51 protein-coding genes and 1 pseudogene (1 of these 52 cut by a window edge) are annotated in these 55,124 nt (G+C 67.5%); 32 read left to right on the top strand and 20 right to left on the bottom strand.

What is annotated here, in order from left to right; translation table 11 throughout:
• Nucleotides 1–12 precede the first annotated feature (12 nt).
• The 5 genes from ACTIF2_RS02860 to polA all read right to left on the bottom strand — a co-directional run bounded on the left by ACTIF2_RS02860 (nt 13) and on the right by polA (nt 6,718).
• Nucleotides 13–1,383 (bottom strand): sensor histidine kinase, encoded by a 1,371-nt coding sequence (locus ACTIF2_RS02860; RefSeq protein ID WP_439495504.1) that lies wholly within the window; start codon nt 1,381–1,383, stop codon nt 13–15.
• A 110-nt stretch (nt 1,384–1,493) separates the two neighbouring features.
• Nucleotides 1,494–1,919: a hypothetical protein gene (locus ACTIF2_RS02855; protein ID WP_439495503.1), complete on the bottom strand. Its 426-nt coding sequence runs from the start codon at nt 1,917–1,919 to the stop codon at nt 1,494–1,496.
• Nucleotides 1,920–1,923: 4 nt separating this feature from the next.
• On the bottom strand, nt 1,924–2,286 hold the full coding sequence (locus ACTIF2_RS02850; protein WP_439495502.1) for a glycine zipper domain-containing protein: 363 nt from the start codon (nt 2,284–2,286) through the stop codon (nt 1,924–1,926).
• Between the two features lie 100 nt (nt 2,287–2,386).
• On the bottom strand, nt 2,387–3,529 hold the full coding sequence (locus tag ACTIF2_RS02845; RefSeq protein WP_439495501.1) for an AI-2E family transporter: 1,143 nt from the start codon (nt 3,527–3,529) through the stop codon (nt 2,387–2,389).
• Between the two features lie 135 nt (nt 3,530–3,664).
• A complete protein-coding gene (polA, locus tag ACTIF2_RS02840; protein WP_439495500.1) occupies nt 3,665–6,718 on the bottom strand; it encodes a DNA polymerase I in 3,054 nt (1,017 codons plus the stop codon).
• Between the two features lie 95 nt (nt 6,719–6,813).
• On the opposite strand from polA, the gene ACTIF2_RS02835 reads away from it, so the two are divergent.
• Nucleotides 6,814–7,479 (top strand): nitroreductase family protein, encoded by a 666-nt coding sequence (locus ACTIF2_RS02835; protein WP_439495499.1) that lies wholly within the window; start codon nt 6,814–6,816, stop codon nt 7,477–7,479.
• Between the two features lie 6 nt (nt 7,480–7,485).
• Here the strand turns inward: ACTIF2_RS02835 and ACTIF2_RS02830 are convergent, their stop codons facing one another.
• From ACTIF2_RS02830 to ACTIF2_RS02820, 3 genes are all read right to left on the bottom strand, one after another.
• Nucleotides 7,486–8,424, bottom strand: a complete 939-nt coding sequence (locus ACTIF2_RS02830) for an aldo/keto reductase (protein ID WP_439495498.1) — start codon at nt 8,422–8,424, stop codon at nt 7,486–7,488.
• Nucleotides 8,425–8,653: 229 nt separating this feature from the next.
• Nucleotides 8,654–10,477 carry a translational GTPase TypA gene (typA, locus tag ACTIF2_RS02825; RefSeq protein WP_439495497.1) on the bottom strand — a complete coding sequence of 608 codons (1,824 nt, stop codon included), beginning with the start codon at nt 10,475–10,477 and terminating at the stop codon, nt 8,654–8,656.
• A gap of 129 nt (nt 10,478–10,606) precedes the next feature.
• Nucleotides 10,607–11,893 carry a TAXI family TRAP transporter solute-binding subunit gene (locus ACTIF2_RS02820; RefSeq protein WP_439495496.1) on the bottom strand — a complete coding sequence of 429 codons (1,287 nt, stop codon included), beginning with the start codon at nt 11,891–11,893 and terminating at the stop codon, nt 10,607–10,609.
• 259 nt (nt 11,894–12,152) lie between these two features.
• On the opposite strand from ACTIF2_RS02820, the gene ACTIF2_RS02815 reads away from it, so the two are divergent.
• The 3 genes from ACTIF2_RS02815 to ACTIF2_RS02805 are packed head-to-tail and all read left to right on the top strand — an operon-like array spanning nt 12,153 to nt 14,809.
• Nucleotides 12,153–12,839 carry a phosphoribosylanthranilate isomerase gene (locus ACTIF2_RS02815; protein WP_439495495.1) on the top strand — a complete coding sequence of 229 codons (687 nt, stop codon included), beginning with the start codon at nt 12,153–12,155 and terminating at the stop codon, nt 12,837–12,839.
• The gene (gene trpB, locus ACTIF2_RS02810; RefSeq protein WP_439495494.1) at nt 12,836–14,053 is read left to right on the top strand and encodes a tryptophan synthase subunit beta; all 1,218 of its coding nucleotides are present in this window, start codon (nt 12,836–12,838) and stop codon (nt 14,051–14,053) included. The genes ACTIF2_RS02815 and trpB overlap by 4 nt, the downstream gene beginning before the upstream one ends.
• Nucleotides 14,054–14,083: 30 nt before the next feature.
• Nucleotides 14,084–14,809, top strand: a complete 726-nt coding sequence (locus ACTIF2_RS02805; protein WP_439495493.1) for an SIMPL domain-containing protein — start codon at nt 14,084–14,086, stop codon at nt 14,807–14,809.
• Nucleotides 14,810–14,991: 182 nt separating this feature from the next.
• Here the strand turns inward: ACTIF2_RS02805 and ACTIF2_RS02800 are convergent, their stop codons facing one another.
• A complete protein-coding gene (locus tag ACTIF2_RS02800) occupies nt 14,992–15,120 on the bottom strand; it encodes a type II toxin-antitoxin system Phd/YefM family antitoxin (RefSeq protein WP_439495492.1) in 129 nt (42 codons plus the stop codon).
• Nucleotides 15,121–15,216: 96 nt separating this feature from the next.
• Here ACTIF2_RS02800 and trpA point away from each other — a divergent pair, with 96 nt between their 5' ends.
• The 6 genes from trpA to ACTIF2_RS02770 all read left to right on the top strand — a co-directional run bounded on the left by trpA (nt 15,217) and on the right by ACTIF2_RS02770 (nt 20,486).
• The gene (gene trpA / locus ACTIF2_RS02795) at nt 15,217–16,062 is read left to right on the top strand and encodes a tryptophan synthase subunit alpha (protein ID WP_439495491.1); all 846 of its coding nucleotides are present in this window, start codon (nt 15,217–15,219) and stop codon (nt 16,060–16,062) included.
• Between the two features lie 38 nt (nt 16,063–16,100).
• Nucleotides 16,101–17,000: an acetyl-CoA carboxylase, carboxyltransferase subunit beta gene (accD, locus tag ACTIF2_RS02790; protein WP_439495490.1), complete on the top strand. Its 900-nt coding sequence runs from the start codon at nt 16,101–16,103 to the stop codon at nt 16,998–17,000.
• A 35-nt stretch (nt 17,001–17,035) separates the two neighbouring features.
• The gene (locus tag ACTIF2_RS02785; RefSeq protein WP_439495489.1) at nt 17,036–18,358 is read left to right on the top strand and encodes a bifunctional folylpolyglutamate synthase/dihydrofolate synthase; all 1,323 of its coding nucleotides are present in this window, start codon (nt 17,036–17,038) and stop codon (nt 18,356–18,358) included.
• A 35-nt stretch (nt 18,359–18,393) separates the two neighbouring features.
• A complete protein-coding gene (locus ACTIF2_RS02780) occupies nt 18,394–18,816 on the top strand; it encodes a hypothetical protein (protein WP_439495488.1) in 423 nt (140 codons plus the stop codon).
• 19 nt (nt 18,817–18,835) lie between these two features.
• Nucleotides 18,836–19,678 carry an aldo/keto reductase gene (locus tag ACTIF2_RS02775; protein ID WP_439495487.1) on the top strand — a complete coding sequence of 281 codons (843 nt, stop codon included), beginning with the start codon at nt 18,836–18,838 and terminating at the stop codon, nt 19,676–19,678.
• Between the two features lie 139 nt (nt 19,679–19,817).
• Entirely contained in the window at nt 19,818–20,486 is a 669-nt protein-coding gene (locus ACTIF2_RS02770) for a L,D-transpeptidase (protein WP_439495486.1), read from the top strand.
• Here ACTIF2_RS02770 and ACTIF2_RS02765 read toward each other — a convergent pair.
• A complete protein-coding gene (locus tag ACTIF2_RS02765) occupies nt 20,483–21,373 on the bottom strand; it encodes an aldose epimerase family protein (protein ID WP_439495485.1) in 891 nt (296 codons plus the stop codon). The two genes, ACTIF2_RS02770 and ACTIF2_RS02765, sit on opposite strands and share 4 nt — an antisense overlap.
• Before the next feature lie 10 nt (nt 21,374–21,383).
• On the bottom strand, nt 21,384–22,121 hold the full coding sequence (locus ACTIF2_RS02760; RefSeq protein WP_439495484.1) for an IclR family transcriptional regulator domain-containing protein: 738 nt from the start codon (nt 22,119–22,121) through the stop codon (nt 21,384–21,386).
• Between the two features lie 226 nt (nt 22,122–22,347).
• Here ACTIF2_RS02760 and ACTIF2_RS02755 point away from each other — a divergent pair, with 226 nt between their 5' ends.
• The 8 genes from ACTIF2_RS02755 (at nt 22,348) to ACTIF2_RS02720 (ending at nt 29,642) form a co-directional block, all read left to right on the top strand.
• Nucleotides 22,348–23,208 carry a CoA transferase subunit A gene (locus tag ACTIF2_RS02755; RefSeq protein WP_439495483.1) on the top strand — a complete coding sequence of 287 codons (861 nt, stop codon included), beginning with the start codon at nt 22,348–22,350 and terminating at the stop codon, nt 23,206–23,208.
• Between the two features lie 5 nt (nt 23,209–23,213).
• Nucleotides 23,214–23,984, top strand: coding sequence for a CoA-transferase subunit beta (locus tag ACTIF2_RS02750; protein WP_439495482.1), 771 nt, complete (start codon nt 23,214–23,216; stop codon nt 23,982–23,984).
• Nucleotides 23,981–24,691 (top strand): protocatechuate 3,4-dioxygenase subunit beta, encoded by a 711-nt coding sequence (gene pcaH / locus ACTIF2_RS02745; RefSeq protein WP_439495481.1) that lies wholly within the window; start codon nt 23,981–23,983, stop codon nt 24,689–24,691. Before ACTIF2_RS02750 ends, pcaH begins: the two co-directional genes overlap by 4 nt.
• Nucleotides 24,684–25,262: a protocatechuate 3,4-dioxygenase subunit alpha gene (gene pcaG, locus ACTIF2_RS02740; RefSeq protein WP_439495603.1), complete on the top strand. Its 579-nt coding sequence runs from the start codon at nt 24,684–24,686 to the stop codon at nt 25,260–25,262. The genes pcaH and pcaG overlap by 8 nt, the downstream gene beginning before the upstream one ends.
• A gap of 234 nt (nt 25,263–25,496) precedes the next feature.
• On the top strand, nt 25,497–26,393 hold the full coding sequence (locus tag ACTIF2_RS02735; protein ID WP_439495480.1) for a 2-dehydro-3-deoxygalactonokinase: 897 nt from the start codon (nt 25,497–25,499) through the stop codon (nt 26,391–26,393).
• Nucleotides 26,390–27,298: a ribokinase gene (locus tag ACTIF2_RS02730; RefSeq protein WP_439495479.1), complete on the top strand. Its 909-nt coding sequence runs from the start codon at nt 26,390–26,392 to the stop codon at nt 27,296–27,298. The genes ACTIF2_RS02735 and ACTIF2_RS02730 overlap by 4 nt, the downstream gene beginning before the upstream one ends.
• 162 nt (nt 27,299–27,460) lie before the next feature.
• A complete protein-coding gene (locus ACTIF2_RS02725; protein ID WP_439495478.1) occupies nt 27,461–28,012 on the top strand; it encodes a retropepsin-like aspartic protease family protein in 552 nt (183 codons plus the stop codon).
• Nucleotides 28,013–28,142: 130 nt separating this feature from the next.
• The gene (locus ACTIF2_RS02720; protein ID WP_439495477.1) at nt 28,143–29,642 is read left to right on the top strand and encodes a phosphomannomutase/phosphoglucomutase; all 1,500 of its coding nucleotides are present in this window, start codon (nt 28,143–28,145) and stop codon (nt 29,640–29,642) included.
• Between the two features lie 38 nt (nt 29,643–29,680).
• On the opposite strand, the gene ACTIF2_RS02715 is transcribed toward ACTIF2_RS02720, so the two are convergent.
• The 3 genes from ACTIF2_RS02715 to ACTIF2_RS02705 all read right to left on the bottom strand — a co-directional run bounded on the left by ACTIF2_RS02715 (nt 29,681) and on the right by ACTIF2_RS02705 (nt 31,621).
• A complete protein-coding gene (locus ACTIF2_RS02715) occupies nt 29,681–30,298 on the bottom strand; it encodes a TadE/TadG family type IV pilus assembly protein (RefSeq protein ID WP_439495476.1) in 618 nt (205 codons plus the stop codon).
• A gap of 8 nt (nt 30,299–30,306) precedes the next feature.
• On the bottom strand, nt 30,307–30,921 hold the full coding sequence (locus ACTIF2_RS02710) for a TadE/TadG family type IV pilus assembly protein (protein ID WP_439495475.1): 615 nt from the start codon (nt 30,919–30,921) through the stop codon (nt 30,307–30,309).
• A gap of 190 nt (nt 30,922–31,111) precedes the next feature.
• Nucleotides 31,112–31,621 (bottom strand): pilus assembly protein N-terminal domain-containing protein, encoded by a 510-nt coding sequence (locus ACTIF2_RS02705; RefSeq protein WP_439495474.1) that lies wholly within the window; start codon nt 31,619–31,621, stop codon nt 31,112–31,114.
• A gap of 414 nt (nt 31,622–32,035) precedes the next feature.
• Here ACTIF2_RS02705 and ACTIF2_RS02700 point away from each other — a divergent pair, with 414 nt between their 5' ends.
• The 9 genes and pseudogenes from ACTIF2_RS02700 to ACTIF2_RS02660 all read left to right on the top strand — a co-directional run bounded on the left by ACTIF2_RS02700 (nt 32,036) and on the right by ACTIF2_RS02660 (nt 40,892).
• Entirely contained in the window at nt 32,036–32,203 is a 168-nt protein-coding gene (locus tag ACTIF2_RS02700; protein WP_439495473.1) for a Flp family type IVb pilin, read from the top strand.
• A 156-nt stretch (nt 32,204–32,359) separates the two neighbouring features.
• Entirely contained in the window at nt 32,360–32,872 is a 513-nt protein-coding gene (locus tag ACTIF2_RS02695) for an A24 family peptidase (protein WP_439495472.1), read from the top strand.
• Between the two features lie 117 nt (nt 32,873–32,989).
• Nucleotides 32,990–33,763: a Flp pilus assembly protein CpaB gene (gene cpaB / locus ACTIF2_RS02690; protein ID WP_439495471.1), complete on the top strand. Its 774-nt coding sequence runs from the start codon at nt 32,990–32,992 to the stop codon at nt 33,761–33,763.
• On the top strand, nt 33,760–35,205 hold the full coding sequence (locus ACTIF2_RS02685) for a type II and III secretion system protein family protein (RefSeq protein WP_439495470.1): 1,446 nt from the start codon (nt 33,760–33,762) through the stop codon (nt 35,203–35,205). Before cpaB ends, ACTIF2_RS02685 begins: the two co-directional genes overlap by 4 nt.
• A gap of 32 nt (nt 35,206–35,237) precedes the next feature.
• Nucleotides 35,238–35,972, top strand: coding sequence for a CpaD family pilus assembly protein (locus ACTIF2_RS02680; RefSeq protein ID WP_439495469.1), 735 nt, complete (start codon nt 35,238–35,240; stop codon nt 35,970–35,972).
• Nucleotides 35,972–37,238, top strand: a pseudogene (locus tag ACTIF2_RS02675) (AAA family ATPase). The gene ACTIF2_RS02680 and the pseudogene ACTIF2_RS02675 overlap by 1 nt, the downstream one beginning before the upstream one ends.
• Before the next feature lie 205 nt (nt 37,239–37,443).
• Nucleotides 37,444–38,901 (top strand): CpaF family protein, encoded by a 1,458-nt coding sequence (locus tag ACTIF2_RS02670; protein ID WP_439495468.1) that lies wholly within the window; start codon nt 37,444–37,446, stop codon nt 38,899–38,901.
• A gap of 26 nt (nt 38,902–38,927) precedes the next feature.
• Nucleotides 38,928–39,905 (top strand): type II secretion system F family protein, encoded by a 978-nt coding sequence (locus tag ACTIF2_RS02665; protein ID WP_439495467.1) that lies wholly within the window; start codon nt 38,928–38,930, stop codon nt 39,903–39,905.
• Between the two features lie 9 nt (nt 39,906–39,914).
• Nucleotides 39,915–40,892: a type II secretion system F family protein gene (locus ACTIF2_RS02660; protein ID WP_439495466.1), complete on the top strand. Its 978-nt coding sequence runs from the start codon at nt 39,915–39,917 to the stop codon at nt 40,890–40,892.
• A gap of 79 nt (nt 40,893–40,971) precedes the next feature.
• Here the strand turns inward: ACTIF2_RS02660 and ACTIF2_RS02655 are convergent, their stop codons facing one another.
• From ACTIF2_RS02655 to ACTIF2_RS02640, 4 genes are all read right to left on the bottom strand, one after another.
• On the bottom strand, nt 40,972–42,666 hold the full coding sequence (locus ACTIF2_RS02655; RefSeq protein ID WP_439495465.1) for a dihydroxyacetone kinase family protein: 1,695 nt from the start codon (nt 42,664–42,666) through the stop codon (nt 40,972–40,974).
• A 70-nt stretch (nt 42,667–42,736) separates the two neighbouring features.
• Nucleotides 42,737–43,471, bottom strand: a complete 735-nt coding sequence (locus tag ACTIF2_RS02650) for a DUF1028 domain-containing protein (RefSeq protein ID WP_439495464.1) — start codon at nt 43,469–43,471, stop codon at nt 42,737–42,739.
• 22 nt (nt 43,472–43,493) lie between these two features.
• A complete protein-coding gene (locus ACTIF2_RS02645) occupies nt 43,494–44,195 on the bottom strand; it encodes a DUF1028 domain-containing protein (protein ID WP_439495463.1) in 702 nt (233 codons plus the stop codon).
• Nucleotides 44,192–44,671: a hypothetical protein gene (locus ACTIF2_RS02640; protein ID WP_439495462.1), complete on the bottom strand. Its 480-nt coding sequence runs from the start codon at nt 44,669–44,671 to the stop codon at nt 44,192–44,194. The genes ACTIF2_RS02645 and ACTIF2_RS02640 overlap by 4 nt, the downstream gene beginning before the upstream one ends.
• 317 nt (nt 44,672–44,988) lie before the next feature.
• Here ACTIF2_RS02640 and ACTIF2_RS02635 point away from each other — a divergent pair, with 317 nt between their 5' ends.
• Genes ACTIF2_RS02635 through ACTIF2_RS02615 form a run of 5 tightly spaced genes read left to right on the top strand, consistent with a single transcriptional unit; the run spans nt 44,989 to nt 53,582 of the window.
• Nucleotides 44,989–46,119: an ABC transporter substrate-binding protein gene (locus ACTIF2_RS02635; protein WP_439495461.1), complete on the top strand. Its 1,131-nt coding sequence runs from the start codon at nt 44,989–44,991 to the stop codon at nt 46,117–46,119.
• 42 nt (nt 46,120–46,161) lie between these two features.
• Nucleotides 46,162–48,036: an ABC transporter permease gene (locus ACTIF2_RS02630; protein ID WP_439495460.1), complete on the top strand. Its 1,875-nt coding sequence runs from the start codon at nt 46,162–46,164 to the stop codon at nt 48,034–48,036.
• Entirely contained in the window at nt 48,036–49,718 is a 1,683-nt protein-coding gene (locus tag ACTIF2_RS02625) for an ATP-binding cassette domain-containing protein (RefSeq protein WP_439495459.1), read from the top strand. Before ACTIF2_RS02630 ends, ACTIF2_RS02625 begins: the two co-directional genes overlap by 1 nt.
• A gap of 39 nt (nt 49,719–49,757) precedes the next feature.
• Nucleotides 49,758–51,839, top strand: a complete 2,082-nt coding sequence (locus tag ACTIF2_RS02620) for a hydantoinase/oxoprolinase family protein (protein ID WP_439495458.1) — start codon at nt 49,758–49,760, stop codon at nt 51,837–51,839.
• A gap of 9 nt (nt 51,840–51,848) precedes the next feature.
• Nucleotides 51,849–53,582: a hydantoinase B/oxoprolinase family protein gene (locus ACTIF2_RS02615; RefSeq protein ID WP_439495457.1), complete on the top strand. Its 1,734-nt coding sequence runs from the start codon at nt 51,849–51,851 to the stop codon at nt 53,580–53,582.
• 158 nt (nt 53,583–53,740) lie between these two features.
• Here ACTIF2_RS02615 and ACTIF2_RS02610 read toward each other — a convergent pair whose 3' ends face one another.
• Together ACTIF2_RS02610 and ACTIF2_RS02605 are read right to left on the bottom strand one after the other, a co-directional pair.
• Nucleotides 53,741–54,640 (bottom strand): ABC transporter permease, encoded by a 900-nt coding sequence (locus ACTIF2_RS02610; RefSeq protein ID WP_439495456.1) that lies wholly within the window; start codon nt 54,638–54,640, stop codon nt 53,741–53,743.
• Between the two features lies 1 nt (nt 54,641).
• Nucleotides 54,642–55,124 carry the end of an ABC transporter permease gene (locus ACTIF2_RS02605; protein ID WP_439495455.1) on the bottom strand. The gene runs 486 nt beyond the window's last position, so only the last 483 of its 969 coding nucleotides appear in the window; the start codon falls outside the window, past its right edge — the gene reads right to left on this strand; it ends in the stop codon at nt 54,642–54,644.

The following is a 55,124-nucleotide window of genomic DNA, read 5'->3' as shown; positions in this document are numbered from 1 at the left end:
GATCCCTCCGGATCAGACCCTTTTGGGAAAGGCCAGGGTCACGCGCGTTCCGGGTCGTTCGGCCCCGGGGGAAAGCGCCGTGACCTCCATGGTCGCGCGCATGCTGCGCAGCAGGCTCGCGATGACGGTTTGGCCCAGCCCCTTCGCTTCGCCTTCGTTCGCCATGCCGATCCCGTCATCCTCGACGCGAAGGATGAGCGCCGATTCTTCGCTATCCTCCGCGGTGCTGAAGCGAATGACGATCTTGCCGGCCATCTCGCCCGGGAAAGCGTGCTTGATCGCGTTGGTGACGAGCTCGTTGACGATCACCACGAAGGAGACCGCGTCGCGTCCTGGCAGGCGGATCGCATCCATGTCGAGGTCGATGGTGATCGGGCGGCCTTCGGCCGCCTTGCCGATCTCGGCCAGCAGATCCTCCATATAGGGGCGGGCGTCGATCTCGTCGGTCTCGATGTCGAGGCGCAGGCGCCGCTGGCCGGCGGCGATCGCCTGGATGCGCGATTGCGCCTGGGAGAGAGCGGCCTTGACCGCCGGCTCGCGTGTCTGCCGGCTCTGGACGTTGAGCAGCGCCGACACCATCGCCAGGTTGTTGCCGACGCGGTGGTTGACGTCGCGCAGCAATGCCTCGATGCGCAGCCGCTCGCCTTCGAGCTGCTGCGTGCGCTCGCCCACGATCTGCTCCAGTTCGGCATTGCTCATCGCGAGCGCGGCCGAGCGACGCTGGCGTGTCCGCACCTGCAGCCAGGCCACGAAAGCCAGGCCTGCCAGCGCCACGACGATCCCGATGCTGGCCCAGAGGCGCCGGCGTTCCTCGCGGCGGTTGAGCTCGATCAGCCGGATGTTTTCCGCCAGCTGGATTTGCTGGACCGTGCTGCGCAACTCGTCCATGGCGGCGATGCCGAACCCGTCGCGAATCTGGGCGAGGGCATCAGCCTGCTTGCCGGCGCGGGCAAGCGCCACGCTGGTGTCGAGCTCCTCGAATTTCCGGACCAGCTGGGCCCGCGCCGCTGCGACGCGCTGAGCCTGGAGCTTGTCGTCCCCGACGAGCTCCGTCAGTGCCGCCAGTTCCGGCTCGGCGGCGGCGCGCCCGCTGGTGAAGGGCGCCAGATAGGCCTCGGTGCCGGTGAGGAGGTAGCCGCGCTGACCCGTCTCGGCATCGCGGATATGGCCGAGCAGCCGCTCCGCCCGTTCGCGAACCTCGATCGAATGCGCCATCTGCTTGGAGGTGTCGATCGCCTGCGCGTTGATCCAGGCGGCCAGGACCACCGCGACGCCGACGACGCTGATCGCCACGATGGTCGTGGTCGCGGAGCGCAGCCGAGCGGCGAGGGCCGGCAATTGAGGCAGATAGGACAGGTTGCGTGGCCTTGCTTGGGCTGACATGGGCTCGGTGATAACCGACCGAATCCCTAAGGCCTATGTAAAAAGACACAGCGCGTCTACGGCCGCGCCACGCGTCGCGGCTCTTCTCTCCATGCGGAAACGAGGCCCGCTCAGGCCTCGTCCTCGCCATCGTCCCCGCCCTTGAAGAGCTGCCGCCCCAGCACGGCGCCGAGCACCACGATGCCGCCGACCAGCGCCGTCCGCCAGCTCATCCGCGAGCCCATCAGTTTGGCCGCGATCGGCGCCGCGGCCAGCGCGGTCGTCGCCAGGGGGCGCGGCGGCCGGCGGCGGCTCTTGATGAGGGCGGCGAGCGCGAAGACCAGCAGGGCGGCGATGATGAGCCCGCCCGCGACCATCAGGCTGGCTTCGACCCCGCCGAAGCGCAGCACCAGCATCGTGTGCAGCGCGTTGAGCGCATAGCCCGCCGCGCAGACGATCAGCAGAGCCGACAGGCCATACAGGCCGTAGACGATGAGATTGCGTTTGACGACGCCGTTGATTTCCGACGCGAGAAACGCTCCCAGCCCCCCGAGCATGGCGTCAGCGTGCCGACAGGAAGCCGACGAACAGGCCGACAGCCGCCGCCAGCCCGAGCGCGCGCAGCGGCCGTTCCTGGATTTCCTCGATGATCAGCCGTTGCAGGTCTGTGGCCTGTTCCTTGGCGACGCCGACCATCTTGTCGGTATCGACCCCGACGGCCTTGAGCTTGCCGCTGACCCGCGTGGCGAATTCCTCGGCGCTGCGCGAGAGGCTGTCCTCGACCGCTTCCGCGTCGCGCTTGACGCGGCGGCCGGTGCTCGCGGCGCGCTTGGCGACATCCTCGGCGCCAGCCGTGACGTCGTCCTTGGCGCGTTTGACGGCGGAAGCGGCCTGACGCTTCGCGGAAGTGGCGGTCCTTGCCATGTCTGTCGTTCCCTATGCGTGGAAAACCGTGCCCCGTCGAGAATTCGACGCGTTGACTTGGCAACGCGCCATTGTCGCGCAGGTTCCGCGAGGCTCCGGATCAGGCGGCTTGCGGGGCCGGCTCGGCGGGCGCCTGCTCGGCCTCCTCGAGCTGCGCCTTGCGATACCGCGCGAACTCCTCCTGCGCCACCATGGCGACCAGCACGATCGGTGTCGAGAGCACCGCGCCGACCGGGCCCCAGAGCCAAAGCCAGAAGATGAAGGCGATGAAGACCAGGAAGGGCGAGATCGTCAGCCGGCGGCCGACGAAGACCGGCGTGATCGCGTTGCCCTCCACGAGATGGAGCATGTAATAGGCCGCGGCCGGCCAGAGCGCGACGATGAGCGAGGGTGCGTCCAGCAGCGCGCCGGCGAACAGCATCACCGCGACGATGATCGGCCCGATGAAGGCCAGGTAGTTCAGCAGGAAGGCGAGCGCCCCCCAGAACACCGGGAAGGGCAGGCCCGCCAGCCAGGCGATCGCCGTCGTGAGCAGGCCCATCCCGAGATTGATCAGCGTGACGAGGCCGAAATAGCGTGCGACGCGGGTCTCGATCTCCTCGAAGAACGTACCGGCCGAGCGGCGCGCGCCGTGGCCGAGGCAGAGCCTCAGCACCCGCGCCTTGAAATGCCGGCGCGTCGCCAGCCAGAAATAGACCGTGGCGACGAAGATCAGCAGGCCGCCCGCCGCCGTCGAGGACGACATCGCGATGTCGACGAGCGGGTTGCCCTGCGAGACGTTGAGCTCGACGCCCTCCTTCCCGGAAAGGCCGGCTGCCGCCTTCTTGAACTCGTCCATGAAGGCGAAGACGCCGACGAGCTTGCTCTTGAGCGCGGCCAGCATGGCGGGCAGCTGGTCGCTCCAGGCGGCGATCGGCACGGCGAGCACCGTGACCGCGCCGATCAGCACGAAGACGCCGAGGAAGACCACGAGCGCGGCCCCAAGGGCCTGCGGCACGCCGTGCCGCGCCAGCCAGTCCACGACCGGGCCGAGCACGAGGCCGAGGATGATTCCCGCCGTGATCGGCAGGGCGATGACCTTGGTCAGCGAGAGCGCGGTGGTCGCCAGGATGACGAAGATGCCGATGATGGCGTAGCGGAGGATGAGGTCATGCTCATAGGCCGTGACCTCGCTGTCGTCTTCCACGACATCCGGCTCCGCCATATAGCGCGGAAAGGGCGTCCAGGCCGATGTCTTGAGCATATCTTAGGGTCCACGCACGTCATGCGCCCCCGGCGCGACGGACCGATAACGTCAGTGCGACGGCTAAGTTCCCGCTGGATCACGCGCCGATCAGATTGATCCAACCTGATCGGATCCGGCTCTAGCCGCAGGCGCCTAATGCGCCTCGTCCCAGTTGCCGGCGGCGCGCGCGTCGACCTGGAGCGGCACGCGCAGCTGCACGGCCGGATGCGGCGCCTCGACCATCACCTTGCTGATCACCGGCAGCGTCGCCTCGACCTGCGCGTCCGGCACCTCGAAGACCAGCTCGTCATGGACCTGCAGCAGCATGCGCGCGTCGAGCTTCGCGTCGGCCAGTGCGCCCTCCATCCGGATCATGGCGCGGCGGATGATGTCGGCGGCCGAGCCCTGGATCGGCGCGTTGATCGCCTGGCGCTCGACGAAGGCGCGCTCGGACGGGTTCTTCGAGGCGACCGCCGGGAAATGGCAGACCCTACCGAAGATCGTGGTGACCTTACCGTTGGCCCTGACCGCCGTCTTGGTCTGGTCCATATAGTCGCGGATGCCGGGGAAACGCTCGAAATACTTGCGGATATAGGCGCCGGCCTCCTCGCGCCCGATGCCGAGCTGGTTGGCGAGGCCGAAGGCCGAAATGCCGTAGATGATGCCGAAATTGATCGCCTTGGCGCGCCTGCGCACTTCGCTCGGCATGCCCGCGACCGGGACGCCGAACATCTCGGAGGCCGTCATCGCATGGATGTCGATGCCGTCGGCGAAAGCCTGCCGGAGCTGCGGGATGTCGGCGATATGGGCGAGGATGCGCAGCTCGATCTGGCTGTAGTCGGCGGAGACCAGCTTGTGGCCGCTCGAAGCGATGAAGGCGGTGCGGATCTTGCGGCCGGCCTCGGTGCGGATCGGGATGTTCTGCAGGTTCGGCTCGGAGGAGGAGAGCCGCCCCGTCGTCGTCGCAGCCAGTGCATAGGAGGTGTGGACCCGGTTGGTCTGCGGGTTCACATAGGCCGGCAGCGAGTCGGTATAGGTCGATTTCAGCTTGGCGAGCTGGCGCCATTCCAGGATTTTCGAGGGCAGCTCGTGGCCCTGCTCGGCCAGATCTTCCAGCACGCCGGCGCCCGTCGCCCATTGGCCGGTCGCCGTCTTCTTGGCCCCGGCAAGCCCCATCTTGCCGAACAGGATGTCGCCGAGCTGCTTTGGCGAGCCGATCGTGAACTTCTCGCCGGCGAGCGTGTAGATCTCGTCCTCCAGCCGCGCCAGCGACTGGGCGAACTCGCCCGAGAGCCGCGACAGGATCTGCCGGTCGATCGCGATGCCGCGGCTTTCCATCCGCGCGAGAACCGCGACCAGCGGCCGCTCCAGCACCTCGTAGACGGCGGTCTTGCCTTCGGCCGTCAGCCGCGGCCGCAGCGTCCGCCACAGCCTGAGCGTCACGTCGGCGTCCTCGGCTGCATAGGCGGTCGCCTTCTCGAGGTCGACCTTGTCGAAGGTGACCTGCGCCTTGCCGGTGCCGGCGACCTGCGAATAGGGGATCGTCTCGTGCCCGAGATGCAGCTCGGCGAGCCGGTCCATGCCGTGGTTGTTGTTGCCGGCGTCGAGCGCGTAGGAGATCAGCATCGTGTCCTCGATCGGGGACACGGGCAGGCCGTGGCGCTGCAGCACCAACAGGTCGTATTTCAGGTTCTGGCCGATCTTGAGCACGCCCGGATCGGCGAGCAACGGCTTCAGCGCCGTCACCACGTCGGTGAGCGGGATCTGGCCTTCGAGCATGCCGCCGCCGAACAGGTCGGTGCCGCCGCGATGCTGCAGCGGGATGTAGCAGGCCTTGCCGGGCGCGACCGCGAGCGAGATGCCGACGAGATCGGCCTGCATCGCGTCCAGCGAATTGGTCTCGGTGTCGAGCGCCACATGCCCGGCCTCATAGGCCCAGCCGATCCAGCGGGTGAGATCGGCGAGCGTGCGCACGCATTCATAGGTCGAGCGATCGATCGGCGTCTTCGCCACCTCGTCGCGGCGCTGCGCGACGAGGTCGGCCGGCATCAGCCAGCCCTCCCGCGCCGGCGCCGCACTCGTGGTCGTGCCGGGCGTAGCCACCGCGACCGCCACAGTGGTCTCGCCATCCGTCGCGACCGCCACGGCGACGTCGATGGCCGGCAGGTCCGCCCCGGCATAGAGCGCCTTGAGCTCGGCCGCGCGCGAGCCGCCCGGCGCCAGGGCCGGATCGGCATCGACCGCCGCGACATCGACCTCATAGGCCTCGGCGACGCGCTTGGTGATGGTGGTGAATTCCATCGCCTTCAGGAAGGCGACGAGCCTGGCTGGGTCGGGCTGGGACAGCGTCAGATGGGAGAGCGGCGTCTCGACCGCGACGTCGTCGACCAGCGTGACGAGCTTGTGCGAGATCCGCACCTTCTCGACCACCTCGGGATTGGTCAGGGTCTCGCGGCGCTTCGGCTGCTTGATCTCGCCGGCGCGCGCCAGCAGCGTCTCGAGATCGCCGAACTCGCCGATCAGCTGGGCCGCGGTCTTGATGCCGATGCCGGGCGCGCCCGGCACGTTGTCGGTCGCGTCGCCGGCGAGCGCCTGCACGTCGACCACCTTGTCGGGCGTCACGCCAAAGTACTCGACCACCTCGGGCTCGCCGATGCGGCGCTCGGCCCGGAAGCCGGCGCCCTTCTTGGCGTCGCCCGAGGCCGGGTCGTACATCGCGACGCCCGGCCGCACGAGCTGCATCAGGTCCTTGTCGGCGGAGACGATCAGCACGTCGGCGCCGGCCTCGCGCGCCTGTTTCGCATAGGTCGCGATCAGGTCGTCGGCCTCGTAGACATCCTGCTCGACCGGGATCAGACCGAAGGCGCGCACCGCCTCGCGCATCAGCGGGAATTGCGGGATCAGGTCCGGCGGCGGCTCGGAGCGGTTGCCCTTATAGGCCGGGTAGAGCGCCTTGCGGAACGAGTTCTCGGTCTTGTCGAAGACGATGGCGAGATGGGTCGGCCTGACGCCGAGCACGCCTTCGCGCACGAACTGGAAGAGTTTCGTCGCGAACAGCCGAACCGCGCCTGATGGCAACCCGTCCGAGCGCGACAGGTATTTCCGGTCCTGGTTGATCGACTGGAAATAGGCGCGGAAGATGAAGTTCGAGCCATCGACCAGGAAGAGATGGTCGCCGGGCTTGAGGTCTGGTGCGGTCGTGCTCATGGCGCGGACCTTAAGCGGGCGGCGCGGCGTGGTCCATTGCGTCGGCGGCGCGATTCGCAGCAAGCTGCGACAAAAGCCGTCAGGAGCGAAACGTCATGAATCGCCATGTCACCATACCTCTGGCTTTCGTGGGAGTTCCGGAAGAGGAGCGGCAGGCGCGCGCCGAGGCCTTTCTCGCGACGATGCGCCGGCGCCGCACGGTACGCGACTATTCCGACCGGCCGGTGCCGCGCGAATTGATCGAAACCGCGGTCAGGGTGGCGGGCACCGCGCCGTCGGGCGCCAACCAGCAGCCCTGGACCTTCGTCTGCATCTCGGATCCCGAGCGCAAGAAGCTGATCCGCGAGGGCGCGGAAGAGGAGGAGCGCGCCTTCTATGCCGGGCGCGCCGGCGGGGAATGGCTCGACGCATTGGCCCATCTCGGCACCGACGAGAACAAGCCCTTCCTCGAGACCGCGCCCTGGCTGATCGCGATCTTCGCGCAGCGCTGGGGCCATGACGCGCAAGGGCGGAAGGTGAAGCACTACTACGTGCCGGAATCGGTCGGCATCGCCACCGGCTTCCTGATCGCGGCCCTGCATGAGGCCGGTCTTGCGACCCTGACCCACACGCCGGCGCCGATGAATTTCCTCAATGCGATTTGCGGGCGGCCCGACAACGAGAAGGCGCTGATCCTGCTCGTCGTCGGCTATCCGGCCGAGGATTGCGCGGTCCCGGCCATAGGCAAGAAGCCGCTGGAGGAGATCGCGACCTTCCTGTGAGCCGCCCTACTTCGTGATCGTGTCGATCTCGGCGAGCTCCTCGGTGCTGAGCTGCCAGCTCGCGGCTTTCACATTGGCCTCGATCTGCTCGGGCCTGGTCGCGCCGGCGATGACGCTGGAGACCACCGGCTGCGCCGCCAGCCAGGAGAAGGCGAGCTCGACCAGGCTCTTGCCGCGCGCCTCGCAGAAGGCCGCGAGCTTCTCGGTCTTCTCCCAGTTGGCGTCGGTCAGGACCTCGTTGGCGCGCTGGGCCTCGCGCGTCATGCGCGCGCCTTCGGGCATCGGCCCATTGCGCTTGTATTTGCCGGTGAGCAGGCCGTTGGCCAGCGGGAAATAGGGCAGCAGGCCCATGCCGTAATGCTGCGCCGCCGGGATCAGGTAACGCTCCGCGCCGCGCACCAGCAGGCTGTATTCGTCCTGGCAGGACGCAAAACCTTCGATCTGGTGGTGGCGCGCCGTCCAGGCCGCGTCGGCCACCTGCCAGGGCGCGAAATTCGAGCAGCCGACATAGCGCACCTTGCCCTGGCGGATCAGGTCCTCCAGCGTGCGCAGCGTCTCCTCGATCGGCGTCAGCGGGTCGTAGCGGTGGATCTGGTAGAGGTCGATCCAGTCGGTCTTCAGCCGCTTCAGCGAGGCCTCGACCGCCGCCATGATGTAGCGCCGCGAGCCGCCCTTCTTCACGCCCGCCTCGTCCATGTCCATGCCGAACTTGGTCGCGAGCACGATGTCCTTGCGCCGGGCTCCGAGGAGCTCGCCGAGCGCCGTTTCCGAGCCGCCGCGATTGCCATAGACATCGGCCGTGTCGAACAGGGTGATGCCGCTGTCGATCGCCTTGTCGACGACCTTGCGCGTCGCCTCCATGTCGATCCGGCCGCCGAAATTGTTGCAGCCGAGGCCGACGAGCGAGACGCGCAGGCCGGAGCGGCCGAGATTGCGGGTGAGCATGGTGAGATCCTCCCAGAGAGGGCGGCAGAGGATCAGAGCGGGGGCGGCGTGGCAATCGCCGGCATCGTCATCCGCGAGCTGCGCGAGGCGCAGATGCGAGTCAGTCGACGCTGGCTCCGCGCGTCATTCTCGGGCGCAGCGTAGCGGAGGCCCGAGAATCTCAGGACGAGAGCCGGCAGGAGATGCCCGGGTCAAGCCCGGGCATGACGTCGACCGCGTGGCCGATGGCTTACGCCACCTCCGCCTTCTGCTTCTGCGAGCGCTTGCGCTCGTTGGGGTCGAGGATCGACTTGCGCAGGCGGATCGACTTCGGCGTCACCTCGACGAGCTCGTCATCGTCGATCCAGGCGAGCGAGCGCTCCAGCGTCATCCGGATCGGCGGCGTCAGGCGCACCGCCTCGTCCTTCGAGGTGGTGCGGATATTAGTGAGCTTCTTGCCCTTGAGCACGTTCACCTCGAGATCGTTCTCGCGGGTGTGCTCGCCGACGATCATGCCCTGATAGACCTTCCAGCCGGGCTCGATCATCATCGGGCCGCGATCCTCGAGGTTCCACAGCGCATAGGCCACGGCCTCGCCGGTCTCCATCGCGATCAGCACGCCGTTGCGGCGCCCGCCGATCTCGCCCTTGTAGGGCATGTAGGCGTGGAAGAGCCGGTTCATGATGGCGGTGCCGCGGGTATCGGTCAAAAGCTCGCCCTGATAGCCGATCAGCCCGCGCGTCGGGGCGTGGAAGACCAGCCGCAGCCGGTTGCCGCCGGACGGACGCATCTCCAGCATGTCGGCCTTGCGCTCGCTCATCTTCTGCACGACGACGCCGGAATGCTCCTCGTCGACGTCGATCACGACCTCCTCGATCGGCTCCAGCAGCTGCCCGCCCTCGTCGCGCCGCAGCACGACGCGGGGGCGCGAGACGCCGAGCTCGAAGCCCTCGCGGCGCATGGTCTCGATCAGGATCGCGAGCTGCAACTCGCCGCGGCCCGAGACGATGTAGGAATCCTTGTCGGTGGATTCGTCGATCTTCAGCGCGACATTGCCCTCGGCCTCCTTGAGCAGGCGGTCGCGGATGACGCGGGTCGTGACCTTGTCGCCCTCGGTGCCGGCCAGCGGCGAGTCGTTGACCATGAAGGTCATCGAGACGGTCGGCGGGTCGATCGGCTGCGCCTTGATCGGGGTCTCGACTGATGGATCGCAGAAGGTGTCGGCGACCGAGCCTTTCACCAGCCCTGCGATGGAGACGATGTCGCCGGGGATGGCTTCCTCGATCGGCGTGCGCTCGAGGCCGCGGAAGGCGAGGATCTTCGAGATGCGCCCGGTCTCGACCGTCGCGCCGTCGCCCGACAGTACCTTGATCGTCTGGTTCGGCTTGGCCGAGCCCGAGACGACGCGGCCGGTGATGATGCGGCCGAGATAGGGGTTGGCCTCGAGCAGTGTGCCGATCATCCGGAACGGGCCTTCCTCGACGCGCGGCTCCGGCACGTGGCTGAGGATCAGGTCGTACATCGGCGCCAGGCCCTGGTCCTGCGGGCCTTCCGGCGAATACGCCATCCAGCCCTGCTTGGCCGAACCGTAGAGGATCGGGAAATCGAGCTGCTCGTCATTGGCGTCGAGCGCGGCGAAGAGGTCGAAGACCTCGTTGATCACCTCGGAGGGGCGCCCGTCGGGCTTGTCGACCTTGTTGACGCAGACGATCGGCTTGAGGCCGAGCTTCAGCGCCTTGGAGACGACGAACTTGGTCTGCGGCATCGGCCCTTCGGCTGCATCTACCAGCACGATCGCGCTGTCGACCATGTTCAGGATGCGCTCGACCTCGCCGCCGAAATCGGCGTGGCCCGGCGTGTCGACGATGTTGATGCGCGTGTCCTTCCAGACGACCGAGGTCGCCTTGGCCAGGATGGTGATGCCACGCTCCTTTTCCAGGTCGTTCGAATCCATCACGCGCTCGATGACGCGCTGGTTCTCGCGATAGGTGCCGGACTGCTGGAGCAGCTTGTCGACCAGGGTCGTCTTGCCATGATCGACGTGGGCGATGATGGCGATGTTGCGCATGGACATCGAAGGAGCGCCTTTTCAAGACCGCGAGCCGGCACGGAAAAGCCCGGCCGGCGCAGCCCTCTTCATGAGAATCTGGAATTCGCTGCGCTGCACATAACCGCTGGAAGCCGTTTGGGCAACTCCAGAGGATCACTCTTCGGTCAGCGCCCGCCTTTGCTCGGCGATGGCGCGGCCGACCTGGTCCAGCACCAGACGATAGGCCGAAAGCCCCTCCGAATCGAGATCGCCGCGGGCGAAATCGGACAGGACCCCGACGAGAATGGCGTCGGCCTCGGCGTCGAGCTCCGCAAGATGCGCCTCCGCCGTGGTATCGCGCACCTCCCGCAGCAGGGCGACGAGCCGGTCGAGGCCGGCGAGAGCGCGCCGCCGCCTGACCGCGCTCTCGCGGCTGAGCACGCCGGCCGCGCCGGTGCCGAGCAGCGACAGCGCCATCACCCCGAGATAGAACCAGTCGCCATAGCGCTCGAAGAAGGTCTCCTGCTCGCCGTCGATGAAGGCGGCGGCGCCGGAATGAACCGGCAGCGGCGCGTCCTTGTCGGTCGTGGGCGTCTCCAGCCCCTGGATCGACGGAAGCTCGGCCGCGAGCGTCAGGCGCAGGCCGAGAATGGCCTTGACCAGTTCGCCGACGAGCGTGTCGTCGAGCGCCTGCGCCGCCATCAGCCGCGAGGTGATCGCGATCGTCGGCAGGCTCTCGGACGGGCGCGGCGGGTCGCCGCCGAGCGCGCCGCGCACGATCTCGCCGGTTTCGATCGAGCGATAGCGCGCTTTCAGCGCATCCGCCTCGCGAATGGGGATCAGGACGGGATCGTCGCCCCAGGCCGAGCGCAGCCGGGTCAGGCCGTCATTGTTGGTATGCGCGGCGACCGCGTTGATCGAGAAGAACGCATCGATCCGCTTTTCGCGCGCGGCGGGCACGATATCTTCCGGCAGCAGCCCGACGATCTCGACCTCTTCCGGCGTGACCTCGTATTGGGCGAGCACGCGGGTCAGCAGCGCGATATTGCCGTGGGGATTGCGCACCACGCCGATCTTCCGCCCGCGCAAATCGGCGATGCGGCCGATCGCCGTTTCCTTGCGCGTGATCAGGAAGGGGAAGGAGCGGCGCGTGATCAGGGCCGTGTCGGCATTGGCCGGCAGCGCGATGTCCGGCCGCACGATGGCGAGATCGGCCTGGCCGCTATCGATGCGCTTGGCGCTCTCCTCCGAGCCCTCGGTCAGGATCAGCCGGAGCCGGACCGTGGATTTCTCGCGGCTGAGCCCCTGCACGAAGCCGGCCGCCATGCGCGCATCCTCGGAGCCGAGCGGCCCGACGGCGAGCCTGAGCGTGCGTGGCTGGTTCAGGGTGTAGAACACGGTGGCCGCGATGCCGAAGATCGCCAGCACGCCCGCCAGAGCCAAGAAACCGCGCCGCCCCATGCCCGATCGATCCTGACGCTCTATCGCCGCCCCCGCGGCAACCATGGCTTCACTTGCGATCATGTCGCAAGTACGGCGTCGCGGAACGGCCCTATCGCTGTGCAGAACGGTGCGGATTGGCGGAGAAACGATGTGACGGGCATCAAGACGTGGCGCTGTCCACGACCATCGTCTCGGCGCTTCAGGGCACGCCTCGCTGAGCGGGCGGCGCCTCGGCGCGACCCTTGCCCCGCGGGCTGTCGAGGCCTATTGCCGAGCCATGACGCACCAAGCCGATCCTTTCGCCGTCAAGATCTGCGGCCTGTCCACGTCCGAGACGATGGCGGCGGCCTTGGCTGCCGGCGCCGACATGATCGGGCTGAACTTTCACCCGCGCAGCCCGCGTTTCGTGACGCCGGAGCAGGCGCGGCCGCTCGCCGAGATGGCGCGGGGCCGGGCGCAGATCGTCGCGCTGGTCGTGGATTTCGACCTCGCCCGCACGCATGACCTGATCGATCGCGTCGCGCCCGACTGGCTGCAGCTCCATGGCGGCGAGTCGCCGGCCGATGTGGCCGAGATCAAGGCGGCGACGGGGCTGCCCGTGATGAAGGCGCTCGGCGTGGCGGCCGCGGGCGATCTCTCCATCGTCCCTGCCTATGCTGCGGTTGCCGACCGCATCCTGCTCGACGCCAAGCCGCCGAAGGATGCCGCCTATCCGGGCGGCCATGGCCGCCCCTTCGACTGGACGCTCCTTGCCGAACTCGACCCGGGCTTGCCCTTCATGCTATCGGGCGGCCTCGATCCGGCGAATGTCACTGATGCGATCCGCATCGCCCGGCCGGCCGGCGTCGATGTCTCCTCCGGTGTCGAGACCGCGCCCGGCATCAAGGATATCGGCCGGATCGGGGATTTCATCGCAGCCGCGCGTCGCGCCGCGCAGGATTTGAAGAAGGCAGGCCCGAGATGAACGCGCCCCGCAATCCGAATACGTTTCGCTCGGGCCCGGACGAGAACGGCCGGTTCGGCCTGTTCGGCGGTCGTTTCGTTGCCGAAACGCTGATGCCGCTGATCCTCGAGCTGGAGCAGGCCTATGAGGCGGCCAAGGTCGATCCCGCCTATCATGCCGAGACCGCGAGCGGGCTGAAGCACTATGTCGGCCGGCCTTCGCCGCTCTATCTCGCCGAGCGCCTGACGGACCATTTCGGCGGCGCAAAGGTCTATCTCAAGCGCGAGGAGCTGAATCACACCGGCTCCCACAAGGTCAACAACGTGCTCGGCCAGATCCTGCTGGCGCGGCGCATGGGCAAGAAGCGCATCATCGCCGAGACCGGCGCCGGCCAGCACGGCGTCGCGACGGCCACGCTTTGCGCCCGCTACGGGCTCGAATGCATCGTCTATATGGGCGCGGTCGATGTCGCCCGGCAGGCGCCCAACGTCTTCCGCATGCAGATGCTCGGCGCCACGGTCGTCCCGGTCGAATCCGGCACCAAGACGCTCAAGGACGCGATGAACGAGGCCCTGCGCGACTGGGTCACCAATGTCGCGACGACCTTCTACTGCATCGGCACGGTCGCCGGCCCCCATCCCTATCCGGCCATGGTCCGCGACTTCCAGTCGATCATCGGCCGCGAGACGCGCGAGCAGATGCAGGAGCTCGAGGGCCGCCTGCCGGATTCGCTGATCGCCTGCATCGGCGGCGGCTCGAACGCGATGGGCCTGTTCCACCCCTTCCTCGACGACCCGTCGGTCGAGATCTACGGGGTCGAGGCGGCCGGGCACGGCATTCCGAGCGGTCTGCATGCCGCCTCGCTGACCGGCGGCCGGCCGGGCGTCCTCCACGGCAACCGCACCTATCTGCTGATGGACGACGATGGGCAGATCAAGGACGCCCATTCGATCTCGGCCGGGCTCGACTATCCCGGCATCGGCCCCGAGCATTCCTGGCTGCACGAGACCGGCCGCGCGACCTATCTCTCGGCCACCGACGAGGAGGCGCTCGAGGCCTTCCAGCTCATCTCGAAGCTCGAAGGCATCATCCCCGCCTTGGAATCGGCGCATGCGCTTGCTCGTGTCGCCGAGCTCGCGCCGCAGAAGCCGAAGGACCACCTCATGGTGGTCAATCTCTCCGGCCGCGGCGACAAGGACATTCCCCAGGTGGCGGAAATCCTGGCGAAGCGCTGAGCGCGATGCCGGATCGATAAGGAGTTGACGATGAAGAAGGCGATCCTGTTCGCGGCCATGCTGGCATTTGCCGGCCAGGCGCAGGCCCAGAACCGCGACGCGGCGCCGGCCGAGGGCATCGTCATCCGCACCGAGGGCGAGGTGCGGATCAAGCCCGACATCGCGACCCTTCAGGCCGGCGTGGTCAGCGAAGGCAAGTCGGCGGCAGAAGCCCTGTCGAAGAATACGCCGGCGCTCGCCAAGTTGGTCGAGGCGGTCAAGGCCGCAGGCGTCGCCCCGGCCGATCTGGCGACCTCCCAGGTCTTCCTGACGCCGCGCATGACGCAGCCACCGTCGCCCGGGCCGAATCCACCCCGCGCCGCCACGATCGACGGTTACGAGGCGCGCACCGGCCTGACCGTCACCATTCGCGATCTGTCGAAAGCCGGCCCGCTGATCGATGCGCTGGTCAAGGCCGGGTCGAACGATATGTCGGGCATCAATTTCGGCCTCGCCGACGAGAGCAAGGCGAAGAACGAGGCTCGCCAGAAAGCCGCCGGGGCAGCCCGGGCGCGGGCCACGCTTTATGCCGAGGCGCTCGGCGTCAAGGTCGGCGACCTGGTCTCGATCGTCGAAGCCGAGGCCGAAACGATCGGTCGCCCGCAGGGCGACATGCGCGCCTACCGCATGGCGGCGGGCGCCGCGCCGATGTCGGTCGAGCCGGGAGAGATCACGGTCACGAGCATGCTGCGCACGGTCTGGCGGATCGAGAAGTGATCGCCAGGAACGCTCAAGATCTCTCGCGATCTGATGGAATTAGAGGTCGTCATCCCGGCCGGAGCACAGCGTAGCGCCGGGATCCATCGTAGAACGCCGAGCCTTACGATGGATCCCGGATCTGCGCCGCTAACGCGGCTTGTCCGGGATGACAGCGGAGTGGCCCGTTCGACCGTCACATTTTAGCTCACCGGCGTGATCGTCACGTAAGGCTGGCCTCGCCAGGTCACGAGAAAGGATTGCCCTGCTTCGGTCAGTTTCAGCAACTTGCGCGAGTGCCGGCTGGCATGGGTCGTGGTTACGAACCACATCTGACTGCCTCCCTAGTGTCGTTGACGACGATCTTACGAGAAACCCAATCTTGCAACCTCTCGCCAGCCCCGCCCCTTCATGCTAACCGCAGCGCCATGACAGAGACCGGACAATCCCGTATCCAGAACCGCTTCGCGGCTTGCGCCGCGCAAGGCCGGGCCGCGCTCGTGACCTTCGTCACCGCCGGCGATCCGGATTTCGAGACCGCGAGCGCGATCCTTCATGCGCTGCCGCAGGCAGGGGCCGATGTGATCGAGCTCGGCGTGCCCTTCACCGATCCGATGGCCGACGGCATCCCGGTCCAGCTCGCGGGCCAGCGCGCGCTGAAGGGCGGGCAGACGCTGAAGAAGACGCTTGCCATGGTCGAGGCCTTCCGCAAGGCCGGCCATGACACGCCGATCGTGCTGATGGGCTACTACAATCCGATCTGGGCCTATGGCGTCGAGCGCTTCCTGCAGGATGCGCGCCGCGTCGGCATCGATGGCCTGATCGTCGTCGACTTGCCGCCTGAGGAGGATGAGGAGCTCTGCCTGCCGGCGCTGGCCGCCGGCGTGAGCTTCATCCGGCTCGCCACGCCGACCACCGACGACAAGCGGCTGCCCAAGGTTCTGCAGAACACCTCCGGCTTCGTCTATTATGTCTCGATGACCGGCATCACCGGCGGCACGATCGCGAATTATGACGCGGTCGGCGATGCCGTGGCGCGCATCAAGCGCCATACCGACCTGCCGGTGGCCGTCGGTTTCGGGGTGAAGACGGCTGCGGATGCAGGCGCCATCGCCAGAGGCGCGGACGGTGTCGTCGTCGGCTCGGCCTTGGTCGACCGCGTCCGGCTCTCGCTGGACGCGCAGGGCAAGGCCACGGAAAAGACGGTTTCGGCTGTCACCTCACTGGTTGCAGAGCTTGCCGCCGGCATCCGTGCGGTTGCGAAGGCGGCCTGAGCCCGCTACGCCAGCTTCTCGTTTTCAAGGATGATCCGATGAACTGGATTTCCGAAGTCGTCCGCCCGCGCATCAAGACGCTGTTCAAGCGCGAGAGCCCCGAGAATCTCTGGATCAAATGCCCCGATTCCGGGCAGATGGTGTTCCACAAGGATGTCGAGGCCAACGGCTTCGTCATCCCCGGCTCCGACCACCACATGAAGGTCGCGGCTTCCGATCGGCTGCGCCTGACCTTCGACGAAGGCAAATGGGTCGATGTGCCCCTGCCGGAGGTCGCGACCGATCCGCTGAAGTTCCGCGACGAGAAGCGCTATGCAGACCGCCTGAAGGACGCCCGCGCCAAGACCGGCGCGGTTGACGCCTTCAAGGTCGGTTATGGCCGCGTCCGGGGCCTGCCGATGACCATCGCGGTGCAGGATTTCAACTTCATCGGCGGCACGATCGGCATGGCGGCGGGCGCGGCCTTCATCAGGGGCGCCGAGACGGCGATCGAGAAGAACACGCCCTATACCGTCTTTGCCGCCTCGGGCGGGATGCGCATGCAGGAGGGCATCCTCTCGTTGATGCAGATGCCGCGCGCAACCGTCGCGATCAGGCGGCTGCGGGCGGCGGGCCTGCCCTATTTCGTGGTGCTGACCAACCCGACCACGGGCGGCGTCACCGCCTCCTACGCCATGCTCGGCGACGTCCATATCGCCGAGCCCGGCGCGCTGATCGGCTTCGCCGGGCCGCGCGTGATCGAGCAGACGGTGCGTGAGAAGCTGCCGGACGGCTTTCAGCGCGCCGAATATCTCAAGGACCACGGCATGGTCGACATGGTCGTCCATCGCCACGACATCCCGGCGATGCTGGCGCGCCTCGGCCGCTTGCTGACGAAGCAGCCCGGTTCCGAGATGGCCGTCAAGGAGCCGGAACAGCCCGTCGCCGAAGCGGTTTGACGGACTGAGGGGCTGCGAGCCGGGCCGAGGGCATCATGGGGTCTTCCGACACGCTGCTGGCGCGTTTCCTGGCGCTGCATCCCAAGCTGATCGATCTGTCGCTCGGCCGTATCCTGACCTTGCTGGAACGGCTCGGCGACCCGCATCACCGCCTGCCGCCGGTGATCCATGTCGCCGGCACCAACGGCAAGGGCTCGACCATCGCCTTCATGCGGGCGATCCTCGAGGCGGCGGGCCTCAGCGTCCATGTCTACACCTCGCCGCATCTGGTGCGTTTCCACGAGCGCATCCGCCTGGGTGCGCCGGGCGGCGGCCGCTTCGTCGACGAGGCAGTGCTGGTCGAGGCGCTGGAGCGCTGCGAGCGCGCCAATGCCGGCGATGCGATCACCTTCTTCGAGATCACGACCTCGGCGGCGATGCTGCTCTTCGCCGAGCACAAGGCCGATGTGCTGCTGCTCGAGGTCGGGCTCGGAGGCCGCTTCGACACCACCAATGTCGTCGCCCACCCGGCCTGTACGGTGGTGACGCCGGTCTCGCTCGACCATGCCGAATATCTCGGCGACACCGTCACCAAGATCGCGGCCGAGAAGGCCGGCATCTTCAAGCGCGGCGCGCCGGCGGTGATCGCGCCGCAGGAGCCGGAGCCGACCGCCGTGCTGGAGGCCACCGCCGAACGGGTCGGCGCCTCGAAGATCCTGATCGGCGCGCAGGATTTCAACGTGCATGAGGATGGCGGACGGCTGGTCTATGAGGATGGCGAGGGCCTGCTCGATCTGCCCTTGCCGCGCCTCGCCGGCCGCCATCAGCACACCAATGCCGGCACTGCCATCGCCGCCCTGCGCGCCGCCGGCTATGGCGGCCTGCCGGCCCGGGCCTTCGAGCAGGGCATGCTCGATGCCGAATGGCCGGCGCGGCTGCAGCGGCTGGCGCGCGGCCAATTGGCCGAGTTGGTGCCCGCAGGCGCCGAGCTCTGGCTCGACGGCGGCCATAATCCCGATGGCGGCCGCGTGCTCGCCCAGGCCATGGCCGATCTGGAAGAGAAGAACCCGGCGCCGCTGGTGATGATCGCCGGCCTGCTCTCGACCAAGGACGCAGGCGCGACGCTCGGCCATTTCAAGGGCTTGGCGCATACGCTTTTCGCGGTGCCGATCCAGAACCAGCTCGTCGCCCGCCCGGCCGAGGAGGTCGCTAGCCTGGCGCGCGCCGCTGGGCTCAATGCCGAAGTGTCGGGCTCCGTCGAGCAGGCCCTGCGCGAGATCGCGGCGCGCAGCTGGCCGGCATCACCGCGCATCCTGATTTGCGGCTCGCTCTATCTGGCGGGCGAGGTCCTGTCGGCCAACGGCACGCCGCCGGTGTGATCGGCCCGCTGCGCACGCTACCTCGAGGAGAAGCCATGCCAGCCCGCCGAATGACGATGATCGCTCTCGTGCTGTCCGGCAGCCTGCTCGGCGGCTGCGTGACATCGGGCTCGGGAGCGATGCAGGGGACGGAGGGAATCGACCGCGTGGCCGCGGGCGAGCCGACCGTCTTGCGGCGGACCTATATGACGATGGACGAGCGCTGCCGCCCGGTGAAGCGGCCGACGGGGATGCTGACTGAGCCGCCGCAGCATGGCTCCGTCCGCATGCTCACGCGCAGGGCCAGAGCGAGATATGGGCCGGGGCCTTATCGGCATTGCGACGGCAGGATCGGGCCGGCGCTCGGCTTCGAATATACCTCGGTGCCGGACTACCGTGGCGGCGATTCCTTCGCGGTGCGCGTGCGCTATGCCGATGGCGAGCTGCGCTCCGGCCGCTTCGAGGTTGAGGTCCGCTGAGAGCGGCAGGAGAACGCGGATGAAACATGCTTTCGGAGCCGGCGGCCCGGCAATCCCATCCATCGGCCAGGGCACCTGGAACATCGAGCTGGCCGACCGGGCCGGCGCCGTCGCCGCCTTGCGCCGCGGCCTCGATCTCGGCCTGAGCCATGTCGACACCGCCGAGATGTATGGCTCCGGCCGCTCCGAGGAGATCGTCGGCGAAGCGATCGCCGGCCGTCGCGACGAGGTCTTCCTGGTCTCCAAGGTGCTGCCCCACAACGCCTCGCGCGCCGGCACGCGCAAGGCCTGCGAGCAGTCGCTGAAGCGCCTGCGCACTGACAGGCTCGACTGCTACCTGCTGCACTGGCGCGGCTCCTACGCCCTGGAGGAGACTTTCGGCGCCTTCGAGGACTTGCAGCGCGAGGGCAAGATCCTCTCCTGGGGCGTCAGCAATTTCGATACGGACGATCTCGACGAGGCGCTCGCCGTCGCCGGCAGGGGGCACATCGCCTGCAATCAGGTGCTCTATCATCTCGGCGAACGGGCGATCGAGCATGCGGTGATCCCCTGGTGCGAGCGTCACGGCGTCGCCGTGACCGCCTATAGTCCCTTCGGACAGGACGATTTTCCGACGCCGAACAGCGCCGGCGGTCGGCTGCTCGCCGAGATCGCGGCGGCCCATGGCGCGACGCCGCGCCAGGTCGCGCTCGCCTTCCTGACTAGCCGCCCATCCGTCTTCGCAATTCCGAAGGCGGCGAAGGCGGCCCATGTCGAGGATAATGCCGGCGCGCTGCGGCTTTCCCTCGGTGAAGGCGACATCGCGCGGCTCGATGCCGCCTTCCCGCGCGGGCCCAGGCCGCGCTCGCTGCCGATGCTCTGACGCGGGTCCTGGAAACCAAGTTCCGGTTTTGCGCTTTACAACCACAGGCTGAAGGGCGTTTCCTAGGGGAAAGGCAGCGGAGCCTCGCATCCGACAACGCCGAATCCTCGTAACAGGTTGTGTCATCAGGAGTGGTGTGATGCGTCGCGTTCTCGGCGTCCTCGCCGTTATGCTTCTCTCGCTTGCCGGCATGGCTTCGGCCCAGGCTGGCGTCCAGGTCCGGGTCGATATCGCCGCCCAGCGCATGCAGGTGACGACGAGCGACGGTGAAATCTACAATTGGGCGATCTCATCGGGCCGAAAGGGCTTCCGCTCGCCGAACGGCGTCTATCGGCCGACCCGGCTGGAGCGGAGCTGGTACTCGCGCAAATATGGCGGGGCCATGCCCCATGCCGTGTTCTTCCGCGGCGGCTATGCCATTCATGGCACCGGTGCGGTCGGCGCGCTCGGCCGGCCGGCCTCGCATGGCTGCATCCGCCTGCATCCGGCCAATGCCGCCAAGCTCTTCGCCCTGGTCAAGAAGCATGGCGCGAGCCAGACCCGGATCGCCCTGAACGGAGCCGCGAGCGACGGCCTGTCGCAATTCGCCAAGGCCTCGGGCGGGTCCAAGACCAAGATCGCCAGGGCCAAGGTCAAGAGCAAGGCTGCCATTGCCCAGGCCAAGGCCAAGCAGCGCGCCGCCGCCATTGCGCAGGAGCGCCGCGGCGCGAACTGGGACGCGGCGCGCGACCAGCTCTTCATGCGCCCGAGCCTGCCGCCCGACGCCTATGGCTATCAGCCCTACCGGGCGGGACCGGGCTGGCGCTAGATCGCCTCGGCCGCGATCCGCAGCCAGCCGGCCAGCGTTTCGCCCGGCTGCAGCCGCTTGAGCGGCGAGACCTCGCGCGCCGGCGCCTCGCTTGGCGAGCCGATGGCGTGGCTTTGCGGCTCGACGCAGAGGAAATCCGCGCCGGCAGGAGCCCAGACCACGGGACAGCGCAGGCTCTCGCTGGCGCTCAGCGTGATCGCGAGGCCCCGCGATGGGGTCTCGATCCGCGCCGTGCCGTCCCAGTCGAGGAAGCTCCAGGCCGTCTCGGTGCCGGTCGCGAAGACCGGGTCGCCGGCATAGGGGCCGCCATCCCCGAGCCGCCGCGAACCCGTTGCGCGAAAGCTCTCGCCGAAAGTGAGGTAGCCTCCCGCGGTCATACCGAGTTTCGTATCGGCGGCGCAGGGAAACCAGGGATGGTGGCCGATGCCATAGGGTAGGGCCTCATTCGCCTCGTTGGTGACCGAGAAGGCCACGGTCATACCGGCCTCATCGAGGCTGATTTCCTGTCGCGCGAGGTAGCGATAGGGGTCCGGACCGTCCGCCCGGCGATGGTCCAGCACGGTATGACCCTGGTCATACCGCACGACCCGCCACGGCGCCTGCCAGCCGAAGCCATGGATATTGCCGCCGCCGCGCGGATTGTTCTCCGGCACCGAAAACCGGCGCGCGCCATCGTCGACCACGCCGCCGAAGGCGCGGTTGGCGAAGGGCAGCATCGCCCATGTCCCGAACATGTTGGGCGCGGCGGTCGCTGGCGTCGCGCCGGCCGGCGCATGCAGCAGCGGATGGCTTCGCCCGTCCGCCGCGCGCCAGTCGAGCGCGGCGATGATGCCGCCGGCCTCGGGAACGACACGCGCGGAATAGCCGCCGGCCTGCATCGCGAGCATTGTCATCTCCTCACTTGATCAGGGGGCGCAACAGCGCCTGCATCGCCCGCATCCGCGGCAGGAACTGCACCACGACCTCCGCCGCCGAGGTGCGCTGCACCTGTCCCGAAATGTTCAGGGCGGCGAGGACCTCGCCGCGGTTGTTGGCGAGCGGTACCGCGATCGAGACCAGACCGAGTTCGAGCTCCTGGTCGACCACGGCATAGCCCTGCTCACGGATCGCGGCCAGCTCCACCATCAGCCTGTCGATATCGGTCATCGTATGCGCAGTCAGCGCGCGTGGGCGCCCGGCCAGGATGCGTTCGCGCGCCTCTTCCGGCGGCAGGGAGGCCAGCAGGACGCGCCCCATCGAGGTGCAGAAGGCCGGCAGCCGCGTGCCGACGGAGAGGCCGACCGACATGATCCGCCTTTGCGCCGAGCGCGCGATATAGACGATCTCATGCCCGTCGAGCAGCGAGGCCGACGAGGATTCGTGCGTCTCCTCGGAGAGGCGCTCGAGGAAGGGCTGGACGAGCTGCGGCAGGGCGCTGGAGGCGAGCCAGGCATGGCCGAGCCGGAGCACGCGCGGCGTCAGCCGGAAGAACTTGCCGTCGAATTCGGCATAGCCGATCTTCGCGAGGGTGAGCAGGCAGCGCCGGGCCGCGGCCCGCGACAATTCGGTCGCGCGCGCCACCTCGGCGATGGTGAGCTTGTCATGGGCCGCATCAAAACATTCGATCACCGCCAGCCCCTTTTCGAGGGCGGCCATGTGGTCGCGGTCCGGTTGTTCTTCCCTTCTCCCCTCGGGGGAGAAGGTGGCTCGGCGAAGCCGAGACGGATGAGGGACCGTTTGACTTCCCTCATCCGCCTCACTGCGTTCGGCACCTTCTCCCCCGAGGGGAGAAGGACGCACGCTTGACCCACTCATGGTGGCAACCTAAAGTTCGAAAATCAGAACATTGTGCGATAAACGCACAAATTGAGGAGATGTCAAGGTGGCGGAATTCGTCTCCCTCGCGCAGGGTATCGAGACGGTGCTGAGCGATGGCTGCTCGGTGGCGATGGAGGGTTTCACCCATCTCATCCCGCATGCGGCCGGCCATGAAGCGATTCGCCAGGGTCGCAAGCGCCTGACCCTGATCCGGATGACCCCGGACCTCGTCTATGACCAGCTGATCGGCATGGGTTGCGCCGAGAAGCTGGTCTTCTCCTGGGGCGGCAATCCTGGCGTCGGTTCGCTGCACCGGCTGCGCGACGCGGTCGAGAACGGCTGGCCGCATCGGCTGGAGCTCGAGGAGCACAGCCACGCCGCCATGGCCAACGCCTATGAGGCCGGGGCGGCCAATCTGCCCTTCGCGGTCTTCCGCGGCTACAAGGGCGTCGACCTGCCCAAGGTCAATGACCGCATCCGCTCCGTCACCTGCCCCTATACCGGCGAGGTTCTGGCGACGGTCCCGGCGATCCGGCCCGACGCCGCGATCATCCACGCGTTGAAGGCCGACCGCGAGGGCAATGTCCTGCTCGAGGGCATCGTCGGCGTGCAGAAGGAGGCGGTGCTGGCGGCGAAGCGCTCGCTCGTCACGGTCGAGGAGATCGTCGACGATTTCGGCGAGCGCAACGCCAATGCAGTGATCCTGCCGTCCTGGACGGTCACGGCCATCGCCCATGTTCCAGGCGGCGCCTATCCGTCCTATGCTCACGGCTATTACAAGCGCGGCAACGATTTCTACATCGCCTGGGACAAGATTTCGCGTGATCGCGACAGCTTCGCGGCCTGGATGAAGGCCAATGTGCTGGAAAAGGGCCCCGACGCCTTCGCGCAATATGCGCGCCCGCAGCGCCAGGCGGCGGAGTGAAGACCATGACCCACACCCCGACCGAGATGATGACCATCGCCGCCGCGCGGCTCTTGACCAATGACGATGTCTGCTTCGTCGGCATCGGCGCGCCGTCGGCGGCCTGCAACCTGGCGCGGCTCACCCACGCGCCGAAGATCACGCTGATCTACGAATCCGGCACGCTCTCGACCCGGCCCTCCGTCCTGCCGCTCTCGATCGGCGACGGCGAGCTCTGCGACACGGCGCTGACCACGGTCGGCGTGCCCGAGATGTTCCGCTACTGGCTGCAGGGCGGACGGATCACCATCGGCTTCCTCGGCGGCGCGCAGATCGACCGCTACGCCAATCTCAACACCACCGTCGTCGGCGACTATGCCGCGCCGAAGGTGCGCCTGCCCGGCGGCGGCGGCGCGCCCGAGATCGCCTCGAGCTGCGGCGAGATCTTCATCACCATGGCGATGGGCTCGCGCGCCTTCGTCGAGACGCTGCCCTTCATCACCTCCTTCGGCCATGGCCGTGGCAAGGGCGACCGCGAGAAGCTCGGCCTCAGGACGAAGGGTCCGACCAAGGTCATCACCGACCTTTGCGTCATGGAGCCCGATCCCGAGACGGCGGAACTGACCGTGACGGCGCTGCATCCCGGCGTCACCCGCGAGCAGGTCCAGGCCGGTTGCGGCTGGAGCCTGCGCTTCGCCGGGGAACTGGCCGAGAGCCCGGAGCCGACCGCGCAGGAACTCGAGGTTCTGCGCGAGCTTCACCTGCGGACCAAGCGAGCGCATGGAGTGGCGGCATGAGCCTGATCTATCCGCATGACGGGCTTAAGGCCCATCCCCTCAACGCCTCGCCCGAGTACAAGAGCACGCTGAAGCGCGCGCCCTCGCAGCCGCTGATCCTGCTGCCGCATAGCCTGTCGGAGACGACCGGGCCGGTCTTCGGCCATGTCGCGGTCCAGCCCGGCGATGCCGACCTGACCCGCCAGCACGAGGGCGAGCCGCTCGGCGAGCGCATCATCGTCTCCGGCCGGGTGCTCGACGAGGATGGCCGGCCGGTGCCGCATACGCTGATCGAGATCTGGCAGGCCAATGCCGCCGGGCGCTATGTCCATGTCCGCGACCAGCATCCGGCGCCGCTCGACCCGAACTTCACCGGGGCGGGCCGGGCGGTGACCGACGCGGATGGCCGCTATCGCTTCGTCACGGTCAAGCCCGGGGCGTATCCCTGGCGCAACCATCACAATGCCTGGCGTCCGGCTCATATCCATTTCTCGCTGTTCGGTGCGAGCTTCCTCTCGCGCGTGATCACCCAGATGTATTTTCCGGGCGATCCGCTCTTCGCCTATGACCCGATCTTCCAGTCGATTCCCGACGAGCGCGCCCGCGAGCGCCTCGTCTCGCGCTTCGATCTCGGCACGACCGAGCCGGAATGGGCGCTCGGCTACCAGTTCGACATCGTGCTGCGCGGTCGCGAGGCGACACCGCTGGAGGAGCCGCATGATGACTGAGCGCAAGGCGCCTCCCGGCCTCACGCCGTCCCAGACCATCGGCCCCTTCTTCGCCTATGCCCTGACGCCGCGCGCCTATGGCGGGGCGGAGCTGGCGAACGAGCAGGTCGCGACCGATGGCGTCGCAGGCGAACGCATCAGCATTCGCGGCCATGTCCTCGACGGCGACGGCGAGCCGGTCTCGGACGCGATGATCGAGATCTGGCAGGCCGATTCCGACGGTCGCTTCAACGCGCCCGGCAATGCCGGCTTCACCGGCTTCGGCAGGGCCGAGACGACGCCGGAAGGCTTCTTCCATTTCGCCACCATCCGGCCGGGCGCATTGCCCGGACCGAACGGCCGCCTCCAGGCACCGCATCTCACCGTCTCGGTCTTCGCGCGCGGCCTGCTGGTGCGGCTCGGGACACGGATCTATTTCTCGGACGAGCCCACCAACGACACCGACCCGGTTCTGGCCCTGGTTCCGGCCGAGCGTCGCGAGACGCTGATCGCGCAGCGTGGCTCGGATGGCGTCTTCAGCTTCGACATCCGCCTGCAGGGCGAGGGCGAGACGGTCTTCTTCGACGTCTAGAAGAGAGCCCCGTCATCCCGGCCGTAGCGCAGCGGAGCGCCGGGATCCATCATAGGGCGCAGAGTCTTACGATGGATCCCGGAGCTGCGCCGCTTCGCGGCTTGTCCGGGATGACGCCCGTTTCGTCCTGAACACGATGCACTTCAGCACCGCGAGCCTTGAAGCATAACGATATCGCGCTATTCACATGCTTCAGCGGCTGCCGGTCCGGCGGCCTTCGTGCCGGAGCCTGCCATGCCCAGACCCCTGATCGCGCTCGACTGGGGCACGACGCGCGCCCGCGCCTTCCTGATCGGTGAGGACGGGACGGTGCTCGACCGGCGCATCGCCGACCAGGGCATCCAGTCGGTGCCGGCGGGCGGTTTCCCGGCTGCCTTCGCGGCGATCGCCGGAGAATTCCGCCGCGTCCGCCCCGATGCCGCGATCGTGCTGGCCGGCATGGTCGGCAGCCGCAATGGCTGGGTCGAGGCGCCTTATGTCGCCTGCCCGGCCTCGACCGAGGCGATCGCGGCCGCCGGGATCGCGGTGGCGCTGGAGGACGGCACGCCGGTGACGGTGTTGCCGGGCCTCTCCGATGATGACGGCGCCTTCGACGTGATGCGGGGCGAGGAGACGCTGATCGTCGGGCTCGGATTGCAGGACGGCATCGCCTGCCTGCCGGGCACCCATTCGAAATGGGCTGAGGTGAGGGCCGGTCGCATCGAGCGTTTCGCCAGCTTCATGACCGGCGAGGTCTACGGCCTCCTGCGCCAGCACTCCATCCTGGCCCGGCTCGCCGAAGAGCCTGCGGGTGGCGATGCGGTCGATGGCGCAAGCCGGGGCTTCGCAGCCGCCGCCCGGCCCGCCGGCCTGCTGAACGCGGCTTTCGCGGCGCGGACCGAGGTGCTGGCCGGGCGCATGCGCGGCGGCGCCGTCGGCCCCTATCTCTCGGCCTTGCTGGTGGCGCAGGAGATCGCCGGCGCGCGGGCCTTGTTCGGCCAGCCGAAGGAGATCGAACTCGTCGCCGATGGCGCGCTGGCCGAGAGCTACGCCGCCGCTTTGACGGCGGCCGGGCTGAGCTTCCGCATCACCGCGCCGGAGGCCGCCTTCATCGCCGGCGTCAGGCGGCTCGCCGCCGGGCTCGTCGCATGATCACCGTTTTCGGTTCGCTGAATGTCGACCTGGTCACCGCGGTCGAGCGCCTGCCCGGCGCGGGCGAGACGGTGATCGGCCCGGCCTATGCGCTGCATCCCGGCGGCAAGGGCGCCAACCAGGCGCTGGCCGCTCGCCGTGCCGGTGCCGAGGTCGCGCTGATCGGCGCCGTCGGGCGCGACGCCTTCGCCGAGATCGCCCTCTCGCTGCTCGCGGCCGATGGCGTCGATCTCGCCGGGGTCGCCCGCGTCGATGCGCCGACGGGCGCCGCCTTCATCGCGGTCGATGCCGCCGGCGCCAACCAGATCGTCGTGGCGGCCGGCGCCAACGCCCTCGCCAGCGCACAGGCGTTGAGTGCGATGGCACTCGGCAAGCGCGACGTGCTGCTGCTCCAGCGCGAGGTGCCGGAGGCTGAATGCATCGCCGCCGCGCGATTGGTCCGCAAGGCCGGCGGTCGCGTGATCCTGAACCTCGCCCCGGCCGGCGTTCCTGCGGCCGAATTGCTCGACAACCTCGATATCCTGATCGTCAACGAGCATGAGGCCGCGGTGCTGGCGGGCGCGCTCGGCTGGGGCGAGCTCGTGCCCGATGCCCTCGCGCAGCGCGTCGATGCCGAGCGCGGTGTCGCCTGCATCGTCACCCTCGGAGCCGATGGCGTGGTCGGCTGGCATGGCGGCGTTCGTCGCCGGCTGGAGGCGCCGGAGGTCGAGGTCGTCGACACCGTTGCAGCAGGAGACAGTTTCGTCGGCGCCTTCGCCGCGGCGCTCGACGCTGGCTACGGCTTCTCCAGCGCGCTTCAGCGCGGGCTCGCGGCCGGGTCCCTCGCCTGCACCGTCGTCGGCGCGCAGCCGAGCGTGCCGCGGCGTGCCGAGATCGAGGCGCTTGCCGGCCACGCCTTCCTCTGAATCGGCGACCCAATGAATCGGCGACCCAGGTGACGAAAGGTTAAGTCTGTCTGGCGCTAGACGGGCGAGATGTGGCGAAACGCGTCAATCTGCGGCTCGTTCTTCACCCTTCGTCAGGGTCTCCCCGGCACTTTCGACGCCGTTGAGCGGGACATGGGGCAGATGGCGCAACGGCCGATCATATGGGCGCTCGGGATCGCCTTCCTGACGGGCTATGCGGCGCTGTCCTACGGCACGCGGCTGGCAGGGATCGTCGAGGACGACGCCCCGAACGCGGCCGCCATGGCCGCGCCCCGCCGCAGCGCGTCGACGCCCGCCTCCGCCCCGGCACGGCCCGCCGGCCCCGCGACGCTGACCGTCGCCGCCGATTACAGCGGCCACTATATGGTTCATCCGACGATCGACAATTACCGGGTCAGGATGCTCGTCGACACCGGCGCGAGCTTCGTCGCCCTGACCGACAGCGACGCCAGGGCGCTCGGCATCCGGCCCGGGCCCTCGGATTTCAATGTCATGCTCCGCACCGCCAACGGCGTCGTGCGCGGAGCCCGCGTCAACCTGCGCGAGATCAGGCTCGGCGATATCCTGGTGCGCAATGTCGAGGCGGTCGTGCTGCCGGCCGGTGCGCTCTCGGTCAGCCTGCTCGGCACCTCCTTCCTCGGCAAGCTCCGGGGCTACGAGGTCCAGACCGGGCGCATGATCCTGCGCGGCTGAGCCCGGCGTTCCCTAATCCGATACGATCGGTTATGCCGGGGTCTGCGTCGCGGCCGTGTCACGGTCAGGCTGCATTCATGGAGCTTGTTGCTTCCTTCGCCCCGTCTTGTCCCTTGCAATGGATGCGTTGATGTTCCCCAAGCCCCTGCCCGAGCTCTTCCCCAACACGTTCGACTACGAATCCCTGCCGATGGTGAAGCCGACCGGCTTCCGCGAATACGATGCGCGCTGGTTCTTCGGCAAGGAACTGAACCTGATGGGGGTTCAGGCCGTCGGCATGGGCCTCGGCACGCTGATCAAGCGCATGGGCGTCAAGCCCGAGATCGTCACCGGCCATGATTTCCGCGGCTATTCCGCCTCGATCAAGATGGCGCTGGTCACCGGGCTGATGGCGGCTGGCTGCAAGGTCCACGATATCGGGCTCTGCATGTCGCCCATGGCCTATTTCGCCCAGTTCGCCCTCGACGTGCCTTGCGTCGCCATGGTCACGGCCTCGCATAACGACAATGGCTGGACCGGCGTGAAGATGGGCGCGCAGCGTCCCGTCACCTTCGGCCCCGACGAGATGGGCCAGCTCAAGGACATCGTGCTCGCCGCCGATTTCGACCTCTCGGGCGGCGGCTCCTACCAGTTCGTCCCGGATTTCCCGGCGCTCTACTTCAAGGACCTGACGGACCGGCCGAAGATCAAGCGCAAGCTCAAGGTCATCGCCGCCTGCGGCAACGGCACGGCCGGCGCCTTCGCGCCGCAGATCCTGGAGGCGCTCGGCTGCGAGGTCATCCCGATGGATGCCGAGCTCGATCATTCCTTCCCGCGCTACAACCCCAATCCCGAAGACATGAAGATGCTGCACGCCATGGCTGATGCCGTGAAGGAGCACGGCGCCGATGTCGCGCTCGGCTTCGACGGTGACGGCGACCGCTGCGGCGTGGTCGACAATCATGGCGAGGAGATCTTCGCCGACAAGATCGGCGTGATGCTGGCGCGCGATCTCGGCAAATTGCATCCCGGTGCGCAATTCGTCGTCGACGTGAAATCGACCGGGCTCTTCATCACTGATCCCGAGCTTCAGAAGCTCGGCGTCAAGACCGATTACTGGAAGACCGGCCACTCCTATATCAAGCGCCGCGTGCGCGATCTGAACGCGCTGGCGGGCTTCGAGAAATCAGGCCACTTCTTCTTCAACGCGCCGGTCGGGCGCGGCTATGACGACGGCGTCGTCACCGCCATCGCCGTCATCGACATGCTCGACCGCAACCCCGGCAAGTCGATGGCCGAGCTCTATGCCGCCGTCCCCAAGACCTGGGGCACGCCGACCATGGCCGCCAAATGCGCCGACGAGATCAAATACGGCGTCAGCGACAAGGTCACCAAGCGGATCGAGGCGATGCAGGCCAAGGGCGAGACCATAGCCGGCCAGAAGATCCGCGACGTCATCACCGTCAACGGTGTGCGCGTCGTCAACGAGGACGGTACCTGGGGCCTGGTGCGCGCCTCCTCGAACAAGCCGGAACTGGTCGTGGTCTGCGAGAGCCCCGTCTCGGAAGCGCGCATGCGCGAGATGTTCAAGGCGATCGACGGCGTCCTGCGCGAGAATCCGGAAGTCGGCGCCTACAACCAGACGATCTGAGGCGCCCATTTGCGCCCGGCCCGCTTGGGCCGGGTGGCTCAGGTCGGGCACATCGCCTTGCTCTGTCGCTCGACCTGCTCGATCTTGCCCACGCCGCCGAAGGCGCCGCGGCGTGGCCGCATGAAGATGTCGTGGCTCTTGATGTCGATCGGCCCGGTCATGGCGGAGCCGATCGTCGGCGTGTAGCGATAGGTCGTCCGGGCCATGATCAGGGAGCTCTTGGGCACGTTCAGTCCGTCCGGGAGCGTGAAGACGGAGCCCGGCGAAAGCGCGCCGGCGGGTGGGCTCGCGTCGCTCCAGCAGACCTTCGCGACACCTGCAGCATCGACGACGATGCTGGCGACCACCATATCCGGCGCCACACTGGTGAACGGCTCCATCACCATGGTGCTGGCGGCGAAGATATTGGCCATCTCGGTATTCGAGATGGTCGTCGCCTGGGAGGTGAGGTCGCCGAGCGCCCGGTTGAGCTGGGTGACCTTGCGGTCGATCATCACGCCCTGTGCGACCTGAACGATGCCGAAGTACATCGCCAGCATTGGTGTCGCGATCAGCGCGAACTCGACCGCGGCCATGCCGTCGCGGTCGCGCATCGCGCGCCGAGCCAGCTGCCCCAGTGCGACGCCCTCGCGGTAAAGGAAGTGGAATATCGTCATGCGCCCGCTCACGTGCTCGGGATCGGGAAAGGCTCGGTGCGGAAGGTCATGGTCGCGACAAGGGCGCGCTTGTCCGTGCCGATATTCACAAGTGCGCTGTTCCAGCCGCTGAGCAGGACCGGATATTCGAGCACGGCCCGCACGACGACGATCTGGCTGGGCTGCGGGGGCGTGTAGCCGAAGCCTGAAACATTGAGGTTGCCGCCGCTGACGGGGTTGCTCGCATCGGTGCCGGCCCGCGCATTCGCGAAGGAGGCGTAGCTGCGGACATCGACCGTCAGCTTGTCGCAGTCGACCAGTCCGGGTGCATTGGCGCAGAGGTCGGTCTTGAAGGCGGCGGTCTTGTCGGCGGCGCTGCCGGTGGCGTAGCGCGTCAAGGCCTCGCCGGTCAGGAGCCGGCGCGAGGTCTGCGTCAGCGCCTCCTCCAGCACCTGGCTCGTCCAGAACATCAGCGCGGTCTCGAGGATCGCGAACATCAGCATGAAGAACGGGATGCCGATGAGGCCGAACTCGATCGCCGTCACGCCGCGCTGATCGCGGCGGAAACGTTGAAGAACGTTCCAGCGCCGCCTTGCGGGGCGAGGCGCCGGCGGACGCTCCTCCTCGATGGCATGATCCGTCATGGCCTGACTCTCGATCGACTGCCGGACTGCGCAGTCCGAATGGCGTTGAAGCGACGGAGCGCGGACACGTCCATCGGATCGGAAGGAGCCTAAGCGAAAAGAATTTCCGATCTCTTAGAGCCGAACGCGGCTGGGAACCGTGCGCGTTAGCAGGGGATTCACCTTGCGCGAGCGGTCGTCTGCCGCGCGCCTAATTCTTGTCGCCGGTGGCCAAGGCGTTGCGGCGCGTCGTCTGTCCGCCGATCTCGCCGAAATAGCGGTTCGCGTCGCCGAGCTGCATCGCCGGCTGGCAGGTCGGCGTGCAGGAATAGCTCTCGCGATCGAGGCCGCGCTGTACTGTCAGGATTGAATCCCCGGCCGCGCCCACGCTTACGAGCGATTCAGCCAGCAATGTGCCGCTGGCGTCGAGGGCGATGAGATTGGTGACGCCGAAGCTCTTGCCGGTCACGACCATGACGCCGTTCTTCTGGATCGAGACATCGGCGATGCCAGGATTTCCGACGATCACGGTTTGCGCCTTCTCGGGCAGCCGGACGACCTTGGCGTGATCGACCGTGACGATCACGGTTTCGGGCTTGCCGGTGGTCGATGCCGCGCTAGCGGCCGTCAGTCCCGCCAGCATCAGCAGCCCGGACAGGGCCACGGTCAGCGACAGACCGCAGGGACGGCGGGTGCGAGAACCGGGCAGGACAGTCGACATGGCACGCGCCCCAAGATTTCCAACATCGGGAGCAAAGCCGAAAATGATGAATCAATCCCTAAGAATGCCTTCGCGAGGCGTTTCTTTGTTCATTTCTTCCCAAAGGGAAGGCTCCATCTGCCCTCGAAACGTAGCATTTTCGGCAAAGAGGCCTTTCGGGAAAAAGTTATCAGCTTTGGAAGTCAGGTATAATATTGAACAAAGGCAATCTTGAATAAAAATTCACTCATATATAGGCTCTAGTATGTTGTAAATCCAGCGTTAACCATCGAAACGATGTCCTGTAAATCAGTCGAATTCTTCGTTTCGTTTAACTGATCAGCAAGGGGGCGGGGGTAGTGTCCTCCTTGTCGCTGACCGAAGCCGCTCAGAGCGAAGGCAGCAGTCAAACCGTGGTGCAAAAGGAGTTCCGCTATGAAGAATCTGTTCGCTCGCTTCGCCAAGGACGAGTCCGGCGCGACCGCCATCGAATACGGCCTGATCGCTGCCCTGATCGCCGTCGTCGCCATTGGCGCGATGACCTCGGTCGGTGAAGGCCTGACCGCCAAGTTCACGACGATTGCCGGTGAGCTCAACAAGTAAGCTCTGTGCGGGCCCGACTGGGCCCGCTACGGCATAATCAATAAAGCGCCCCGGGAAGATCGCCGGGGCGCTTTTGCTTTGAAGTGAAACTGTAAGGCTTTGGTGAGGCCGGGCGCGTATGTTGCTTGAACCTCGTGCCTGGCACTGGAGCGCCCCATGACGCCCGCTCTCATCGCTCTGCTGGTGCTCTTCCCCGCCGCCATGGCCTATGCGGCCGCGAGCGATCTTGTCTCGATGACGATCTCGAATCGGCTCTGCCTGGCGCTCGTGGGTCTTTTCGCCGTTTGCGCCGGACTGCTCGGCATGCCCTGGGGCCTGATCGGCTGGCATGTCGCCGCGGGCGCGCTGATGCTCGTCATCTGCTTCGGTTTCTTCGCGGCCGGCTGGATCGGCGGCGGTGACGCCAAGCTCGCGGCGGCGACGGCGCTCTGGTTCGGCTTCGACCAACTGATGCCCTATCTCCTGATCGCCGCCATCCTCGGAGGTGTCTTGACCTTCGTGATCCTGAAGCTGCGCTCGAGCCCCTTGCCGGCGGTGGCGGAGGGCTGGGCCTGGGCTCGCCGGCTGCACGCGGCGAACAAGGGCGTGCCCTACGGCGTCGCGCTGGCCTTCTCGGCGCTGATCATCTTGCCGCAGACGGCGATCTGGCGCGCCGCGATCGGCGCCTGAGACGCGCCGCCGCAGCCGATACCGGCGAAAAAGATACGTCCGGTTAACCATAAGTTGACGATTCGGAAGGCACGATCTTCGCCGGAGCCAATTCGGTTTGGCTGAGGATCGGTTTTCATGACTCCTGCCCGCATCATCATCCTTGCCGTCGCGCTCGTCGCCGGGCTTGGCGCTGCGCTGTTGATCCAGCGCCCCAAGACGTCGACGCCCGTGACCCGCTACGAGCCGGCGCCGACCGTGCCGGTGCTGGTCGCGGCGGCCGACATCCCGGTCGGCAACACGCTCGCCGCCGGCGACATCCGCTGGCTGGACTGGCCCGCCGCGAGCGTGCCGGCCGGCGTCGTCCGCAAGGACGAGACGCCCGAGGCCGAAACCGAACTGGCCGGGCAGCTCGCCCGCTTCGCGATCTCCGGCGGCGAGCCGATCCGGCGTGACAAGCTGATCAGGACCGACGGTACAGGCTTCCTCTCGGCGGTCCTGCCCGCAGGCATGCGCGCGACCGCCATCACGACGGACAGCCGCGGCGCCAATACGGCCGGCGGCTTCATCCTGCCGAATGACCGGGTCGACGTCGTCCGCACCTACAAGGAAGACAACGGTCCCAACGCCAACGAGAATTTCGTCAGCGAAACCATCCTGGTCAATGTCCGGGTGCTGGCGATCGGCCAGAACATCCAGGAGCGCAATGGCGAGAAGGTGGTGATCGGCGAGACGGCGACGCTCGAGCTCGACCCGCGCCAGGTCGAGATCGTCGCCCAGGCGCAAAAGACCGGCTCGCTGTCACTGGCCCTGCGCAGCCTCAAGGATGCCGGCGACGTCGGCCGGCCCGCCGATGAAGGCGGCCTGACGCTCGTGCGTTACGGCATCACCAGCAGAGGCGCGAAGCCATGATCCTCCACCGCCTCCTCGCTTCCGCCGCTCTGAGCCTGCTGCTGGCGGCACCGGCAAGCGCCCAGTCGACGGCGCCGGCGCCGGTCCTGAATGTCGGTGCGAGCGAGCATGCCATCGCCCGCAAGCTCGACCTCTCCATCGGCCGCTCGGTGATCGTCGAGTTGCCGCGTGACGCGAAAGAGGTTTTCGTCGCCAATCCGAGGGTCGCCAACGCGGTCGTCCGCTCGGCCCGCAAGCTCTTCATCATCGGCATCGCCGATGGCTCGACCTCCATGTTCGTGATCGACGCCGAGGGCCGCCAGATCTCGGCGCTCGAGATCGCGGTCGGGCGCGATCTCAACGTGCTGCGCCAGACCCTGCGGGCCGCGATGCCGAGCGCCCAGATCGAGGTCAAGCCGGCTGGCGACACGATCCTGCTCGTCGGCAATGTCGCCAACGCCTCCGAGGCGACCCAGGCGGTCGACATCGCCAATGCCTTCGTCGGGACCTCGCGGGGCTTCTTCAGCTCCTCGAAAGGCTCGGTCATCAACGCGATGACCATTCGTGGCCGCGACCAGGTCATGGTCAAGGTCGTCGTCTCGGAAGTCTCGCGCAAGGCGATCAAGCAGCTCGGCATCAACTCGACCGGCGAATGGAAGCTCGGCAATTTCTCGATCACGCCGAGCATCGACAACCCTTTCCCGCTGCAGCCGCAGGCCTTGGCTGCGACGGCGATCGGCGCCGGGATAGGCAACAGCAACAACTTCACCTTGCGCGCGCTTGAGCGTGCCGGCCTCGCCCGCGTTCTGGCCGAGCCGACCGTGACCGCGATCTCCGGCGAGAGCGCCAAGTTCACCGCCGGTGGCGAGGTACCCGTGCCGAAGGGGCAGACCTGCTCCTTCGACGTCCTGGGCCGGCAGACCTGTCAGCTCCAGATCGAGTACAAGCCGATCGGCGTCGCGCTCAACTTCACGCCGATCGTGATGTCCGACAACAAGATCAGCATGCGCATCGCGACCGAGGTCACCGAGCTCGATTTCGAGAACCAGCTCCGCCTGACCGGGCCTAATCAGGAGGCGCTGAATACTCCGGCCTTCCGCGTCCGCAAGTCCGACACGACGGTCGAGCTGCCCTCCGGCGGCACCCTGGCGACGGCGGGCCTGATCCAGCGCGTCTCGAAGCAATCGATCAACGGCTTCCCGGGGCTGATGAACCTGCCGGTCATCGGCGTGCTCTTCCGCTCGCGCGACTACCAGCGCGAGGAGACCGAGCTGCTGATCACGGCGACGCCCTATATCGCCAAGCCGATGGAGCCGAACCAGGTCCAGCGCCCGGATGACGGCTTCGTCGACGTGCATGACGCGCAGGCGGTTCTGCTCGGCCGGCTGAACAAGATCTACGGCACCAATAGCGGGCCGCTGCCGCAGGCCTACAAGGGCCGCGTCGGCTTCATCGCGGACTGATGGCTTCACGAGCTGCGAGGGATGAACCGGCCATGACAGTTCGGAAACTGCACGCACCGAGTCGCTGGCGCCTTGCGGCCGGCCTCCTCGCGGGGCTGTCGCTCGGCGCCTGCACGACGCGGACGGACGTGACGGGCTCGATCAGCTCCAGCGACGTGCGCGAAAGGCACCCGATCGTGCTGCGCGACGCACCACGCTCGCTCGACGTCTTCGTCGGCCGTGCGGGCGGGAGCCTCGACGCCAGACAGTCCGAGGATGTCGTCTCCTTCGCCAGGGAGTTTCGGCATTCCGGGCGCGGCGGGCTCGTCGCGCAGGTTCCGACCGGCTCCGGCCGCGAGATGGCGGCGCACGACACGCTGAACGGCATCCGCAGGGCTCTGGCGCGCGGCGGCGTGGCGCCCGGCGCGCTCTCTGTCCGGACCTACCCGGTCGCCGATCCCGGCCTCGCCTCGCCGATCCGCCTTACCTTCGCCTCCCTGCAGGCCGGCCTTCCGCATTCCTGCGGGCAATGGACCGAGGATGCCGGCGTCTCCGACTTCAAGAGGGACATGTCGAACGAGCCGATGTGGAATTTCGGCTGCTCCAACCAGGCCACGCTGGCGGCGCAGGTCGCCGATCCGATCGACCTCGTCCGCAGCCGCGCCGAGGGCCGTGCCGACATCGTCAAGCGCATGAACGCGATCGGCAAGCTGCGCGAGGGCAAGGATCCGTCGACGCAATATCGGCAGGAGACGCCGCAGATCAATTCCGCTGTCGGAGGCCGCTGATGGATCCGGCCGCGAATTTCGAGAGCAAGGCCGGAAACGGCGTCGGCGAGGATGTTATCGCGCCGCTGCCGCGCATCACCTTGCAGGCCTTCTGCGAGACCCCGGGTCTCGCCGCGACCATGCAGGGCGCCATCGCCGACCGGCGCATGGACAAGGCTCATGCGCGCGTCCAGATGGGCGGGCCGGCCGCGGCCGTCGAAGCCTTCCGGACCTCCCCGACCCCCCAATATCATCGTGCTCGAAACGGTGTCCGATGCCGCGACTTTGGTCGGCCATCTCGACGCTCTCGCCGAAAGCTGCGACGCCGGGACCAAGGTCGTCGTCGTCGGCCATGTCAACGACGTGCAGCTCTATCGCGACCTCATCCGTCGCGGCGTCAGCGAATACCTGATCGCGCCGCTCGAGCCGCTCGACATCCTGCGCACGCTTTCGGAGCTCTATATCGCGCCCGGCGCGCGCAATCTCGGTCGCGTCATTGCCGTGATGGGCGCCAAGGGCGGCGTCGGGGCCTCGACCGTCGCCCACAATGTCGCCTGGGCGGTCGCGCGTAATCTCGACGCCTCGACCGTGATCGTCGATCTCGACATTGCCTTCGGCACCGCCGGGCTCGATTTCAACCAGGATCCGCCGCAGGGCATCGCGGAAGCCGTGTTCGCCCCCGAGCGCCTCGACGCCAACATGCTCGACCGGCTGCTGTCGCGCTGCAGCGACAACCTCGCGCTGCTCGCGGCGCCGGCGATGCTCGACCGGACCCTGGATCTGTCGGAAGACGCATTCGACCCGCTCTTCGATCTGCTGCGCGCCAGCGTTCCCTGCGTCGTGCTCGACGTGCCCCATGTCTGGAGCGCCTGGGTCAAGCGTGCCCTGGTCGGCGCCGACGAGGTCGTGATCGTCGCGGCCCCGGAACTGGCCTCGCTGCGCAATGCCAAGAATCTGATCGACCTGGCGCGGGCGAGCCGTCCCAACGACTCGGTGCCGCGGCTGGTGCTCAACCAGGTCGGCGTGCCCAAGCGCCCCGAGATCGACGCGAGCGAATTCTCCAAGGCGCTCGGCGTCGAGGTGCTGACGTCGATTCCGTTCGACGCGCAGGTCTTCGGAACCGCCGCCAATAACGGTCAGATGATCGCGGAAGTGCAGTCGGGCGGCAAGATCAACGAGGCCTTTGTCCAGGTCGCGAGCGCTTTGACCGGGCGCGGCGAGGCCAAGCGCGGCAAGCGCAGCCTGTTCGAGCCGCTGGTCGCCAAGCTGAAGCGCCGCAGGGCCTAGAGCCGGATGCTTTCAGATGGAATCGCACAGCAATCCCATCTGAAAGCTGAATCCGTCTCTCACTAAAGAGCTAGAGCAGGATCGATGCGAAAAACCGGTTCCCACTTTTTCGCATCCTGCTCTAGAGCCGTGAGCGGCGCCCGTTCGAGGACCTGTTCGCCCCGGTCGGCCGGATGGCCGGCCGCGGCCGCGAAAGAGGGATGAGATGTTCGGAAAGCGATCCACCGGCGCAGCCACGACGCCGGCTCTGAACCTGAAGGCTCCGGCTCCGGCAGCTCGTCCGCCGGGACAGTCCGCGCCTGCGCCCGAGGCACGCCGCCCGGTCCAGGTGCCGGTGGCGGCGATGGCGCCCGTCGAGACGCCGAAATCCGACGAATACTACCAGATGAAGAGCATGATCTTCGGGGCTCTGATCGAGGCGATCGACCTCTCTCAGCTCGCGAAGCTCGACGGCGAATCGGCGCGCGAGGAAATCCGCGACATCATCAACGAGATCATCTCGCTGAAGAACGTCGTGCTCTCCATCGCCGAGCAGGAGGAACTGCTCGACGACATCTGCAACGACGTCCTCGGCTACGGCCCGCTCGAGCCGCTGCTGGCGCGCGACGACATCGCCGACATCATGGTCAACGGCGCCTCACGCACCTTCATCGAAGTCGCCGGCAAGATCACGCTGACCAATATCCGCTTCCGCGACAACGCCCAGCTGATGAACATCTGCCAGCGCATCGTCAGCCAGGTCGGCCGGCGCGTCGACGAGAGCTCGCCGATCTGCGACGCCCGCCTCGCCGACGGCTCGCGCGTCAACGTCATTGCCCCGCCGCTCGCGATCGATGGGCCGGCGCTGACCATCCGCAAATTCAAGAAGGACAAGCTGACGCTCGATCAGCTCGTCCGCTTCGGCGCGATCTCGCCGCCCGGGGCCGAGATCCTGAAGATCATCGGCAAGGTCCGCTGCAACATCGTCATTTCGGGCGGTACCGGCTCGGGCAAGACGACGCTGCTCAACTGCCTGACCAACTATATCGAGCTCGACGAGCGGGTGATCACCTGCGAGGACGCGGCCGAGCTGCAGCTCCAGCAGCCGCATGTCGTGCGTCTCGAGACCCGCCCGCCCAATCTCGAGGGCACCGGTGCGGTCACCATGCGCGACCTCGTCAAGAACTGCCTGCGCATGCGCCCGGAGCGCATCATCGTCGGAGAGGTGCGCGGACCGGAGGCCTTCGACCTGCTGCAGGCGATGAACACCGGCCATGACGGCTCGATGGGCACGCTCCATGCCAATACGCCGCGCGAATGTCTCAGCCGTATCGAATCGATGATCACCATGGGCGGCTTCAGCCTGCCGTCGAAGACGCTGCGCGAGATGATCTGCTCCTCGGTCGACGTCATCATCCAGGCCCAGCGCATGCGCGACGGCTCGCGCCGCATCACCCACATCACCGAGGTGATGGGGATGGAGGGCGAGGTCATCATCACCCAGGACCTGATGCATTACGAAGTGCTCGGCGAGGACGCTGCCGGCAAGCTCATCGGCCGCCATCGCTCGACCGGCATCGGCCGGCCGCGCTTCTGGGAGCGGGCTCGCTATTTCGGCGAGGAGCAGCGGCTCGCCGCCGCGATCGACCAGCTCGAGTCCTCGGACGAAGCCAACGCGGCCTGACGGGGGAACATGATCGGACCTGTGCCATGGATCTGAGCTTCATCGCGGTCGTCGCCCTGGCGACGCTCGCGGCCGGCGGCGTGGTCTATGCGCTGTTCTATCCGATGCTGAGCGGCCAGGCCCGGGCCGAGAAGCGCCGCAAGGAATTTGCGGCTCCGGTCGCGGCCCGGATGGTCGACCGCGAGGCGTTGGCGCGGCAGAAGCGCGGCCAGATCGCCCAGAGCCTCAAGGAGATCGAGGCTCGCGAGAACGCCCGCAACAAGGTCACGCTCGAGATCCAGTTCCTGCAGGCCGGCCTGAACTGGGACCGCCGCAAGTTCTACATCGTCAGCGCAATCACGGGCCTGGTCACCGGCATCCTGTTCTTCGTTGCGACCGGCAACCTGATATTGCTGGCCGTCGGCCTGTTCATCGGCGGCTTTGGACTGCCGCGCTGGTTCCTGTCGCGGGCGCGGACGAAGCGGCTCAAGAAGTTCGGCAACGAATTCCCCAATGCGCTCGACGTCATCGTGCGCGGCATCAGGTCGGGCCTGCCGCTCAATGACTGCCTGCGCATCATCGCCTCGGAAGCAGCCGAACCCGTGCGCACCGAATTCCGGCTGATCATCGAGAGCCAGGGGCTCGGCCTGCCGCTGACCGAGGCGGCCTCCAAGCTCTATGAGCGCATGCCCTGCGCAGAGGCCAATTTCTTCGGCATCGTGCTGGCGATCCAGCAGAAGACCGGCGGCAATCTCTCGGAAACGCTCGGCAATCTTTCGAAGGTCATTCGCGAGCGCCGCAAGATGCGCGACAAGATCCAGGCGGTCTCGATGGAGGCCAAGGCCTCGGCGGCGATCATCGGCGCGCTGCCGCCGGTCGTCGCGATCCTCGTCTATCTCACCAGCCCGAAATATATCGAGCTGCTCTGGATCACCCAGACCGGCAAGGTCGCGCTCGTCGCCTGCGCCGTCTGGATGCTGATCGGCATCATGGTCATGCGCAAGATGATCAACTTCAACATCTGAGGCGGCTGCATGATCACCCTCATCGCCGACAAGCTCGCCGACAGCCAGTTCCTGCTCGCGCTGCTCGCCGCGGTCGCGGCTGCGGCGACGGTGCTGACGCTCGCGATGCCGCTTCTCGAGGGCGACACGCTCGGCAAGCGCATGAAGAACGTCGCGACCGAGCGCGACAAGATCCGCGCGCGTGAGCGCGAGCGGCTCAACCGGCAGAATGACCGGGTCTCGCTGCGCCAGGAGCCGAAGGAGTTCATGAAGCGCATCGTCGAGCGCTTCAAGCTCGGCGACTGGCTCGGCACCGAGACCGCCAAGAAGCAGCTCGTCATGGCGGGCTATCGCGGCCAGCAGGCCGAGATCGGCTTTCTGTTCTTCCGCCTCGTGGTGCCGATCGGGCTCTTCCTGTTCACGCTGCTCTACGTCTTCTTCATCAAGACCTTCGGACAGCCTCCGATCGTGCGTGTCGGCATGGCGATCGGCGGCGCCTATCTCGGCATCAAGGCGCCCGAGATCTTCCTCTCGAACCAGATATCGAAGCGCCAGGCCTCGATGCGGCAGGCCTTCCCCGACGCGCTCGACCTGCTGCTGATCTGCGTCGAATCCGGCATGTCGATCGAGCATGCCTTCCGCAAGGTCTCGACCGAGATCGGCGGCCAGTCCGTGCCGCTCGCCGAGGAATTCGCGCTGTGCACGGCCGAGCTCTCCTATCTGAGCGAGCGCCGCCAGGCTTACGAGAACCTCGCCCAGCGCACCGGGCTTGAAGGCGTCAAATCGGTGTCGACGGCGCTGATCCAGGCCGAGCGCTACGGTACGCCGCTCGGCACGGCGCTGCGCACGCTCGCGCAGGAGAGCCGCGACCAGCGCATGATGGAAGCCGAGAAGAAGGCCGCAGCCCTGCCGCCGAAGCTGACCGTGCCGATGATCCTGTTCTTCCTGCCGGTCCTGTTCGTGGTGATCATGACCCCGGCGCTGATCCAGGTGATGAAGCTGAAATAGCTGCGCTCGCCGGTGTTGTTGTGTCGGATCTCATCGGAGATGAGACTGTCTCACTCGCAGTGAGACTCGTGCCCTCGGGCTAGCGACGAGCAAGCGTTCCCAACCATATCGAAACCGCGGCGGCTCCGCCGTCCGGCGCGCCGAGCGCGCGCTCGCCAAGATAGCTCGCTCGCCCGAGCCGCGGCCTCATCGTGGCGGTGGCCTCCGCGCCGGCCTGCGCAGCTTCGGCCGCCAGGCTCCAGGCCTGGGACGGAGGCAGGCCGTGCCGCGCCGCCTCCGCCAGGGCCTGCGCAGCCGGCAGGAGAGCGTCGAGCATCGTCCGGTCGCCGGCGCGTGCGCCGCCGAGTTCGGAAACCGCGTCGGCACCCTTGGAGAATGCATCGGCCCAGTCGGCGAGGCCGGTGCTCGGCCCCTCGGCCAGCCGACGTGCGGCGCGCAAGAGCCCGACCGCGTAGAACGGCCCGGAGCTGCCGCCGATGGCACGCCGCAACTGCCCGGCGAGAAGCGCCAGGACGGCGGCTGAGCTATCGGACCGGTCTACCGTGCAACAGGTCCGGATCGCGGCGGCAGCCCGGCTCATGCTGACGCCGAGATCGCCGTCGCCGGCCTTGCTGTCGAGCTCGGTCAGATAGGGCTCGGCCGCTTCCAGCGCCGTCGCGCAGGCGAGCGCGGCGCTTCGCACCACGGCGCCCAGGCTGTCGGCCGACGCCACGATCTCATCGGCTGCCGCCACCTCGTCTGCGCCGACGAGGCTCAGCGTCTGTGGAATGATGCCGGCGCCGGGCCAGGCCGGGGCTGCGGCAGCGTGATCGAGGAGGGCGAGCCTGGCGTCGTCGACCGCCATCACCGACAGCGAAAAGCCCGGCATTTCGAGCGCGCTCAGCAAGGTGCCGGCCCAGGCCCGCTCGACGATCAGCCCTTGCTCGCGCAGGCGGGCAAGGGCGCGCCGCGTGATGACGGCGAGCTCCATCTGCGTCGTCCCGCCGAGATTGTTGACGAGCAGCGCAATGCGCGTACCGGCACCGTGAGCGCCTTCACTGACGATGATCTCGAGCATCCGGTCGGTGATCGCGTCGGCGGTGGCGATCTGCTGCCGCGAGACGCCGGCCTCGCCATGGATGCCGAGGCCGAACTCGATCTCGTCCTCGCCGAGCGTGAAGCCGGGGACGCCGACCGCCGGGATGGTGCAGGCCCCCAGCGCCACGCCCATGGTGCCCGTGGCCGCCGCCGCGGCCCGCGCCGCCGCGGCGATCACCGCCAGTGATCGGCCCTGTTCGGCAAGGGCCCCGGCGATCTTGTGGACCAGGACGGTGCCGGCGATGCCGCGGCGCCGCTCCTTCGGCACGGTGTCGCGCAACGCGACATCGTCCGCGACGACGACGATCTCGGTCGGGATGCCGCCGGCCCGCGCAATCTCCGCCGCCAGGCCGAAATTGAGACGGTCGCCCGTGTAGTTCTTGACGATGAGGAGCGCCCCCGCCGGCCCGGCGACGGCGCGAATGGCGGCCAGCACGGCATCGACGGAGGGCGAGGTGAAGACGTCCCCCGAGACGGCGGCGTGCAGCATGCCCGCCCCGACATAGCCGGCATGGGCCGGCTCATGGCCGGCGCCGCCGCCGGAGATCACGGCGACATGGCGGCTGTTGGGCTCCGAAAGGTCACTGCGCAGCACGACGTCGTGGTTCGCCAGCAAGGCAAGCCCGGGATGCAGCGCGACGAGCCCTTCGAGCATCTCCCTGACGACCTTGCGGGGATCGTTGATCAGCTTCTTCACGATATCCTCCCCTGCGGGCGAGCCGGCCGCGGTGGCCGTCAGCTGCCCTCGCGGGCAGCGATTCCGGCTGTCACGGCAATCCTGCCGCGACCTCCGCGCCGCGGGAAGCCGTCATGTCGAGATACTGTGCATAGGAGACATCGGGATGGTCGAGCCAATAGTCGGCGTAATACGGCACGAGCGGCTGGTAGGCGTCGAAGACGCGGCGCAGGTCGCGCACCGCGTCGCCGCCATCCGCCGGCAGCGGGTTGGCCATGTCGATCCGCAGGTCGATCAGCGGCCTCTCGACCGCGGGGGCGCAGACGATGAGGCCGGCGGATTTGTGTCCGATCAACTCGCCGCCCGCGGCCGCTCCGGCCTCGATCGCCCGCACCAGCCGCTCGAAGAATGGCACCGCCGCGTTCGCGATGAAGGCGTCGTGGATCGCGTCGACGACCGCGGAGCCGGCGAGCCCATTGCCCATCGCGACGAAGCCCTCGCCGAGGCGATGGCCGGTATAGGCTTTCCCCTTCGACGGGCTGTACGCGGCCGCCCGGCCGTCGGCCGTGACGATGCCGACCTGGCGGTAATCGAAGAAGCGGTCCTTCTGCCGCATCGCGGCGAGAATCTCCTCGGGAGACCAGCCCTTGGCGGCGAGCTCGAGGCCGACCAGCCCATGGCGCCAGTCCGAATGGCATTGCGAGGAGATCGCCGCCACGCCGCCGCGTACATGCGGGCAGCGCGAGGCGACGCCGAGCGGACTGGTGGCGAGGCAGACGCCGAGCAACTCGGTGTCTGGGCAACGGGCAACGATGGTGAACGTCATGCTTTCAATCTCCCGGCTGAGGTCAGAAGGCGCGCGGCGCCACCGAGCGGGCGGCGTAGATGTCGACCAGCGGCAAATACTCGTCGTAGAGGCGGCGCAGATCGGCCAGCGCGTCGCCCCCTTCGTCGACCGGGCGCCTCGGCAGGTCGACGCGCAGGTCGATCTGGCTCTCCGCGCCGGGCGAGCGCACGAGAAGCGAGGTGGAATTGATCGGAAAGCTGCCGCCGAGCAGGCGCGCGGCGCTCTCCAGCCCGGTGAGTAGACGACCGGCCATCGTAGCTCCCGGCGGCGCGCCGGCGAAACCTTCAGCCAGGGCATCGAGCGTCGCCTCGCCCCGGGTCAGTCCATTGCCGAGGCAAAGCAGATTCTCGCTGATGCGGTGCCCGGCCCAGCCGGTCGCCTGGCTGCCCGTATGCGCGCCGATCTGCCCGTCGGCGGTCAGGATGCCGATCTGGCGATAGTCGAGCCAGCGGTCGTGCTGGCGCAATGCCTCCAGCACCTCGGCCGCCGTCAACCCGCAGCGGACGAGATCCAGCGCCAGCGGCCCGACTTTGAGATTGGTGAAGCCCTGGCTCGCGACCGCGGCGCGCGCCGTTTCCAAGTGGGGGCAGCGCGAGCCGATCGCGATCGAGCTTGATGCCAGCGCGATACCGAGCGTGCCGTCGCCCGGATCGCGCGCGAGCAGGCTGAGCATCGTGCCGCGATGGGTGAGGTCAATGTTCATGCGGCCCGGCCGGCCTGCTGGAAGCGGGCTTCGTCGACGAAGCTCTCGATCGCGCTTTCGGCGAGGCGCCGGATCAGGGTTTCCAAGCGCGCCTGCGCGGCTGGATCGCCGAGATCGGGAAGTGCGATACTCAGGGAGCGATGGGTCGGAGCGTAAACCTCGGCGGCGCGCTCGGGATGAGCTTCGACATAAGCCTCGAGAAAGATCCGCTCCTCCTCCGCTGTCAGCTCCGCCAGCTTCACGATGGCCCGGACCTGGCCGCTCGGAATCGCGAGATCATAGGCCGGGCTGGTGATCTGCGTCACGAAGCTGCGCGTATGGCCAAGCGCTTCGGCGATCGTCTGACGCGCGCCAGGCCCTCGCCGTTTCAGGAAGGCCTGGAGCAGCAGCTTGTAGCGCCGGACGGGCATCAGCTCGTCGAACAGCTCGAAATCTCTGGCCGTCGAAGCGGCCGCCTTCTTGGGTCTCGTCATCATCCGACCAAACGTCATTCCCCGGCGCCGATCAAGTAAAATGTTTAGTTGAAGGACGCGCAGTGGGTATCTTCTGACGATGGGGCCGTGGCTGAAAAATGGGCTCACGCGCTCATTTTCGCAGCATCACATCGCGGGAGGCTCATGCGTTTCATATTTTTTGATCGAGAATTTTCCGTTTAAATTCATGTGGATATGAAAATTATTGGCGATGGTCTCAGGGTGATTGCGGATTGGTGGTCGATTTTTCCGCTTGCCGTCGAACAAGTTTAGTCAATAAACTTTCCATCGATGGCTCACATTGCCCTGGGAGGGGTCACATGAAGGGTTCTGGATTCTTGATCGGCGCGGCCATAGCGGTCGCGCTGAACGCGGGGGCGCATGTCGCGGCGAAAGCGGCCGAGCCGATCGTCATCGGGCTGTTCGGGCCGATGTCGGGCGAGCGGTCCGCGCTCGGTGCCCGCTTCAAAGAGGCGGCGACCATGTTCGCCGACGACCTCAACCAGGCCGGCGGCATCGCCGGTCGCTCGATCGAGATCAAGATCGAGGACAGCCGCGGCAATCCGCGCGAGGCGGCGACGCTCGCCCAGAAGTTCGCGCAGGACCCGGCGGTGCTCGCCGTGGTCGGCGGCCAGACCTCGACGGAGTCGATGGCGGCCGGGCCGATCCTGGCGGAGGCCAAGCTGGCGCAGGTGGCGCCGACGGCGGGCCATCCGGACTACGTCAAGATCAGCCCCTACCAGTTCCGCACCACGCCGACGCACGCCTCCATGGTGCAGCCGCATGTCGACATGCTGATGAAGAAGCTCGGCATGAAGAAGATCGCGATCGTCTACTTCAAGGACGATTGGGGCATGGTGACCAACACCATGATGAGCAAGCGCCTGAAGGAGCTCGGTGCCGAGGTCGTCCTCTCGGAGGCGATGATCCCCGAGACGCGCGACTTCCGCCCGTTGATCACCAAGATCAGGGCGGCCGCGCCGGACGGCGTCTTCCTCGTCAGCCACTATGCGGAATCGGCGCTGTTCATGCAGCAGCTGCGCCAGGCCGATCCGAAGCTGAAGGTCGCCGGCACCGACACGCTCAACGATCCCAAGTTCATCGAGCTCGCATCCGGCGCCGCCGAGGGCGTGGTGATGCCCACGCCCTTCCTGGCCTCGGCGCCGGAAGCGGTGAAGTTCGCCAAGGCCTATGAAGCGAAATTCGGCAAGGAACCGAACTATTATTCGGCCTTCACCTGGGACGCGATGCTGATCGTCACCAGCGCGATGAAGGACCTGGCGGCCGCCGGCAAGCCGATCACCCGGCAGGCGGTGCGCGACCAGATCGCCGCGGCCGCGCCGCTCAAGGGGGTGAGCGGCAGCCTGAAATACGAAGGCTCGGGCGACCTCGGCGAGCGGCAGATCAACTACATCGTCGTCAAGGGCAAGGGCTACGAGCCCTTCAACTGAGCCGCCGTCAACCGGTCCGGTCTCGGAAGGGGTGCCGCAATCATGGTCGAATTCCTCAGCCAGGTCCTGAACGGGCTGGTGATCGGGAACGTGTACGCGCTCGTCGCCATCGGCTTCTCGCTGATCTTCGGCGTGACCAACCTGATCAATTTCGCTCAGGGCTCGCTCCTGATGCTCGGCGCCTTCTTCGCCTATACCGGCGTGCGCCTTGGCCTGCCGCTGATGGCGGCGGCGCTCGCCTCCATCGCGCTCACCACCGCGATCGGCATGCTGATCGAGCGGGTAGCGCTGCGCCCGCTCGAGAACGCGCCCTGGATCGCGCCGCTGCTCTCGACGCTCGCGATCACCTTCATGCTCGACCAGGCGGCCGAGATCATCTGGACGCCGGAAGCGCATCCGTTCCCGAACCCGCTGTCGAGCTACAGCCTGGTGATCGGCGCCGCCTATGTCACCGGCATGGATGCGGCGATCCTGGCGATCTCGCTCGCCGCGATGGTCTCGCTTTATCTTTTCCTGACGCGCAGTTGGGCCGGCCGGGCGCTGCGGGCGATGTCGCAGGACATGGACGCCGTGCGCCAGATGGGTGTGCGCACCGACCGGCTGCGCCTGCTCGCCTTCGGACTCGGCGCCGCGCTCGCCGCCGTCGCGGGCGTCATGGTCGCGATGTACTATCAGACCGTCTATCCGCAGATGGGCGTGCCTTTCGGCCTGAAGGGCTTCACCGCGGCCTTGCTCGGCGGGCTTGCCAGCATTCCCGGCGCCGTCGTCGGTGGGCTGCTGCTCGGCGTGCTCGAAGCGCTCGCTGTCGGCTATGTCGGCGAAGGCTTTCGCGACATGGTCGCCTTCGGCATCCTGCTGGTGATCCTGACCTTCCGTCCGCAGGGTCTGCTTGGCGACAAGCGGCTCGATGCGCTCGGCGGTTCGCGCGGCGCCTCCGGCGTGATGCCATCGACCAGTATCCTGATCGGCCAGGGCGGCCAGCCGCTGCCGCAGACCAGGCTGTTCGACTTGCCATACCCGCTGCTGGCGCTCGCGGTCGTGGCCTGCGTCGCACTGCCCTTGCTGCCGGTCTCGGCCTATGTCGTCCAGGTCGGCCTGCAGGTGGCGATCTTCGCCCTGCTCGCCGTCGGGCTCACCATGCTCTCCGGCGCAGCCGGGATCATGTTCCTCGGCTTCTCGGGCTTCTTCGGCGTCGGCGCCTATGCCGCGGCGCTGGCCGCAAAGCAGGGCGCGCCGGCCGATCTCGCTCTGATCGCCGCCGCGCTCCTTTGCGCCGCGCTCGCCGGCCTCGTCGGCCTGGTCTGTGCCGGGCTCACCGGCCATGTCGTCGGGCTGGCGACGCTCGCCGTCGGCGTCCTGATCTGGCTCATCCTGCTCAACTGGACAGAGGTGACCGGCGGCCCCAACGGTGTCTTCGGCATCCCCCGCCCGTCGCTGTCCTTCCTGCCCGACATGCCGATGATCTCGGTCTCGGCGCAGTACTGGCTGGCCCTGGCGCTGCTCGCCCTCGCGATCCTGGCGGTCGGCCGCCTGCTGGCCTCGCCGGTCGGGCTGAGCTGGCGCGCCATCCGCGAGGACCGTGTCGCCGCCCATGCCGCGGGCCTGCCGGTCCGGCGCTATCTCGTCACCGCCTTCGTGCTGGCCGGCGCCTGCGCCGGGCTGGCGGGTGGCCTCTTCGCCTTCCTGCAGCGCTTCATCAGCCCCGACAGTTTCCGGCTCGACACCTCCTTCCTGATGGTCGCGATCATCGTGCTGGGCGGGCTCGGCAACCTCACCGGCGCGCTGCTCGGCGCCGCCGCCCTGATCGTCCTGCCCGAGGTCCTGCGCGAGGCGGCGGAGTATCGGATGATCCTGTTCGGGGCGGTCCTCTACCTCACGTTGCGGTTCCGGCCGCAGGGCATCGCAGGAGTCCGCTGATGCACGGGATGCGCAATCCGCGACCTGCCACCGGGCTCGCCCTTGCGGGGCTCGAGGTCAGTTTCGGCGGTCTCAAGGCGGTCGGGGGCATCGACCTTGCCGTCGCGCCCGGGGAGTTCGTCGGAATCGTCGGACCCAACGGCGCCGGCAAGTCGACGCTGATCCAGACCGTCACCGGCTTTGTCCGGCCGAGTGGCGGGTCCATCGTCTTCAACGACGAGCGTCTGGACGGACGGGCCCCGGAGGACATTGCGGCGCTCGGCGTCGCGCGGACCTTCCAGACCAGCCGCGTCTTTCCGGCCCTGACGATCGCCGAGAGCGTGCGGGTCGGCCTCCAGCGGGCGCTGATCGGCGGCGGGCGGGTGCCCAGCCGCTTCGGGCGGATCGCCGAGCCGCTCGGCGCCGTCCTCGGCCTCGGCGGCTATCGCGCCGCGGCGCGCCAGGCGGACGAGAAGGTCGAGGAAATCCTCCAATTGTTCGGCGAGCGGCTCTGGCCGCGCCGGGACCGGCCGACACACAGCCTCTCCTATGCCAATCGCCGACGGCTCGACATCGCGCGGGCACTGGCGACGTCGCCGGACCTGCTCCTGCTCGACGAACCGACCGCGGGCATGAACCCGACCGAGAGCCACGAGCTCGCCGATCTCTTGCTCGACGTCCGGCGCCGTTTCCCGGCCATGGCGATCGTCATGGTCGAGCACAAGCTCGACATCGTCCGCAAGCTGACGCAGCGCACGATCGTCATGGCGCAGGGCAAGGTTCTCGTCGACGACGAACCCGACCGTGCCTTCGCTGATCCCGGGGTCGCGGCGGCTTATCTCGGCCAGGGCGGCGGCGCTCGCAGCCATGTCGTGGTCAAGGGACATATCGACCACCAGCCGGAGGCGCCGATGCCCGGCCCGCCCGAGAGCCCGGCCATCGAGCTCAAGGGGGTCGATGTCTTCTATGGCTCGGTCCAGGCGCTGTTCGGCGTCTCGCTGCAGGTCGGCCGCGGCGAGGCCGTCGCGGTGCTCGGCGGCAACGCCTCCGGCAAGTCGACCGCGATCAAGACCGTCCTGCGCCTCGTCACGCCGCGCAAGGGCGAGATCCTGCTCTATGGCGAGCCGCTCACGGCGCGCAGCACGGCGGAGGTGATCGGCCAGGGCATCGCCTCGATCCCGGAAGGGCGGCGGATGTTCGCCGAGCTCACCGTCCGCGACAATATGCTGATGGGCGCCTATGCGCGCCGCAGCGCGCCGCGCCAGCAGCTGGAGCGCGACATTGAGGCCGCGATCGCGGAGTTCCCCTGGCTCGGCAAGCGTCTCGACCAGCTTGCCGGCACGCTCTCGGGCGGTGAGCAGCAGATGGTCGCCATGGCGCGCGCCTGGCTGCGCAAGCCGCAGATCCTGTGCATCGACGAGCCGTCCATGGGGCTGTCGCCGCTGATGGTCGACCGCGTCTACGAGATCCTCGCGCGCTGGAAGTCGCAAGGGCTCACCATCCTGATGGTCGAGCAGAGCGCCAACAAGGCGCTCGAGCTGGTCGACCGCGCCTATGTGCTGCGCAACGGCATCGTCACCATGGAAGGGCCGGCTGGGGCGCTGCGCGAGAACCCGGCCGTCCGCGAGGCCTATCTCGGCGGCGACCATGCTTCGGCATCGACCCCCGCTTCATCGGGCCTTGCGCCCGCCTCCGCTCACTGATCCGGCGCAGAAGCCGTTCCACCCCAGGAGTTCGTCACGATGGGCTTGCGTGTAGGCGTCGATATCGGCGGCACATTCACCGACTTCGCGGTGCTCGATCCCGACACCGGCCAGTTCGAGATCGGCAAGGTGCTCAGCACCCCGGCCGATCCGGCCGAGGCCGTAATCAAGGGGTTGAAGGCCCGCATGGCCCAGAGCGGCCGGCAGATGGGCGAGATCGAGGAGGTGGTCCACGCCACCACGATCGCGACCAACACCGTGATCCAGCGCAAGGGCCCGTCCACCGCGCTGATCACGACCAAGGGCTTTCGCGACGTCATCCTGATCGGCCGCCAGAAGCGCTACGAGCTCTATGACAATATGGCGGGTCGGCCGGCGCCGCTGGTTCCGCGCGACCTCGTCTTCGAGGTCGCCGAGCGTATGCTCTGGACCGGCGAGGTCGAGACCGCGCTCGACGAGGCAGGAGCGCGCGCCGTCGCCCGCGTCCTGGCGGAGCGGGGCGTGGTCGCGGTCGCGATCTGCTTCCTGCACGCCTACGCCAACCCTGCGCATGAACGGCGCGTCGCCGAGATCCTGCGCGAGGAAGCGCCGGAGCTGATGGTCTCGATCTCCAGCGAGGTCTCGCCGCTCTACCGCGAGTTCGAGCGCACCAGCACCACGGTGATGAACGCCTATGTCATGCCCGGCGTCGCGAGCTATGTGGAGCGGCTCGACCGGCAGCTGCGCGCGCTCGGGACGAAGGCACCCATGCTGATCATGCAGTCGAACGGCGGCGTCGCCACCGCCGAGACGGTGAAGCGCTTCCCGATCCGCATCATCGAGAGCGGCCCGGCCGCCGGGGTGCTGACGGCGGCGCGCTTCGCTCCCGCCGCCGGCACCGACAACCTGATCTCGTTCGACATGGGCGGCACCACCGCCAAGCTTTGCCTGGTCGAGAACGGCAAGCCGCTGCTGACCAGCCAGTTCGAGGTGGACATGACCCATCTCAAGAAGGGCAGCGGCCTGCCGGTCAGCATCCCGGCTGTCGACCTGATCGAGATCGGCTCCGGCGGCGGCAGCATCGCCAAGGTCGAGCTCGGCGCCATCTCGGTGGGGCCCGAGAGCGCGGGCTCGGTGCCGGGACCCGCATGCTATGGCCGCGGCGGCCGGCGGCCGACCGTCACCGACGCCGATCTCGTGCTCGGCTACCTCAACCCGGACTATTTCCTCGGCGGCGAGATGAAGCTCGACTCCGAGGCGGCGCTGACGGCGATCGAGAGCGAGGTCGCCGTCCCGCTCGGCATCGACGCGATGCAGGCGGCCTGGGGCATCCACGAGATCGTCACCGCGCAGATGGCACAAGCCGCCCGCGCCGTGACGATCAACTGCGGCAAGGACCCACGCCTGTTCGCGCTGGTGCCGTTCGGCGGCGCCGGGCCGGTGCATGGCACGCGGCTGGCGCGCATGCTGGGCTGCCCCAAGGTGGTGTTCCCGCGGGCAGCCGGCGTCGAATCCGCCGTCGGGCTGCTGATGGCCGAAACCTCGCTCGACCTCGCCCGTACCCAGGTGATGAACCTCGATGACGGGGCGATCGCCGCGATCAACGCTCTCTATGCCGATCTCGAGGCGCAGGCGCGCCGCCAGCTCGACGAGGCTGGCGTCCCGCGAGACCGGCAGAGCTTCTCGGCCAGCTGCGACATGCGCTTCGCCGGGCAGGGCTTCGAGATCGCCGTCGACCTGCCCACCTATCCTTACGCCGCCGCCGATCTGGCGAGGTTGCGCAAGGCGTTCCACGACGCTTATGCCAAGACCTATGGCGATCGCACCTTCGATCCCGACTGGACGATCGTCGCGGTCCACTGGCGCCTGCGCGCCATCGCCACCGGCAAGACGCTGGCGATGGACACGCTCCCGGCACTGCCCGGCGGGGTCGGGCGCGCCAAGCGCGGCCAGCGCCAGGTCTGGTTCCCCGAGACCGACGGCTTCGCGCTCTGCCCCGTCTATGACCGTTACCGCCTGAGCGCCGGCGACGTCGTCACCGGGCCGGCCATCGTCGAGGAACGGGAGTCGACCATCGTCCTGCCGCCCGGCAGCGAAAGCACTGTCGATTCCCACGGCAATCTCGTCACTACGCTTAGCTGAGGATAAGCCATGAGCACGATTGATCCGGTCACCTTCTCGGTGGTCTGGGGTGGCCTTCTCTCCACCGCCGCCGAAATGGGCAGCACGCTGCTGCGCACAGCCTATTCGATGACTGTCCGAGAGGGCTCCGACTTCTCGACCGGCGTCTTCGACGCCGAGGGCGACATGATCGCCCAGGGCGATTACAGCCCTGGCCATCTCGGCTCGATGGCCTTCACCGTGCGCCGGATGCTCGACTATTACCCCGAGGGCTCGCTCGGACCGGGTGATGCGGTGATCTGCAACGATCCGACCATCGGCTCGGGCCATCTGCCAGACATCTTCATGGTGACGCCGGTCTTCCACGACGGGGCGTTGATCGGCTACGCGGTCAACATCGCCCACCATATCGATGTCGGCGGCAGCGCCCCGGGCAGCGAGGAGGTCGTCGGCGTCAGCGAGACCTGCCAGGAAGGCATCAAGCTGATGCCGGTGCTGCTCTACAAGGCCGGCGAACCGATCAAGGAGATCCTGCGGATCATCGAGGGCAATGTCCGCATCAAGGACGTGCTCGGTGACCTGCACGCGCAATATGCCGCGAACATGACCGGCGTCGCCCGCATGCAGGCGCTCGCCCGGCAGTACGGGCCCGAGCAGCTCGCCGCCTGCATGCGCGAGATCGTCGCCCGCAGCCGCGGCGCGATGGTCGAGGCGATCGCCGAGCTGCCGAAGGGCACCTACCGTTTCGAGGATGTGCTCGACGATGTCGGGCCCGACACCGAGCCGGTGCCGTTCAAGCTCGCGCTCACCGTCGAGGACGGCCGCATCATCTGCGACTGGGAGGGCACCGGGCCGCAGCGGCCGGCGGGCATCAACGCTTACATGCAATATACCCGGTCCTACTGCATTGCTGCGATCAAGGCGGTGACGCTGCCGCGCTCACCGCAGAATTTCGGCATCATCAGCTGCATCGAGATCCGGGCGCCCAAGGGCAGCTACGTCAATCCCAACCCGGGCGCGGCGAGCGGCGCGCGCGCTGTCAACGCCAACCGCATCTACGAAGTGGTGATGGGCGCACTCGCCCAGATCGTACCCGATCGCGTCATTGCCGCGAGCTCCGGCTTCTGCAATCCGAAAGTCAGCGGCACGCTCAGCCCCCATACCGGCAAGCCGTTCCTCGCCTGGATGACCGCGATCGGCGGCGTCGGCGCCCATCGCCATCGCGACGGGCAGGAGGCGACGACCTCGCCGACCAATGGCACCAACACGCCGGTCGAGGTCCAGGAAATGAACGCCCCCGTCTTCGTCGAGCGGATGGAGCTGATCCCGGACACTGCCGGTGCCGGCCAGTTCCGCGGCGGCATGGCCGTCCGCAAGGACGTCCGGCTGCTGGCGGATGTCGGCCTCGTCACGAATCTCGGCGACCGCTACGTCAATGCGCCCTATGGGCTGGAAGGCGGGTTGCCGGGCTCGCGGGCCGCGACGATCCTCAATCCGGGCCAGCCCGGCGAGCGCAGCCTGCACTCCAAGGGTACCTATCCGCTCCGCAAGGGGGATGTGCTCAGCATGCGCACGGCCGGAGCCGGCGGTTTTGGCGATCCGGCAAAACGTGACCCCAAGGCTGTGCTGCGAGACGTGCGGCAGGGCCTGGTCTCGGTCCGCGCGGCACGGAACACCTATAAGATCGTGCTCAGCGAGGATAGCGCCGACATTGACTCGAGCGAGACTTTTAAAGTGCGCTCGGCGTCGCTGGTGCCGCTCTAACATCTGGTCATTCAACTGGCCGCATACGTGCGGCCAGAGAACATCGATAACGCTGAAACGGGCAGAACCCACAGGCCGATCCTATCAGTCGTCGGCGATGTCTGCATTGTGGCAAAATTCGACCGGGTCGGGCGCCGCTGCCTCGTTCGACCGTCGCATCAATCCGCGTTGCGGGGATTGAGCACATCCCGCAGCCTGTCTCCGATCAGGTTGATGGCGACGACCGTGATCAGCAGCGCGATCCCCGGATAGAAGCTGATCCAGAACTTGCCCGACAGCATATGCTGGTAGCCGTTGGAGATGAGAAGGCCCAGGCTGGGCTCGGTTACGGGCACGCCAAGTCCCAGGAAGGAGAGCGTCGCCTCGAGCGCTATGGCGCGCGCAATCTGGACGGTGACGATCACCATCAGCGGCGGCAGGCAGTTCGGCAGCAGATGGCGGAACAGCACGCGCAGTGTCGAGGAGCCATAGGAGAGCGCCGCCTCCACATATTCCTTGCGCCGCTGGACCAGCGCGCTGGCACGGGCTGTCCGCGCATAGACCGCCCACTCCACGATGACGAGCGCGAGAATGACGTTCCCCACGCCCTTGCCGAGAAAGGCCAGTATCATCAGAGCGACGAGGATGGCTGGAAACGACAATTGCAGATCAACCAGCCGCATGATCGCGTTGTCCGTGCGTCCGCCGGCGTAGGCCGCGAGCAGACCGAGCGTCGTTCCGATGGCCGCTGCTGCGACCGCAGAACTGAAACCCACCAGCAACGAGATGCGAAGCCCGTAAAGGATGGCGGAGAGCATGTCCCGACCCTGCTCATCGGTTCCCAGCCAATAGGTCATGCCGCTTGCCGCCTTCGACCCCGGCGGCAGCTGCCCGTCCATGATGTCCAGTTGCATGAGGTCGTAGGGGTTCTGCGGCGCGATCCACGGCGCAAGCAGCGCCAATGAAACGATGCAGACCAGGAGCACCAGGCCGAGCATGGCCGTATTGGAGTTCGCAAACGCGCGCAGGGCTCGCTGCAGCGGCGTGCGGGGTGCTGCAGCCGACGGGATTGCGGACATCTCAGTTCTCCAGCCGCACGCGCGGATCGAGCACGGTGTAAAGAAGGTCGACGATGAGGTTGATCAGCACGAAGAGCACGACGATGACCATCAGGTAGGCCACGATCATCGGCCGATCGAGGAGATGGATGCTCTCGATGATCAGCTTGCCCATCCCCGGCCAGGAAAAGATGGTCTCGGTGACGACCGAGAAAGCGATGACCGAGCCGAATTCGAGCCCCACGATCGTGATGACCGGAATGAGCGTGTTCTTCAGGACATGGGTGCGAATGACCGACCCTTCGGACAACCCCTTGGCCCGCGCCGTGCGGACATAATCCTGCGGCACGACCTCGCGGGTCTCGGCCCGCACCAGCCGCATCACGAGCGAGATCTTGAAGAGCGCCAGATTGAGCGCGGGCAGGATGAGATGCCGCAGGCCATCGGCCGTCAGGAACGACCACTGGACGCCCAATAGCTCCGCCGTCTGGCCGCGTCCTCCCGC

This window comes from Allobosea sp., from assembly GCF_051860145.1.
Lineage (GTDB): Bacteria > Pseudomonadota > Alphaproteobacteria > Rhizobiales > Beijerinckiaceae > Allobosea.
The sequence above is the reverse complement of the archived record's forward strand: the minus strand, read 5'-3'. Positions and strand labels throughout refer to the sequence as shown.

Excerpts from the sequence above, each read along its gene's own strand:
- ACTIF2_RS02660 (WP_439495466.1), top strand. The coding sequence starts at position 39,915 with ATGATCACCCTCATCGCCGACAAGCTCGCCGACAGCCAGTTCCTGCTC.
- ACTIF2_RS02715 (WP_439495476.1), bottom strand. The coding sequence starts at position 30,298 with ATGACGATATTCCACTTCCTTTACCGCGAGGGCGTCGCACTGGGGCAG.
- ACTIF2_RS02680 (WP_439495469.1), top strand. The coding sequence starts at position 35,238 with ATGACAGTTCGGAAACTGCACGCACCGAGTCGCTGGCGCCTTGCGGCC.
- ACTIF2_RS02640 (WP_439495462.1), bottom strand. The coding sequence starts at position 44,671 with ATGATGACGAGACCCAAGAAGGCGGCCGCTTCGACGGCCAGAGATTTC.
- ACTIF2_RS02805 (WP_439495493.1), top strand. The coding sequence starts at position 14,084 with ATGAAGAAGGCGATCCTGTTCGCGGCCATGCTGGCATTTGCCGGCCAG.
- ACTIF2_RS02845 (WP_439495501.1), bottom strand. The coding sequence starts at position 3,529 with ATGCTCAAGACATCGGCCTGGACGCCCTTTCCGCGCTATATGGCGGAG.
- ACTIF2_RS02830 (WP_439495498.1), bottom strand. The coding sequence starts at position 8,424 with ATGCTCACCCGCAATCTCGGCCGCTCCGGCCTGCGCGTCTCGCTCGTC.
- ACTIF2_RS02760 (WP_439495484.1), bottom strand. The coding sequence starts at position 22,121 with ATGGCCGCCCTCGAAAAGGGGCTGGCGGTGATCGAATGTTTTGATGCG.
- polA (WP_439495500.1), bottom strand. The coding sequence starts at position 6,718 with ATGAGCACGACCGCACCAGACCTCAAGCCCGGCGACCATCTCTTCCTG.
- ACTIF2_RS02665 (WP_439495467.1), top strand. The coding sequence starts at position 38,928 with ATGGATCTGAGCTTCATCGCGGTCGTCGCCCTGGCGACGCTCGCGGCC.
- ACTIF2_RS02620 (WP_439495458.1), top strand. The coding sequence starts at position 49,758 with ATGGGCTTGCGTGTAGGCGTCGATATCGGCGGCACATTCACCGACTTC.
- ACTIF2_RS02725 (WP_439495478.1), top strand. The coding sequence starts at position 27,461 with ATGGCGCAACGGCCGATCATATGGGCGCTCGGGATCGCCTTCCTGACG.
- ACTIF2_RS02610 (WP_439495456.1), bottom strand. The coding sequence starts at position 54,640 with ATGTCCGCAATCCCGTCGGCTGCAGCACCCCGCACGCCGCTGCAGCGA.
- ACTIF2_RS02765 (WP_439495485.1), bottom strand. The coding sequence starts at position 21,373 with ATGCTCGCGATGCAGGCCGGCGGCTATTCCGCGCGTGTCGTTCCCGAG.
- trpB (WP_439495494.1), top strand. The coding sequence starts at position 12,836 with ATGAACGCGCCCCGCAATCCGAATACGTTTCGCTCGGGCCCGGACGAG.
- ACTIF2_RS02710 (WP_439495475.1), bottom strand. The coding sequence starts at position 30,921 with ATGACGGATCATGCCATCGAGGAGGAGCGTCCGCCGGCGCCTCGCCCC.
- ACTIF2_RS02735 (WP_439495480.1), top strand. The coding sequence starts at position 25,497 with ATGCCCAGACCCCTGATCGCGCTCGACTGGGGCACGACGCGCGCCCGC.
- ACTIF2_RS02720 (WP_439495477.1), top strand. The coding sequence starts at position 28,143 with ATGTTCCCCAAGCCCCTGCCCGAGCTCTTCCCCAACACGTTCGACTAC.
- ACTIF2_RS02630 (WP_439495460.1), top strand. The coding sequence starts at position 46,162 with ATGGTCGAATTCCTCAGCCAGGTCCTGAACGGGCTGGTGATCGGGAAC.
- ACTIF2_RS02705 (WP_439495474.1), bottom strand. The coding sequence starts at position 31,621 with ATGTCGACTGTCCTGCCCGGTTCTCGCACCCGCCGTCCCTGCGGTCTG.
- typA (WP_439495497.1), bottom strand. The coding sequence starts at position 10,477 with ATGTCCATGCGCAACATCGCCATCATCGCCCACGTCGATCATGGCAAG.
- cpaB (WP_439495471.1), top strand. The coding sequence starts at position 32,990 with ATGACTCCTGCCCGCATCATCATCCTTGCCGTCGCGCTCGTCGCCGGG.
- ACTIF2_RS02780 (WP_439495488.1), top strand. The coding sequence starts at position 18,394 with ATGCCAGCCCGCCGAATGACGATGATCGCTCTCGTGCTGTCCGGCAGC.
- ACTIF2_RS02625 (WP_439495459.1), top strand. The coding sequence starts at position 48,036 with ATGCACGGGATGCGCAATCCGCGACCTGCCACCGGGCTCGCCCTTGCG.
- ACTIF2_RS02775 (WP_439495487.1), top strand. The coding sequence starts at position 18,836 with ATGAAACATGCTTTCGGAGCCGGCGGCCCGGCAATCCCATCCATCGGC.
- ACTIF2_RS02635 (WP_439495461.1), top strand. The coding sequence starts at position 44,989 with ATGAAGGGTTCTGGATTCTTGATCGGCGCGGCCATAGCGGTCGCGCTG.
- ACTIF2_RS02855 (WP_439495503.1), bottom strand. The coding sequence starts at position 1,919 with ATGCTCGGGGGGCTGGGAGCGTTTCTCGCGTCGGAAATCAACGGCGTC.
- ACTIF2_RS02695 (WP_439495472.1), top strand. The coding sequence starts at position 32,360 with ATGACGCCCGCTCTCATCGCTCTGCTGGTGCTCTTCCCCGCCGCCATG.
- ACTIF2_RS02815 (WP_439495495.1), top strand. The coding sequence starts at position 12,153 with ATGACGCACCAAGCCGATCCTTTCGCCGTCAAGATCTGCGGCCTGTCC.
- ACTIF2_RS02730 (WP_439495479.1), top strand. The coding sequence starts at position 26,390 with ATGATCACCGTTTTCGGTTCGCTGAATGTCGACCTGGTCACCGCGGTC.
- pcaG (WP_439495603.1), top strand. The coding sequence starts at position 24,684 with ATGACTGAGCGCAAGGCGCCTCCCGGCCTCACGCCGTCCCAGACCATC.
- ACTIF2_RS02750 (WP_439495482.1), top strand. The coding sequence starts at position 23,214 with ATGACCCACACCCCGACCGAGATGATGACCATCGCCGCCGCGCGGCTC.
- ACTIF2_RS02785 (WP_439495489.1), top strand. The coding sequence starts at position 17,036 with ATGGGGTCTTCCGACACGCTGCTGGCGCGTTTCCTGGCGCTGCATCCC.
- ACTIF2_RS02645 (WP_439495463.1), bottom strand. The coding sequence starts at position 44,195 with ATGAACATTGACCTCACCCATCGCGGCACGATGCTCAGCCTGCTCGCG.
- trpA (WP_439495491.1), top strand. The coding sequence starts at position 15,217 with ATGACAGAGACCGGACAATCCCGTATCCAGAACCGCTTCGCGGCTTGC.
- ACTIF2_RS02820 (WP_439495496.1), bottom strand. The coding sequence starts at position 11,893 with ATGGGGCGGCGCGGTTTCTTGGCTCTGGCGGGCGTGCTGGCGATCTTC.
- ACTIF2_RS02700 (WP_439495473.1), top strand. The coding sequence starts at position 32,036 with ATGAAGAATCTGTTCGCTCGCTTCGCCAAGGACGAGTCCGGCGCGACC.
- ACTIF2_RS02770 (WP_439495486.1), top strand. The coding sequence starts at position 19,818 with ATGCGTCGCGTTCTCGGCGTCCTCGCCGTTATGCTTCTCTCGCTTGCC.
- ACTIF2_RS02850 (WP_439495502.1), bottom strand. The coding sequence starts at position 2,286 with ATGGCAAGGACCGCCACTTCCGCGAAGCGTCAGGCCGCTTCCGCCGTC.
- ACTIF2_RS02670 (WP_439495468.1), top strand. The coding sequence starts at position 37,444 with ATGTTCGGAAAGCGATCCACCGGCGCAGCCACGACGCCGGCTCTGAAC.
- ACTIF2_RS02615 (WP_439495457.1), top strand. The coding sequence starts at position 51,849 with ATGAGCACGATTGATCCGGTCACCTTCTCGGTGGTCTGGGGTGGCCTT.
- accD (WP_439495490.1), top strand. The coding sequence starts at position 16,101 with ATGAACTGGATTTCCGAAGTCGTCCGCCCGCGCATCAAGACGCTGTTC.
- ACTIF2_RS02860 (WP_439495504.1), bottom strand. The coding sequence starts at position 1,383 with ATGTCAGCCCAAGCAAGGCCACGCAACCTGTCCTATCTGCCTCAATTG.
- ACTIF2_RS02835 (WP_439495499.1), top strand. The coding sequence starts at position 6,814 with ATGAATCGCCATGTCACCATACCTCTGGCTTTCGTGGGAGTTCCGGAA.
- ACTIF2_RS02650 (WP_439495464.1), bottom strand. The coding sequence starts at position 43,471 with ATGACGTTCACCATCGTTGCCCGTTGCCCAGACACCGAGTTGCTCGGC.
- ACTIF2_RS02685 (WP_439495470.1), top strand. The coding sequence starts at position 33,760 with ATGATCCTCCACCGCCTCCTCGCTTCCGCCGCTCTGAGCCTGCTGCTG.
- pcaH (WP_439495481.1), top strand. The coding sequence starts at position 23,981 with ATGAGCCTGATCTATCCGCATGACGGGCTTAAGGCCCATCCCCTCAAC.
- ACTIF2_RS02800 (WP_439495492.1), bottom strand. The coding sequence starts at position 15,120 with ATGTGGTTCGTAACCACGACCCATGCCAGCCGGCACTCGCGCAAGTTG.